At 65.8% G+C, this 53,282-nt stretch carries 62 protein-coding genes, 2 tRNA genes, 1 rRNA gene, 1 other RNA gene and 1 pseudogene (1 of these 67 running past the window's edge); 26 read left to right on the top strand and 41 right to left on the bottom strand.

The window, feature by feature from the left end; translation table 11 throughout:
* The 6 genes from NDI86_RS00330 to NDI86_RS00305 form a co-directional block, all read right to left on the bottom strand.
* On the bottom strand, nt 1–674 hold the 5' portion of the coding sequence (locus NDI86_RS00330) for a hypothetical protein (RefSeq protein WP_310898397.1). It extends 322 nt beyond the left edge of the window; the window shows 674 of its 996 coding nt (coding positions 1–674); it begins with the start codon at nt 672–674; the stop codon falls past the left edge of the window.
* A 50-nt stretch (nt 675–724) separates the two neighbouring features.
* Complete coding sequence (locus NDI86_RS00325) at nt 725–859, bottom strand: hypothetical protein (protein WP_310898396.1); 135 nt, start codon at nt 857–859, stop codon at nt 725–727.
* A gap of 42 nt (nt 860–901) precedes the next feature.
* Nucleotides 902–1,921, bottom strand: coding sequence for a tyrosine-type recombinase/integrase (locus NDI86_RS00320; protein WP_310898395.1), 1,020 nt, complete (start codon nt 1,919–1,921; stop codon nt 902–904).
* Nucleotides 1,922–2,362: 441 nt separating this feature from the next.
* Entirely contained in the window at nt 2,363–3,271 is a 909-nt protein-coding gene (locus NDI86_RS00315; protein WP_310898394.1) for an alkaline phosphatase family protein, read from the bottom strand.
* A 338-nt stretch (nt 3,272–3,609) separates the two neighbouring features.
* Nucleotides 3,610–4,722: a GNAT family N-acetyltransferase gene (locus NDI86_RS00310; protein WP_310898393.1), complete on the bottom strand. Its 1,113-nt coding sequence runs from the start codon at nt 4,720–4,722 to the stop codon at nt 3,610–3,612.
* 223 nt (nt 4,723–4,945) lie between these two features.
* On the bottom strand, nt 4,946–5,941 hold the full coding sequence (locus NDI86_RS00305) for a DNA methyltransferase (RefSeq protein ID WP_310898392.1): 996 nt from the start codon (nt 5,939–5,941) through the stop codon (nt 4,946–4,948).
* 103 nt (nt 5,942–6,044) lie between these two features.
* On the opposite strand from NDI86_RS00305, the gene NDI86_RS00300 reads away from it, so the two are divergent.
* The 3 genes from NDI86_RS00300 (at nt 6,045) to NDI86_RS00290 (ending at nt 8,384) form a co-directional block, all read left to right on the top strand.
* Nucleotides 6,045–6,851: a lamin tail domain-containing protein gene (locus NDI86_RS00300; protein WP_310898391.1), complete on the top strand. Its 807-nt coding sequence runs from the start codon at nt 6,045–6,047 to the stop codon at nt 6,849–6,851.
* Nucleotides 6,852–6,960: 109 nt separating this feature from the next.
* Nucleotides 6,961–7,344: a hypothetical protein gene (locus tag NDI86_RS00295; protein ID WP_310898390.1), complete on the top strand. Its 384-nt coding sequence runs from the start codon at nt 6,961–6,963 to the stop codon at nt 7,342–7,344.
* 77 nt (nt 7,345–7,421) lie between these two features.
* A complete protein-coding gene (locus tag NDI86_RS00290; protein WP_310898389.1) occupies nt 7,422–8,384 on the top strand; it encodes a DUF7972 family membrane protein in 963 nt (320 codons plus the stop codon).
* A gap of 6 nt (nt 8,385–8,390) precedes the next feature.
* On the opposite strand, the gene NDI86_RS00285 is transcribed toward NDI86_RS00290, so the two are convergent.
* Nucleotides 8,391–9,251 carry a DUF5995 family protein gene (locus NDI86_RS00285; RefSeq protein WP_310898388.1) on the bottom strand — a complete coding sequence of 287 codons (861 nt, stop codon included), beginning with the start codon at nt 9,249–9,251 and terminating at the stop codon, nt 8,391–8,393.
* Between the two features lie 30 nt (nt 9,252–9,281).
* Nucleotides 9,282–9,956, bottom strand: a complete 675-nt coding sequence (locus NDI86_RS00280) for a class I SAM-dependent methyltransferase (RefSeq protein WP_310898387.1) — start codon at nt 9,954–9,956, stop codon at nt 9,282–9,284.
* A 123-nt stretch (nt 9,957–10,079) separates the two neighbouring features.
* Between NDI86_RS00280 and NDI86_RS00275 the strand changes: the two genes are divergently transcribed.
* Together NDI86_RS00275 and NDI86_RS00270 are read left to right on the top strand one after the other, a co-directional pair.
* A complete protein-coding gene (locus NDI86_RS00275; RefSeq protein ID WP_310898386.1) occupies nt 10,080–12,299 on the top strand; it encodes an alpha-amylase family glycosyl hydrolase in 2,220 nt (739 codons plus the stop codon).
* Between the two features lie 104 nt (nt 12,300–12,403).
* Entirely contained in the window at nt 12,404–12,751 is a 348-nt protein-coding gene (locus NDI86_RS00270; protein WP_310898385.1) for a hypothetical protein, read from the top strand.
* A 19-nt stretch (nt 12,752–12,770) separates the two neighbouring features.
* Here NDI86_RS00270 and NDI86_RS00265 read toward each other — a convergent pair whose 3' ends face one another.
* Nucleotides 12,771–14,114, bottom strand: a complete 1,344-nt coding sequence (locus tag NDI86_RS00265) for a DUF4397 domain-containing protein (protein WP_310898384.1) — start codon at nt 14,112–14,114, stop codon at nt 12,771–12,773.
* A gap of 360 nt (nt 14,115–14,474) precedes the next feature.
* On the opposite strand from NDI86_RS00265, the gene NDI86_RS00260 reads away from it, so the two are divergent.
* Complete coding sequence (locus NDI86_RS00260) at nt 14,475–14,738, top strand: hypothetical protein (RefSeq protein ID WP_310898383.1); 264 nt, start codon at nt 14,475–14,477, stop codon at nt 14,736–14,738.
* 17 nt (nt 14,739–14,755) lie between these two features.
* Here NDI86_RS00260 and NDI86_RS00255 read toward each other — a convergent pair whose 3' ends face one another.
* Entirely contained in the window at nt 14,756–15,265 is a 510-nt protein-coding gene (locus tag NDI86_RS00255; RefSeq protein WP_310898382.1) for a hypothetical protein, read from the bottom strand.
* Between the two features lie 157 nt (nt 15,266–15,422).
* On the opposite strand from NDI86_RS00255, the gene NDI86_RS00250 reads away from it, so the two are divergent.
* Both NDI86_RS00250 and NDI86_RS00245 read left to right on the top strand, forming a co-directional pair.
* Complete coding sequence (locus NDI86_RS00250) at nt 15,423–15,617, top strand: cold-shock protein (RefSeq protein ID WP_310898381.1); 195 nt, start codon at nt 15,423–15,425, stop codon at nt 15,615–15,617.
* Nucleotides 15,618–15,619: 2 nt separating this feature from the next.
* Complete coding sequence (locus NDI86_RS00245) at nt 15,620–15,814, top strand: cold-shock protein (RefSeq protein ID WP_310898380.1); 195 nt, start codon at nt 15,620–15,622, stop codon at nt 15,812–15,814.
* 66 nt (nt 15,815–15,880) lie between these two features.
* Here the strand turns inward: NDI86_RS00245 and NDI86_RS00240 are convergent, their stop codons facing one another.
* The gene (locus NDI86_RS00240) at nt 15,881–16,621 is read right to left on the bottom strand and encodes a DUF429 domain-containing protein (protein ID WP_310898379.1); all 741 of its coding nucleotides are present in this window, start codon (nt 16,619–16,621) and stop codon (nt 15,881–15,883) included.
* Between the two features lie 75 nt (nt 16,622–16,696).
* Between NDI86_RS00240 and NDI86_RS00235 the strand changes: the two genes are divergently transcribed.
* A complete protein-coding gene (locus NDI86_RS00235; protein WP_310898378.1) occupies nt 16,697–17,404 on the top strand; it encodes a nucleotidyltransferase family protein in 708 nt (235 codons plus the stop codon).
* On the opposite strand, the gene NDI86_RS00230 is transcribed toward NDI86_RS00235, so the two are convergent.
* Entirely contained in the window at nt 17,405–18,415 is a 1,011-nt protein-coding gene (locus NDI86_RS00230; protein WP_310898377.1) for a glutathione S-transferase family protein, read from the bottom strand.
* Nucleotides 18,416–18,584: 169 nt separating this feature from the next.
* On the opposite strand from NDI86_RS00230, the gene NDI86_RS00225 reads away from it, so the two are divergent.
* From NDI86_RS00225 to NDI86_RS00215, 3 genes are all read left to right on the top strand, one after another.
* A complete protein-coding gene (locus NDI86_RS00225; protein WP_310898376.1) occupies nt 18,585–19,118 on the top strand; it encodes a 50S ribosomal protein L16 in 534 nt (177 codons plus the stop codon).
* A gap of 367 nt (nt 19,119–19,485) precedes the next feature.
* Nucleotides 19,486–19,701: a hypothetical protein gene (locus tag NDI86_RS00220; RefSeq protein ID WP_310898375.1), complete on the top strand. Its 216-nt coding sequence runs from the start codon at nt 19,486–19,488 to the stop codon at nt 19,699–19,701.
* A gap of 46 nt (nt 19,702–19,747) precedes the next feature.
* Nucleotides 19,748–20,611 (top strand): ATP-grasp domain-containing protein, encoded by an 864-nt coding sequence (locus NDI86_RS00215; RefSeq protein WP_310898374.1) that lies wholly within the window; start codon nt 19,748–19,750, stop codon nt 20,609–20,611.
* Nucleotides 20,612–20,632: 21 nt separating this feature from the next.
* Here the strand turns inward: NDI86_RS00215 and NDI86_RS00210 are convergent, their stop codons facing one another.
* Complete coding sequence (locus tag NDI86_RS00210; protein ID WP_310898373.1) at nt 20,633–21,019, bottom strand: Hsp20/alpha crystallin family protein; 387 nt, start codon at nt 21,017–21,019, stop codon at nt 20,633–20,635.
* 187 nt (nt 21,020–21,206) lie between these two features.
* On the opposite strand from NDI86_RS00210, the gene gap reads away from it, so the two are divergent.
* Together gap and NDI86_RS00200 are read left to right on the top strand one after the other, a co-directional pair.
* Nucleotides 21,207–22,214, top strand: coding sequence for a type I glyceraldehyde-3-phosphate dehydrogenase (gene gap, locus NDI86_RS00205; protein ID WP_310898372.1), 1,008 nt, complete (start codon nt 21,207–21,209; stop codon nt 22,212–22,214).
* Between the two features lie 113 nt (nt 22,215–22,327).
* Nucleotides 22,328–23,536 carry a phosphoglycerate kinase gene (locus NDI86_RS00200; RefSeq protein ID WP_310898371.1) on the top strand — a complete coding sequence of 403 codons (1,209 nt, stop codon included), beginning with the start codon at nt 22,328–22,330 and terminating at the stop codon, nt 23,534–23,536.
* Between the two features lie 47 nt (nt 23,537–23,583).
* On the opposite strand, the gene NDI86_RS00195 is transcribed toward NDI86_RS00200, so the two are convergent.
* On the bottom strand, nt 23,584–23,742 hold the full coding sequence (locus NDI86_RS00195) for a hypothetical protein (protein WP_310898370.1): 159 nt from the start codon (nt 23,740–23,742) through the stop codon (nt 23,584–23,586).
* Between the two features lie 145 nt (nt 23,743–23,887).
* Here NDI86_RS00195 and NDI86_RS00190 point away from each other — a divergent pair, with 145 nt between their 5' ends.
* A complete protein-coding gene (locus NDI86_RS00190) occupies nt 23,888–24,298 on the top strand; it encodes a hypothetical protein (RefSeq protein WP_310898369.1) in 411 nt (136 codons plus the stop codon).
* 27 nt (nt 24,299–24,325) lie between these two features.
* On the opposite strand, the gene NDI86_RS00185 is transcribed toward NDI86_RS00190, so the two are convergent.
* Genes NDI86_RS00185 through coxB form a run of 3 tightly spaced genes read right to left on the bottom strand, consistent with a single transcriptional unit; the run spans nt 24,326 to nt 27,893 of the window.
* A complete protein-coding gene (locus NDI86_RS00185) occupies nt 24,326–24,592 on the bottom strand; it encodes a cytochrome C oxidase subunit IV family protein (RefSeq protein ID WP_310898368.1) in 267 nt (88 codons plus the stop codon).
* Nucleotides 24,589–27,126, bottom strand: coding sequence for a cbb3-type cytochrome c oxidase subunit I (locus NDI86_RS00180; protein WP_310898367.1), 2,538 nt, complete (start codon nt 27,124–27,126; stop codon nt 24,589–24,591). Before NDI86_RS00180 ends, NDI86_RS00185 begins: the two co-directional genes overlap by 4 nt.
* Nucleotides 27,123–27,893, bottom strand: a complete 771-nt coding sequence (gene coxB / locus NDI86_RS00175; protein WP_310898366.1) for a cytochrome c oxidase subunit II — start codon at nt 27,891–27,893, stop codon at nt 27,123–27,125. Before coxB ends, NDI86_RS00180 begins: the two co-directional genes overlap by 4 nt.
* Before the next feature lie 103 nt (nt 27,894–27,996).
* On the opposite strand from coxB, the gene NDI86_RS00170 reads away from it, so the two are divergent.
* Both NDI86_RS00170 and NDI86_RS00165 read left to right on the top strand, forming a co-directional pair.
* Nucleotides 27,997–28,518, top strand: a complete 522-nt coding sequence (locus NDI86_RS00170; protein ID WP_310898365.1) for a DUF6789 family protein — start codon at nt 27,997–27,999, stop codon at nt 28,516–28,518.
* A gap of 37 nt (nt 28,519–28,555) precedes the next feature.
* Nucleotides 28,556–28,831 (top strand): annotated as a pseudogene (locus tag NDI86_RS00165) (creatininase family protein); the annotation flags it as partial.
* Here NDI86_RS00165 and NDI86_RS00160 read toward each other — a convergent pair.
* The 3 genes from NDI86_RS00160 to NDI86_RS00150 form a co-directional block, all read right to left on the bottom strand.
* A complete protein-coding gene (locus NDI86_RS00160; RefSeq protein WP_310898363.1) occupies nt 28,832–29,269 on the bottom strand; it encodes a DUF5790 family protein in 438 nt (145 codons plus the stop codon). It abuts the pseudogene before it with no gap.
* Between the two features lie 107 nt (nt 29,270–29,376).
* A complete protein-coding gene (locus tag NDI86_RS00155) occupies nt 29,377–30,447 on the bottom strand; it encodes a DUF7544 domain-containing protein (RefSeq protein WP_310898362.1) in 1,071 nt (356 codons plus the stop codon).
* Between the two features lie 39 nt (nt 30,448–30,486).
* Nucleotides 30,487–30,843 carry a dihydroneopterin aldolase family protein gene (locus NDI86_RS00150; protein ID WP_310898361.1) on the bottom strand — a complete coding sequence of 119 codons (357 nt, stop codon included), beginning with the start codon at nt 30,841–30,843 and terminating at the stop codon, nt 30,487–30,489.
* Between the two features lie 204 nt (nt 30,844–31,047).
* Between NDI86_RS00150 and azf the strand changes: the two genes are divergently transcribed.
* The gene (azf, locus tag NDI86_RS00145; RefSeq protein WP_310898360.1) at nt 31,048–31,821 is read left to right on the top strand and encodes an NAD-dependent glucose-6-phosphate dehydrogenase Azf; all 774 of its coding nucleotides are present in this window, start codon (nt 31,048–31,050) and stop codon (nt 31,819–31,821) included.
* A gap of 423 nt (nt 31,822–32,244) precedes the next feature.
* Nucleotides 32,245–33,618 carry an outer membrane protein assembly factor BamB family protein gene (locus NDI86_RS00140; RefSeq protein ID WP_310898359.1) on the top strand — a complete coding sequence of 458 codons (1,374 nt, stop codon included), beginning with the start codon at nt 32,245–32,247 and terminating at the stop codon, nt 33,616–33,618.
* Between the two features lie 119 nt (nt 33,619–33,737).
* Here the strand turns inward: NDI86_RS00140 and NDI86_RS00135 are convergent, their stop codons facing one another.
* Nucleotides 33,738–34,229 carry a metallophosphoesterase gene (locus NDI86_RS00135; protein ID WP_310898358.1) on the bottom strand — a complete coding sequence of 164 codons (492 nt, stop codon included), beginning with the start codon at nt 34,227–34,229 and terminating at the stop codon, nt 33,738–33,740.
* Between the two features lie 303 nt (nt 34,230–34,532).
* On the opposite strand from NDI86_RS00135, the gene NDI86_RS00130 reads away from it, so the two are divergent.
* Complete coding sequence (locus tag NDI86_RS00130; protein ID WP_310898357.1) at nt 34,533–34,778, top strand: DUF7533 family protein; 246 nt, start codon at nt 34,533–34,535, stop codon at nt 34,776–34,778.
* Here NDI86_RS00130 and NDI86_RS00125 read toward each other — a convergent pair whose 3' ends face one another.
* The 4 genes from NDI86_RS00125 to NDI86_RS00115 form a co-directional block, all read right to left on the bottom strand.
* Nucleotides 34,779–36,620 (bottom strand): ATP-dependent helicase, encoded by a 1,842-nt coding sequence (locus tag NDI86_RS00125; RefSeq protein ID WP_310898356.1) that lies wholly within the window; start codon nt 36,618–36,620, stop codon nt 34,779–34,781.
* Between the two features lie 140 nt (nt 36,621–36,760).
* Entirely contained in the window at nt 36,761–36,919 is a 159-nt protein-coding gene (locus NDI86_RS22200) for a DUF7563 family protein (RefSeq protein ID WP_419181063.1), read from the bottom strand.
* A gap of 88 nt (nt 36,920–37,007) precedes the next feature.
* A complete protein-coding gene (locus NDI86_RS00120; protein ID WP_310898355.1) occupies nt 37,008–37,307 on the bottom strand; it encodes a DUF7521 family protein in 300 nt (99 codons plus the stop codon).
* A 17-nt stretch (nt 37,308–37,324) separates the two neighbouring features.
* Nucleotides 37,325–37,675, bottom strand: a complete 351-nt coding sequence (locus NDI86_RS00115) for a winged helix-turn-helix domain-containing protein (RefSeq protein ID WP_220589469.1) — start codon at nt 37,673–37,675, stop codon at nt 37,325–37,327.
* A 131-nt stretch (nt 37,676–37,806) separates the two neighbouring features.
* Between NDI86_RS00115 and NDI86_RS00110 the strand changes: the two genes are divergently transcribed.
* On the top strand, nt 37,807–38,304 hold the full coding sequence (locus tag NDI86_RS00110) for a PadR family transcriptional regulator (RefSeq protein WP_310898354.1): 498 nt from the start codon (nt 37,807–37,809) through the stop codon (nt 38,302–38,304).
* A 202-nt stretch (nt 38,305–38,506) separates the two neighbouring features.
* On the opposite strand, the gene NDI86_RS00105 is transcribed toward NDI86_RS00110, so the two are convergent.
* From NDI86_RS00105 to rnpB, 9 genes are all read right to left on the bottom strand, one after another.
* On the bottom strand, nt 38,507–38,686 hold the full coding sequence (locus NDI86_RS00105; protein WP_310898353.1) for an HVO_0416 family zinc finger protein: 180 nt from the start codon (nt 38,684–38,686) through the stop codon (nt 38,507–38,509).
* A 100-nt stretch (nt 38,687–38,786) separates the two neighbouring features.
* Nucleotides 38,787–39,974, bottom strand: a complete 1,188-nt coding sequence (locus NDI86_RS00100) for a cation:proton antiporter (protein WP_310898352.1) — start codon at nt 39,972–39,974, stop codon at nt 38,787–38,789.
* Entirely contained in the window at nt 39,967–40,452 is a 486-nt protein-coding gene (locus NDI86_RS00095) for a cation:proton antiporter regulatory subunit (RefSeq protein WP_310898351.1), read from the bottom strand. Before NDI86_RS00095 ends, NDI86_RS00100 begins: the two co-directional genes overlap by 8 nt.
* A 69-nt stretch (nt 40,453–40,521) precedes the next feature.
* The gene (gene uvrB / locus NDI86_RS00090; RefSeq protein WP_310898350.1) at nt 40,522–42,582 is read right to left on the bottom strand and encodes an excinuclease ABC subunit UvrB; all 2,061 of its coding nucleotides are present in this window, start codon (nt 42,580–42,582) and stop codon (nt 40,522–40,524) included.
* A 54-nt stretch (nt 42,583–42,636) separates the two neighbouring features.
* The gene (locus tag NDI86_RS00085; protein WP_310898349.1) at nt 42,637–43,062 is read right to left on the bottom strand and encodes a type II toxin-antitoxin system VapC family toxin; all 426 of its coding nucleotides are present in this window, start codon (nt 43,060–43,062) and stop codon (nt 42,637–42,639) included.
* Nucleotides 43,062–43,325, bottom strand: coding sequence for an AbrB/MazE/SpoVT family DNA-binding domain-containing protein (locus tag NDI86_RS00080; protein WP_310898348.1), 264 nt, complete (start codon nt 43,323–43,325; stop codon nt 43,062–43,064). The genes NDI86_RS00085 and NDI86_RS00080 overlap by 1 nt, the downstream gene beginning before the upstream one ends.
* 38 nt (nt 43,326–43,363) lie before the next feature.
* A complete protein-coding gene (locus NDI86_RS00075; protein ID WP_310898347.1) occupies nt 43,364–43,966 on the bottom strand; it encodes a rubrerythrin family protein in 603 nt (200 codons plus the stop codon).
* 40 nt (nt 43,967–44,006) lie between these two features.
* Entirely contained in the window at nt 44,007–44,996 is a 990-nt protein-coding gene (locus NDI86_RS00070) for a matrixin family metalloprotease (RefSeq protein ID WP_310898346.1), read from the bottom strand.
* 36 nt (nt 44,997–45,032) lie between these two features.
* An RNA gene (gene rnpB, locus NDI86_RS00065) (RNase P RNA component) lies at nt 45,033–45,392 on the bottom strand.
* A 92-nt stretch (nt 45,393–45,484) separates the two neighbouring features.
* On the opposite strand from rnpB, the gene NDI86_RS00060 reads away from it, so the two are divergent.
* Nucleotides 45,485–45,934, top strand: coding sequence for a DUF7979 domain-containing protein (locus NDI86_RS00060; protein ID WP_310898345.1), 450 nt, complete (start codon nt 45,485–45,487; stop codon nt 45,932–45,934).
* A gap of 32 nt (nt 45,935–45,966) precedes the next feature.
* Here NDI86_RS00060 and NDI86_RS00055 read toward each other — a convergent pair whose 3' ends face one another.
* A complete protein-coding gene (locus NDI86_RS00055; protein WP_310898344.1) occupies nt 45,967–47,730 on the bottom strand; it encodes a nitrite/sulfite reductase in 1,764 nt (587 codons plus the stop codon).
* Nucleotides 47,731–47,826: 96 nt separating this feature from the next.
* Nucleotides 47,827–48,165 carry a DUF8134 family protein gene (locus NDI86_RS00050; protein ID WP_310898343.1) on the bottom strand — a complete coding sequence of 113 codons (339 nt, stop codon included), beginning with the start codon at nt 48,163–48,165 and terminating at the stop codon, nt 47,827–47,829.
* 266 nt (nt 48,166–48,431) lie between these two features.
* On the opposite strand from NDI86_RS00050, the gene NDI86_RS00045 reads away from it, so the two are divergent.
* From NDI86_RS00045 to NDI86_RS00030, 4 genes are all read left to right on the top strand, one after another.
* Nucleotides 48,432–48,581, top strand: coding sequence for a hypothetical protein (locus tag NDI86_RS00045; RefSeq protein WP_310898342.1), 150 nt, complete (start codon nt 48,432–48,434; stop codon nt 48,579–48,581).
* Nucleotides 48,582–48,668: 87 nt separating this feature from the next.
* Complete coding sequence (locus tag NDI86_RS00040) at nt 48,669–49,334, top strand: DUF7119 family protein (protein WP_310898341.1); 666 nt, start codon at nt 48,669–48,671, stop codon at nt 49,332–49,334.
* 33 nt (nt 49,335–49,367) lie between these two features.
* Nucleotides 49,368–49,441, top strand: a tRNA-Lys gene (locus NDI86_RS00035).
* A 278-nt stretch (nt 49,442–49,719) separates the two neighbouring features.
* Nucleotides 49,720–49,932, top strand: coding sequence for a DUF8123 family protein (locus NDI86_RS00030; protein WP_310898340.1), 213 nt, complete (start codon nt 49,720–49,722; stop codon nt 49,930–49,932).
* A gap of 60 nt (nt 49,933–49,992) precedes the next feature.
* Here the strand turns inward: NDI86_RS00030 and NDI86_RS00025 are convergent, their stop codons facing one another.
* The 5 genes from NDI86_RS00025 to rrf form a co-directional block, all read right to left on the bottom strand.
* Complete coding sequence (locus NDI86_RS00025; protein WP_310898339.1) at nt 49,993–50,853, bottom strand: hypothetical protein; 861 nt, start codon at nt 50,851–50,853, stop codon at nt 49,993–49,995.
* Nucleotides 50,854–51,006: 153 nt separating this feature from the next.
* Nucleotides 51,007–52,410, bottom strand: coding sequence for a right-handed parallel beta-helix repeat-containing protein (locus NDI86_RS00020; protein ID WP_310898338.1), 1,404 nt, complete (start codon nt 52,408–52,410; stop codon nt 51,007–51,009).
* A 138-nt stretch (nt 52,411–52,548) separates the two neighbouring features.
* Nucleotides 52,549–52,624: transfer RNA gene (locus tag NDI86_RS00015), tRNA-Cys, on the bottom strand.
* Between the two features lie 210 nt (nt 52,625–52,834).
* Nucleotides 52,835–53,092 (bottom strand): DUF5789 family protein, encoded by a 258-nt coding sequence (locus NDI86_RS00010; protein WP_310898337.1) that lies wholly within the window; start codon nt 53,090–53,092, stop codon nt 52,835–52,837.
* A 92-nt stretch (nt 53,093–53,184) separates the two neighbouring features.
* A 5S ribosomal RNA gene (rrf, locus tag NDI86_RS00005) occupies nt 53,185–53,282 on the bottom strand; the annotation flags it as partial.

Raw genomic sequence — 53,282 nt, 5'->3', positions numbered from 1 at the left:
GGACGGAGGACCAGAGAGCGTGTCCCGACTTCCTCGGTGCTTAATCCCTTTACCAATTCCATCCGACTTTCGTCGTCGCCCGGAATTTTCCGGACGTTGATGTCCAACTTCGCCACCCGGTCTGCCTCAATGACCTTCTCAAGGACCTCTTCTGTAGAGACAGGTTCCATCTTCATTGTGTAGTCGGTCACTCCCGAGAGACACGTTTGTTCGATATGCTTCTTCAATTTCCCCTTCACGCCAATCCGGTTCACTTGGTGAAGGATGATTAGGGCGGTCTGGCCATTATCGTATGGCTTGCCTTCGCGTGTGTGGGGAAGATAGATAAGGAAGTACAGCGGCATTTGCTCGGCTTCGTCTTCGCCTTTCAGGTGAGTCATGTCGCCTGATTCCACATCACGGATTTCGGCCTCGTATCCGTGGTATCCCGTAGACACGATTCCCTCGATTATATTCCCGTCTCGATGGTATTCTTCGATAACGAAGGTCTTGTCGTTAGTCGAAGGTTCGAGATTAGTGTCCTGATTCGAGAACAGAGTTTCCATCAAGTCGAGAATGTGGTTTTCATCGAACGCTGTATCGTGGGCGTGTAGTTGGGTGAGATTATAGCCGTTGTCAGGATTGCCGTGTTCGTATATCTCGAAAGAGTATGGGACGAGTTTCTCCGAAGGCATTGGCTGGCACCTCGGAGCGAATTGATATAAAAGTGGATACTATGCGCTATCTACAGGTCGCCAATGAGACGGGCCTGCGCGACCGCAAGCGCCTTCTCTTCGTCCGTTTCCGCACCAACGATTTCGGCAACTTCCTCTTCGTCGGCTGGTATGCGAATTTCATTCTGGTTCTGTTCGTCGCTCATACCCGTACTATCAGCCGCAAAGGGTGAATCCCTTTGGGTGGCTTACACCCCTTCGAGGTAGCCACGACGCTGTTCTACCTTCTGTTCCTCACTTCGCTTGTCGTAGTGTTTGTCCAATACGTCCGGGCCGACGTTCATACGGTCGCTCACGACCTTTTCCGGCACATCTTTCGAGAGATGTTCGGTGATACTGCCACGTCGAATGTCGTGTGGTGAGACGTTGACCGGACACTTGCTGTAGCCATTGTAGTGCGTCCCCTCACAGGATTCCGGGTCGCGGTTCCGGGGACAGTCCGCACCATAGTAGCAGGGCCGAGTGACCTTGTAGACCGTTTCTCGGACGTTGCCCCGCGAGAGGCGACCGTACCGGCTCGTGACGAGCGGCTTCCGACCGTAGTCGTCTCGCGTGTCTGGTCGGTTGTGTTCGATGTAGCCGTCGATAACGCTACACACCGTGCCGCTCAATGCGACGATTCGCTCGCCTTCTTTGCCGTTCTTGAGCGCGGTGCCGGTTTCGGGCCGGTGACGGATTTCGAGGGTTTCGCGCTCCGAGTCGTAGTCTCCGAGGTCAAGGGAGTGGAATGCCCCGAGACGAATCCCCGTATGCCATAGGATTTCGAGGACAACGTGGCCTCGGGTGGCGTACTCGTACTGTCGGAGGTATTCTAACACAGCCTCGGCTTGTTCGGCTGGCAGAATGCTCTCGCTCTGTTCGTCCTCCTTCGAGAGCGTGGGCATGATGATTTTCTCGTGAAGGCCCTGCGGTACTGCGTCGATGGACTCACACCACCGTATGAAGACGCGAAGTGCGTCGAGGTTCCCTTCCAAGGTGACAGGCTTCAGGTCGCCGTCGTCACGCCGCCACGTACGGAACTCTTGGAGTTTCCGTCCGGTGAGGTCGTTCATGTTGTCTATGTCGGCTACCTCGTTGCACCACCGGATGAAGTGCTTCAGCCGGTAGTGGTAGCCGTCGAGGGTCGATTGCGATACCTCGCGCTTGCGAGCGTCGAGATACATTTTCTTTGCGCGTTCCGGTGAGATGGGTTGGAGTTCCTGACTCATTTCGACCACCGAAACGCCCCACCTGCGAGGGTGTGAGCCGACCCCGCTCAAGGCGGTGAAACCGCCGGACGGGAGGGCTGTCCCCGGTTCAAATCCGGGAGGCGGCATTTCTGCTGCGAGCAACACCGCGAGTAGCAGAAATCACCCGTTTGGATGCGAAGTAGACCGAGGTTCTGCGCGAAGTGCGGGTTCTCGGGCATAGCTCACAACCTCAGAGGTGGAGCTGTACCCCCGTTTGAACAATGACTAAAAGTGCCGACGCTGTCCCGTAGTTGGGATGTCTCCCACGCAGAGACGGCCAATTAATACAGCCTATCCCACTGGAGGGGTTGATTTCGCTATAAGAACACGTGATAATGTCACAAGTGCTCCACTGTCCGACTTCCCGGGCCCTCTACTACCAGTCTTGAGCGTTCACTGGCCACGGATTCTTGACGAGTGTCACCCCTTGTAACCGAGAGCTTCCAATTTATCCTCCAAGCTAATGTCGCCATCGGTTGTTGCTGTTGGTTCATACTCTGGGGTATAATTCCCAGAATCAGTCGCTGACGTGAGACACCACGGAACCTGAGTCAGAGGGTCGATATATTCAAAGCAGGGGTGTGACCAAACGTTCCCCTCCCCGAACGCTTGTCCGTGATCCGCTGAAATGATGGCCCGCTCTGCGTCCACATTTGAGAGGAGAACTTCGACGCTATCTAAGACATATCTTAGATTTTCGAGCGATGCTTCCCACAGTTCTTCTTTACTGTATCCCGCTTTATGCAGGTCGGCGAGATTCTTGCCTTGGGCTTGCACCCCGGCTGTGGTGACAACCCTGCTATCAATGTCAGGACGAGTGACGAATGGAAGGTGAGGCTGCATGTAGTGGACTATGTATCTCTCAGCATCGGTTTTTCTCATGAAGTGTATCGTTCTGTCCGTCACCTCTTCGGCAGGAATTGTTCTGAGTTCTTCGTCCCAACCATCGCGCCAGACTTCTTCTAAATGCTGAAATTGCTTTTTTGATAGAGCAGCATCTGACGCAGTGTTTGCCGTTACATGAACAGTTCGTCCCATTTGTTCCATATATTCTGTGACGAACGTATTTTCCATCCACTGCCTCGAACAGGTAGCAACGCTTGTGATTTCCCCAATCTCATCGAGAAATCGATAGTCATTCTGTACCTCTCGCATCATATCAGGTCTCGCACAGTCGAGCAATAGCAGCAAATCCCAGTTTTTTTCATAAATATTTGTGGCTGTCTGGACGTGCTTATACTGGTTTATTTTACGTCTGAAATAAGGCGGAACTTTATTCGGGTTCATGAGCCCCTGTTTAAGAAGGTCAACGAAGGAAAGAGCTCCCATACCGCTCTTAGAGCATCCAATATATGAAACACTTGTGCTTGGGTAGAATATTACTGACAGGGAGTCCTATACGGGGAATTCCAGAAGGAATATCTGTCCCAGTTCAACCGATGAATAGCGTGGGTACAGTGATGCTGCAAGTAAAGGCGATACAAGCCGGGAGGGGAGTCCGTATCGGAGGGTCCGAGAGCACAAATATAGTCTACTGATGCTTGGCCGCACCTGCTTGTTATCGGCTTGCGAGCGAGGCCGTCTCGGAGGGCGTCGAAGAGGTGGCCGAGGAGGCGACCGGGAAGGAACTGTAGCGGCCGTCGACCGTCACAGAGCGACAGCCCCTGTTATTCGATATCGAGGTCGGCGAGCGTCAGCCGCCAGTTCTCGCGGTCGACGAGCGAGCGGCCGTCGACGTGCCACGCGTCGGCGTCGAGGTCGCCGGTGGCGAGCGGTCGGACGGCGACTCTGGAGACGCTGGGGAGCCGGGACGCCGAGAGGGCGCTGTCGTGCCAGAAGCCGTAGCGGCGACGGAGCTGCGGGGCGTACCAGCCGGGAGCTTTGACCACGTCGGCGTCGCGGTGGTCACGGAGGAGTCGGACGAGGAGCCGCTCGATGGCCTCGCCGTCGACGACCTCGCACATCGGCTGGGCGTCCAGAATCATCGTGGTCGTACAGCCATCGAGGTCCTCGGTCGCGGCGACGAGACTCGCGACGGGAGTGCCGTCGGGCGCGGCGACGTAGGTCGTCGTCTCCCAGTTGGGGTTGTCGAAGCGCCAGTTCAGATAGGCGTCGTCACGCGGGACGTGGATGGCGCTCGGCGACGTCGCGTCGTACAGTCGCGCGAGCGTCTGGACGGGGACGCCGTCGTACACCTCGACGGTGCCGTCGGCCGACGGCGCGCCGATGCGGTCGAGAGCGGCGAGGCCCAGATTCATCGCCGCCGAGCCGACCCGAACGACGGGGTCGAGCGCGCGTTCGGCGGTCGGTCCCACGACGTCGGTAAGCAGCGGGCGTGGGTTCTGGACGCGGTAGCTCGTGGGGACGTCACCGACGACGCGCCAGTCGAACGACTGGAGCCCGGGCAGCAGGGCGTCGTTCGGGAAGTTAAAGAGGAGGGCCGCGTCGTCGGCGAAGCGCTGGAGGAGCCGCTCGGTCATCCGCGTGAACAGACCCTGTCGGCGGTGGTCGGGGTGGACGATCCAGTCGACCGGCTGGAAGGCGGCCAGCCGCTGGTCACCGACCCGAAGCCGGAACGGCAACAGCGGTTCCGCACCGACGATGCCGTCGTCGTGCTCGGCGACTATCATCTGGACGCCGTCCCGATACGGGTTCGCCTCGAATCGCCACTCGAACCAGTCGCTGTCCTTCCGGTGTCCCCAGACAGTCTCGTACAGCGAGAGAAAGCCCGCCCGGTCGCTCGGTCGGTACGGCCGAATTCGATACTCGTTCCCGGCCATGTGAGAACTGGCGGCCAAGACACGCCTTGTAATCCTCACGCTATCGTCGCGAACGCGGGGACGGGCGCCACCGGCCGTCGGTGGGCGACTCGGGCCGGCAGCGCGTACTCGGGCGGGGTAAGGGAGACGTACCGGCGCCGGCGGGAGCCGTATCGACCGCTCGGAACTCGACGGCGCGACCGCGGGGCACCCGGAGCGGCGGCAGGCGCGACCGCCGGGCTGGTCACTCGTTGCGAAAGACGAGGACGTTCTGGTGGACCATCGAGGGGACAAAGGAAAACGGGTAGCCGTAGACGTGGAGGTCCTTGGAGGGGTCGTACCAGACGAGATTCGCCTTCATCGTGTAGCCGGCGGCCTCGATGCGGTCCGCCAGCTCCGCAGAGAGCATGTGGTAGGACTGCTCGCGGTACATATCGCCGATGAACACCGCGACGTAGCCGTCCGGTTTGACCACCCGTCGGAACTGCTCGAATTTGGCTGCCATCTCGTCGAGCCAGTCGGCTTTCGTCTGGCGGTCGTCGCCGTCGAAGTCGTCGAGTTTGCTGTCCCGCGTCGCGGCCTCGTTGCGGGTCTGTTCGACCTTGTCCATGTCCCAGTAGGGGACGTCGGTCAGCAGGAAATCGACCGCGTCGGTCTCGACGTCCGCGACCAGGTCGGCACAGTCCCCGTGGCGCATGTCCTGGGCGGCGAGCGGACCCTCGCCGCGGGCCTCGCGCTCGTCGTTCTCCCGTTCGAGAACCGTCTCGTAGACGTCTATCCAGCGGTCGTTGCGCTCGAAGCCGACGGCGTCGCGGCGGCCGGTCCCCTCGTACTCGGCCAGCGACGCGCCCAGCAGGGTGCCGCCGACGCCGGCGAAGGGGTCGAACACCAGGTCGCCGGCCTTGCTGAACCGCTGGACGAGCGCCAGACAGAGCCGCGGCGGTTTCTGGCCGCCGTGTTCGCTCCGCAGGTCGTGCTGGAAGGCGGGGGGGTACCCCTCGGGGATGACGGACTTGGTCGCGAACTTCCACTCCCGGCCGGTGAGGTCGTTGACCCGGTTGCGCTCGTCGTAGATACCGCGGTCCTCGACGTAGCGCTGGTGGTCGGCGAGTTCGCCGGTGTCGACGACTTCGCCGTCTTCGACGGGGAGCGCGTCGGCTTTCGACCGGTCCTCGTCGAAATCGCCGTCGTCGGTGGTGAACAGACGGCTCTGTCTGTGGTCGGGCGACTCGTCGCTCATACAGACTCCTTGCGTCCACCCGTGGGTTAAGTGTAAGTACTGACGCGGCCGGCGTCGAGTGTCGCCCGAAGGGTATTATCGTCTCCAGTTAGTTAACTGATATATGACGGACAGCTCTGCGGACTGGCAGACCACGGCAAACGGCGACCTGATACGGGAGTGGGCGAGCGCGCGCGACGCGGTGCCGACGGCCGTCGAGCGCTCGGACGGCCAGGTCGAGCTTCGCGTCGAGCGGGCGGACGACACGACGGGGCGGCGGCTCCGGTGGGAGCGCTTCGTCGAGCTGATGGACGAGGCGGGGCTGGCGCTGCGCTATCGCGAGCGTCAGTCGAGCGAGGACCTGCAGGGGGAGTACGAGTTCGTCCGTCGCGGCGACAGCGACGGCGAGGCCGAGAAGACGGCCGAGCCCCGCGGCGTCGACAGCGACCAGCTGGCGACCAGCGACACCGGCGGCGACGAGCCGGCCATCTTCGACCGGACGGAGAGCGAGCCGTCCGGGGGCGACCCCGAGGCGTCGGCCCAGTCGACGCCGATGACCGAGTCCGCTCGCGGGTCGGTCGACGCGGCCGAGGCGGTGGTACTGGACGAACTCCACGAGCAGCGCGTCGGTCCCGACAGCTGGCAGGGGTCGGACGAGTACCTCGTCCTGGAGAACGAGGGCGAGGCGCCGGTCGACATGTCCGGGTGGGTCGTCGAGACCGAGGCCGGGGAGTCATACCGCTTCGACGACGGGACCACCGTACAGCCCGGCGACCAGCTCACGCTCCACGGCGACGCGGGGGACGACTCCGAGACCCATCGGTACTGGGACGTCGCGGCGGACGTCCTGCCGGCCAGCGGGACGACCGTCCGCGTCGAGACGGCCGACGGCGAGCGCGTGCTGACGGAGACGTACAAGAGCGGGGGGTAGCGAGGACGCGGGCAGGTCAGCCAGCGGTCGCGGGACTGGTGTGCCGGCCGTTCGTTCAGCGGGGACGAGGGGAAATTTTATTCGTCGCAGCGCAGATTGATACGCCGTAATGAAGCGACGGACGGCGTTGAAACTCATCGGGACGGCGGGCGCCGGCGCGTCGGTGTCGGGGTGTAGCGGGATACTCGGCGGCTGTGGGCCGGGAGACGACGAAATCGGGACGGTGACGGAGAACGTGAACGCGACGGCGTCGGCCGGGGCGGCGGGAACAGTGAGCATCACGGGCGAAATCCGGTCTGTCGGTGAGACCGACATCGTCGTCGACGACGGGACCGGCACGGCGAAGCTGACGACGCTGTTTGGCTCTGCTCCGCCCCGAAACGTCGACGACGGCGACTGTGCGCGGGCGAGCGGGGTCCCGTTCCCCGCGGCGCCGGACAGCGACTACGACGTCCGGCTTCTCGTCGAGCGACTCGGACCGGCCGACGACTAGCCGGCGCCCGGCCTGCGAGCGCAAGAGAAGAGCAGACCACGGCCGGCCGCCGTGTTCGTACCGAGAACACGGTCCGAATGTCCACCGACACTCACAGCGAGCGGCGACGGCCGGTCACGCACCGGGCGGTAGACTGGCTGTTACTGGGCGGCAACCGACTCGTCGTCGCCGGGGGAATCGTCGTCGTCACGCTGGCGCTCCTGCTCGCCGTCGAGCCGCTGGGGCCGCTGACCGACCGGAACACGACGCCGCTGTTCTACGTGTTCAGCGCGTTCATCGGGGGGAACCTCAACCTGCTCACCATCGTGCTCTCCATCAACCAGCTCGTGCTCACGCGGGAGCTCAAATCGCCCGGGAAGTTCAGGGGCGAGATAGCCGGTATCCGCGACTTCCGCGAGGACGTCGAAGCGGTCAGCGACCAGGAGTCGGCGCCTCTCACGCCCGCGGCCTTCGCCCGCGAACTGGCCGACGCGATGGGCGAGACGGTAGTGTCGCTCCGGGCGGACGGGGCGCCTGACGACGGGGCGGTCGCGGTGTTCGCGGACGACCTCGCCGCGGACGTCGAGTCGGTCCGGGCGGCGCTGGACCGCGAGATGGACGCCACGGACGACGTCGTCATCGCCCTGCTGCGGATAGACGCCGCGGCGCTGCACCACCGGGCCGAGCAGCTCCGGTCCGGGGCGTCCCTGTCGGGGGCGGACCGCGAGCTGCTCGACCGGCTCGCCACGCAACTCGAGTTGCTGGTCGTCACCCGCGAACACTACAAGCAGCTGTTCACGCGCGAGAGCCTCTCGAACATGTCGCGGGTGCTGCTGTACGTCGGCGTCCCCGCCGAGATAGCGATGACGCTCGTGCTCGTCCGGTTCGTCGGGCTCGGCGGGCCCACGCCGGTGGCGCTCCCGCCGGTGCTCATCTACGCGGCGGCGGCCGTCGGACTCGCGCCGCTCGCGGTCGTGTTCGCGTACGTCCTGCGGGCGGCGACCATCGCGCGGCGCACGGCGACAACGACGCAGTTCTCGACGGGCGCAGAAGAGCTGTAGCGGCAGTCACTCGCCCGCCGACCCTTCGAGGTCGACGAGCGCGCCGTGGACGGTCCCGCTGGCCTGTGAACCCCGGATGAGGTGGGCGGCCCCGGTCGCGGTGCGGTCGTTGAGCCAGCGCGCGAGTCGGCGCCGGGTCCGGAAGCGGGAGTCCATCGCGACCGCCGTCCGCCAGGCGCTGTCGCGACACTCGTCGATGGTCGTCACCGTCAGCCACTCGTCGAACCGCCCCAGCGCGCTATCCAGCGTCGCCAGCCCGTCGGCGTCCCGGTCGGCCAGCCCGTCCTGTGCCTCGTCGACCAGCCCGGCGATGACGTCGATGATGGCGCAGTGGTCGGCGTACTTCGCGGCGCGGTCGGTGCCGACGCCGACGTCGTCCAGCGCGAGCGCCAGGTCGTAGTTGATGTGGGCGTTGACCCCGAGCATCGCGTCCTGGAGCACCAGCGAGTCGCCGCGCTCGGCGGCCTCGAACGCGAGAGACCACGGCTCGGCCAGCGCGTCGGCGTCGCCGGCCTCGAACGCCCGGACGGCCACCCGGTAGCGGTCGGCGAAGGCGACGAGGTAGTCGGCGACCCACGCCGGGTCCGCGAAGGCCCCGCGCTTGATGCGGCGGCCGACCGCGGCGGTCATGCGAGCGTAGATGCCGAGAAAGACCGCGCGGCGGTCGTCCCGGGCCTCGAACGCCGAGAGCAGTTCCCCGAGCCCTTCGTGGACCGCGTCGACGTCGGTGTACGGCGCCGCGACGAGCGCCAGCAGGTCCGGGTCGCCCGACCGTTCGTCGGGGACGGACCGCGGCGTCCCGACGGCGCGGGCGGCCGACCGGAGCCGCCGGTACCGGCGACCATCCAGCGACCGAGTGGCAGTCATACGGGATACTCGTCGGACGAACGCTTAGCTCTAGCCGTCACTCGCCGGCTTCCGACCGACGACGAACGTCCACCACTTGACACACTGTGTCCGCTCGTACAGCGGGAACAGCGACGCGGCGAGGGGGCTCCGTGCGATGCTCGCGAGCATGAGCGGCGAGCCGAGCGTCCGCTTGGTGACGACGGCGAACGAGTCCCGAACGAGGTCGGTGACCGCCGCCTCCGAGAGGTGGCCGTAGCGGTCGTTGTCGTCGTCCAGCAGGCCCAGGTGGAAGGCCGCCCCCTTCGTCAGCCGGCGGTACAGCCCCGGGGTCCCCTCGACGAGGACGACCCGGCCGCCCGGTCGCAGAATCCGGTTTGCCTCTTGCAGGATGTCCGCCCGGTCGGCCTCGGGGACGTGATGGAGGAACCGGCGGCCGATGACCGCGTCGAAGACGCCGTCGTCGAACGGGAGCGAACGCGCGTCCCCGAGGACCGCCGGCCGCTCGACGCCGACCGCGTTCGACCGCCAGGCCTCCGTCCCGACGTCCGCCCGGGGATGGATATGTCGGCCGAAGGCGAGTTCGAGCGTCTCGCCCTCGGGAAGGTAGTCCGCGATGAGTTCGTCGTGGCTGTCGTATATCGCCGCCAGCAGGGGGTGGCGCTGCACGTCGCGTGGCTGCTCGACGACGGCGCCGTCCTGGACGGCCCAGTCCGCGTGTGACATCTGCCTAGCGCCCCTACCGGTATCAGCGGTATTGTTAGGCGATGCATACCGCCCCGGACCACTCGTGACCACACGAGAGTCCAAACGCTCATCTCCGACGGCGACCCAACGGGGAGAACAGGGATGGACATCCAGACGCCGCGCGACAGTCACCACCCCGGCCCGCCGCGATTCCTCCGAACCGGCGACCGCATCGTCGACCCGGTGTTCGTCGACGTCGAACACGGCTTCGACCGGGACAACCTCGCGCCCACGATAGCGGGAACGCCCGAGCGCGACCCCGACGAGTACGGCGCCGACACGTTCACGTGGTCAGTCGCCTCGCGACCGGCGGGAAGCGCTGCCGCGGTACAGTACACACCCACGCCGTACGACGACCGCGACCGGTACGACCACGGGACCCACAACACCGCCGAGTTCGAACCGGACGCCGCCGGGACCTACGGCCTCGAACTCGACGCCCCCGACGGGACCCACGAGTTGACGGTTCGGGTCTTCGACGCTGACGGGACCGAAGCGACGACCGATGGGGTCGGCGGAGGCGGCCGGCACGACGGCGGCGGACCGCCCCGCATCGAACTGTCGGGCCGGTACGACTCCGCCACCGAGACGTTCGTCGTCGAGTCGAACCCCGAACTCGCTCCGGACAGCTACGCCGTCGGTTCCGACCTCACCGTCGAGTTCCTCCCCCACGACGCCAGTTCGCTCGACGCCGCCGATATCGCCGTCGAGGGGACGACGGCCCGGGTCCCAGCGAGCGCGCTCGACGGGCCGACGAGCCTCTACGCGGCCCCCTTCGACGGCCGGCGCGTCGGCGTGCGCGACGAGATACTGCTGGACCCCGAGAGCGAGCGGGTCTCGCTGCCCAACCGCCCGCCAGACTGGCTCGACGACGCCGTCGTCTACGAGATTTTTACGCGCTCGTTCGGTGGTGAACCGGACGGGACCACCTTCGACGTGCTGGCCGACCGCGTCGACTACCTGGCTTGGCTGGGCGTCGACGTGGTGTGGCTGACACCCGTCGTCCCGGCCTGGAGTCCGACCGTGGAGACGGCGCCGGGCGGGCCACACGGCTACAGCACGGCGGACTACTTCGACGTGGCCGAGGACCTGGGGACGCTCGCCGAGTTCGAGGCGTTCGTCGACCGGTGTCACGACCACGACATCCGCGTGTGTTTCGACCTCGTCGCGAACCACTGCGGCTGGACACACCCGTTCTTTCAGGATACTATCGCACAGTTGGGCGAGGAGCCCGAGGACCCCTATCAGTTCCCGGACATCGAGGCGTGGGACGAGTCCTCGGACTACTTCGACTGGTTCGACCGCCAGCGGGGACCGAGTCACCACGACGCCGCACCGGCACAGACCAGTTTCTTCGGCGTGCGGCTCCAGCCTAACCTCAACCACGGTAACGTCGCGCTGCGCGAGCACCTGCTCGCCGCGGTCGAGTTCTGGGCCGAACGCGTCGACGGGTTCCGCTGTGACATCGCCTGGGGGGTGCCCCACAGCTTCTGGGCGGAGGTCCGCGAGCGCGTGCGGGCCATGGACGCCGACTTTCTGCTGCTGGAGGAGGCCATCCCGCGGACGCCCGCCTTCGCCGCCTCGGAGTTCGACCTGCACTTCGACACGACCGGCTTCACCGACGCCGCGGTCGCCGTCGCCCGCGGGGAGCGCCCGCCCGGCGACCTGCTCGACGCCGTCGAGGCCCGCGAGCGCGACGGCTTCCCTCGCTACACCCGCCTCCTCAACGCCACCGAGAACCACGACGAGGCGCGCCTCGCCCACGAGGCCGCCGTCGGCGACCGCGAGGACCCGGCGGCGGTCGCGCGCGCCGCGGCGGCCGCCGCGTTCGCGCTCCCCGGCGTCCCGATGCTCTACTACGGCCAGGAGCGGCTCATCACCCGCCACGGCGAGCGCCGTGCGTTCGCATTCGCCGGGGACCCCGACCGCGAGGACGACATCGAGCGCGACCCCTACAAGCGCGCGTTCGTCGACTGGGACGAGCGTCCGGAGAGCCACCTGGCGTTCTACCGGCAACTCGTCGATTTCTACCACGACTCGCCCGCGCTCGGACCGGACGCCGCCCTCGTGCGCCCGGCCTACCGGACCGAGACGCCCGAGGACGTGCTCGTCTTCGGCCGCGACGCGGGCGAGGCAAAGCGCGTCGTCGTCGTGAACTTCGCCGCCGACCCCCGTCGGGTGACGCTCCGGCCCGTCGTCGACACCACGGACCTGTTCACGGGCGCCAACGTGGCCGTCGACCGGAGCGACGACGGGGTCACGGTCGAGGTCGACCGCCTCGCGGTGCTGTCGACGCCGACGCTGTTCGACTGTGGCGGCTGACCCGGCAGCTTCCGGCCGGTGGGTCTTGCCGGTCGAGAGCGAAGGTCGAGCCCCCGCTGGCCCGGTCGGCACGTCGCTGGAGCGTCGCGGGAACGGAAGACACCATGAGCCAACGACCGCCACACCGACGGCCAGAACAGGGCGACGACCGACGCCAACGACAGCAGCCACAGTACCGACAGCAGAGCCGGGCCGGCGGCGTCCAGAAGGTCGAGCAGGGCGACGAGTACGTCCACGTCCGTTTCCGGAACCTGGAGGACTTCGCGACGATTCGGACCCCCGACTGGGCGGCCCACGCGGCACAGGACATCGCACCCGGCGCAGAGGTCCGCACCGGGAAGCTGAAAGGGAGCGGCGAGTGGCAGACGGAGTCGGTGTTGATTCCCGCGCCGGTCGACGGGCAGACGGCCGCGCGGCTGGCGACGCGTATCGTGCAGAGAATCGGCGAGTGAGCCGGTCGCCGGGCAGTTCTCAGGTCCCGCCGCTCTGGACGCGCTCGCCGTCGGTCGCCGTCTCGGCGACGAGCAGTTCGAAGCCGGGAGGCGCCCCGTCGGGGCTGCCAGTCGGCGAGCCGTCCGTCGAGGTTCCCGCTGTCGACGTCCCCCCGGCCGCGGCGGCCGGGTCCGCGTAGCCGACCGCGAACGCGCTGTAGACGGTGCCCGCCGCCAGGGAGACGTCGGCGCTGAGCGGCGGGGCCTGGCCGCCCTGTCCGCTGTTCTGTCCCTGACCGCTGCCCTGGCCGCCGTCCTGTCCCTGACCGCTGCCCTGGCCGCCGCCCTGTCCCTGACCGCCGCCCTGGCCACCACCTTGGCCCTGACCGCCGCCCTGGCCACCACCTTGGCCCTGACCGCCGCCCTGGCCACCACCTTGGCCCTGACCGCCGCCCTGGCCGCCGCCCTGTCCCTGACCGCCTCGGGGTGTCGCTTGGCCGCCCTGGGGCGTCATCTGGCCGCCCAGCGGCGTCGCGACGATGTTCACGGGCCCGACGTCGGGCACCGCGTGGAAGACGCGGACGCGCGACTCGCCCCCGGGCGGACTGGAGAGGTCGTCTTCGAGGAGCGCGACCTGGAACTCCGTCCCGGACGCAGGCGTGCCGGCGGGCGCCTCCTCTCCGCCGGTCGGCGTTGTACCGTTCCGGGGCGTCATCGTACCGTTCTGGGTCATCATCGTACCGTTCTGGGGCGTCACCAGGCCGTTGGCTGGCCGAACGAGGAGCCTGTAGTCACCCGCCGGGACGGTCGCACTCGCCGCCTCCCCGAAGGCGAGGTCCTGGACGAGCGGGACCGCCTGACCGCCGCCCATCTGTAACTCCTGTGGTGTCGTCGCCGGGGTCGGCGTCGTGCCGCCGTCGGGCGTGGCGGTGCCGTTCGACGTCGCGGTGCCCGGCGTCGCCGCGGGCCCCTGTCCGACCTCGCCGTAGGCGACGGCGGTGTAGGTCGTCCCTTGCTCGATAGTCACTTCCTGGTCGTACAGCACCGCGTCGCCCTGCTGGTTCGAACCGAAGAGGTCACCGAGCACCCCGCCGAGGAACCCGCCGCCCGCCGCCGACACTATTCGGAGCCGATAGGTGCCCGGGTCGACGGTCAGGTAGTCGGTGACGGTGCCGAAGTCGAGGCTCTCGACGACGGTCTGGTCGTCGAGGCGGACGCGCACCGGCGGCGCGTCCGGCGAGGCGTGGGTGACCCGAAGCGCCGTCTCCCCCGCTGTCGGGGTCGGTGACCCCTCCTGTGCAGCCGCGACGCCACCGACGGCGCCCGTGAGGCCGATTACTCCCACACCCTGGATGACCTGTCTGCGTGTCGTATCGTCCATCATCGGCCCGAGCTAGCGCGAGCGTCGGCTTTGTTATCGACACGACACTCACAGAAAGCCGACCGTATCCACTGTTGGCCCGCCGTCACGCGCTCACAGGCGCCGGTAACGGCATCGCAACGGCCGTATGGCGGTGGTTTCGCCCTGACACTGCACGCTATCCCGTGGCCGGCATGGCACGACAGGCGAGCGCGACGCCCCGCCGCCGAAGTCGAACCGTCGAGACCGCCAGTCCCCGGCGCGTGAGCCGTGACCCGCCACAGCGAGTGTCTGACCGGGGTGAATCGTCGGTGTGTGCGTACTAAATCCACCTGCAGATGCAGGCACCACGGCGAGGCGACTACCGCACTTTGTCCGAACGCAATGTCAGTGCTACAGCAAGACGATTCGAACGCGAAGGAGAAAGTCGACGAAGTAGCCGACCGAACGCCGATGTCCGCCGGTGACCCCATCGCGGCCGCGGCGGCCGGGTCGGTACTGTTCGCCTGGTACAACTTCTACATCCGCGGCGAGAAAGAGACCGGTATCTTCGTCGGGCTCTGGGCACCGACGATGCTGGCGGCCGCGAGCTACCTCCAGCAGAAAGACATCATCCAGAAGTTCAAGCAGGGACTGGCCTCCTTCTAAACGTCGCTACGAACGGCTCAGTAGTCGTAGACAGCGGCGACGATACCCGCGGTCTGGCCGACGTTCGCCATGGTCAGCCCCGCGAGGAGGAGCGCGGAGAGCGGAGCGAGTACCCCACCGAGATAGACCACGGCACCGACGGCGCTGACGGCGCCACCGAGCGTGTAGGCCCGCGGGCGGCGGTCGATTCGCCGTCCGGTCGCGACGAGTCCGGCCGCGGGGACGAGCATCCACCCGAGGACTGTCGCCGACAGCAACGGGTCGACCGGCGGGTCGACTGACAGGGCGGCGGTCCCGACGAGCGTGACGCCGAGTCCGACCACGAGGACGCGGCGCCACACCAGCAGGACGCCGTCGGTCATCTCCCGCCACGAGAGGACGGTGAAGGCCGCGATGATGGCGTCCATCACCAGATGCGCGATGAGGACGGTACGAAGCGCAAGCAGGTCCAGGTGGGCGGCGGTGGCGAACGTCCACGCCAGCGGGACGAGTACGACGGGGCCGTTCTCGCGCAGTCGACGCAACATACCGACAGGCACACCGCCGACTCACAAGAACGGTGTGGCTCCGGTCCGGCCGGGTAGTGTCACGGCATATCACGGCCCACACGGCCGATGTCCGGCGGTTAGCCGCTATCGGTGTACCGACACTGTTATCCGTCGGCCGGGACTCTCTTGGGTTGCAATGGCGAAAGGAACGGTTGATTTCTTCAACGACACTGGCGGCTACGGTTTCATCGACACTGAGGACGCGGACGAGGACGTCTTCTTCCACATGGAGGACGTTGGCGGACCGGACCTCGAAGAGGGACAGGAACTCGAGTTCGACATCGAGCAGGCGGATAAGGGTCCGCGCGCAAACAACGTCACCCGGCTCTAACAATGGCGAAAGGCAAAGTCGACTTCTTCAACGACACGGGCGGCTACGGGTTCATAGACACTGACGATTCGGACGAGGACGTCTTCTTCCACATGGAAGACGTCGGCGGTCCTGACCTCGAGGAGGGGCAGGAAGTCGAGTTCGACATCGAGCAGGCGGACAAGGGTCCGCGCGCGAAGAACCTCGAGCGACTGTAAGACGGGTTTCTGTCTTCAGTTCGACGTTCACACCCGAGTGACGGTTCCGTCACCACGGCTGTACTGCTACCCGACCAGCGGCGCGCCCGCCCGGTAGACCAGTTCCATCGGGCGGCCGCTGTCGTCGGTCGGCGGGTCGGCGGGCAGGGTCCGTAGCTCACCGCCGCCGGGCGCGGCCGTGTACGCGAGAACCACCGCGTCGAGCACCGCGGCCACCGGTACGTCGTGTCCGGCAGTCGCCTCGGCCGCCCGCTGGACGACCGGCGGCGCGTCGCGGTCCCGCCGGGCCAGCGTTCGCATCCGCTCGGCGTAGCCCGCGGCGGTCGTCTCGTCCTCGGCCAGCGGTTCGCCCGCAAAGGCGCGAAAGCACAGTTCCGAGTGGGAGCCACGGATGACGGCGGCGGCCTCGGGGACCTCCCCGAGCAGTTCGTCACACATGGCGACGGCGGCGCTGCGCTCGAAGGCCGCCTCGGCCAGCGACGCACCGGTCTTGCGCTCGTGGACCCGGTTGGCCGTCGAGTAGCGGTGCTTTCGGGTCGCCTCCCGGACCGGCGGATCGACGACGGTCCCGCTGCGCGGGCCCAGTACCTCGCGAGCGAGTGCGTCACACCGCCGGACGGGGTCGCCCGCCGCCACGAGTCCGATGGGCACGTCGACCAACAGCAGGCGCGCCTCTTCCTCGTAGGCCGCCCAGCAGTCGCCGATACCGTCGAAGACGGTCGTCTCCTCGTAGCCCTCGTCGGTGAACGTCACCGCCAGCCACGACCCGTCCCGGAACGCGACCCCCACGTAGCGGTCATCAACCATCGTGCTGTATCCGTGTTCCGAGCGCAAAAAGCTGACCCGGGCAGCTATTTTCACGACGGCCACCGAGGGTGGCGTATGGACGGCGTCGTCCTGGCGGCGGGCGAGGGGACCAGAATGCGACCGCTCACGGCCGAGCAGCCGAAAGCGCTGGTCACGGTGGCCGGACAGCCGCTGCTAGAACACGCCTTCGACGCCCTGCTGTCGGTCGGCGTCGGGCGACTGGTCGTCGTGGTCGGCTACCGCGGCGACGACATCGTCGAGCGCTACGGCGACAGCTACCGCGGGACCACCATCGAGTACGCCGAACAGGCCGAGCAACTGGGGACCGCCCACGCCCTCCGGCGGGCGATGCCGGTCGTCGAGGCCCCGTTCGTGGTCATAAACGGCGACAACGTCTGCCGGGCGAACCTCGGCGCCGTGGTCGAGCGCCACCGCGAGACCGACGCCGCGGCGACGCTGCTGGTCGAGTCGGTCTCGCGCGAGCAGGCCCGGACGACCGGCGTGGTCGAGACCGACGGCGACGGGCGCGTGACGGGACTGGTCGAGAAGCCCGACGACCCGCCGTCGACGCTCGTCAATCGGGGGTTCTACGCCTTCGGACCCGAACTCGGCCCCGCGCTCGACCGCATCGACCCCTCCGACCGGGGCGAGTTCGAGATTACCGACGCCGTCGACGACCTCCGGCGGCGCGGCTGTCGCGTCGAGACGGCCGAACTCGCGGGCTGGTGTCACAACGTCAACGAACCGGCCGACAGGGAGCGAGTCGCGGAGAAGTTGGCGTAGCTACTCGACGGAGTAGGCCGTGGCCAGCAGGTCCTCGGACAGTTCTCCGGGGAGGCCGTCTCGGTCGTGGGTCGCCTCGAAATCTGGGTCGGGCCCCATCGGGACGATGCGCTTCGGGCTCACGTCGGGGTGCGTGGTGTAGTAGTGCTCCTTGATGTGGGACATGTTCACGGTCTCGGCCACGCCGGGCGTCTGGTACAAATCGCGCAGATACGGCCAGAGGTTGTCGTACTCCCGAATCAGCATGTGGTTGCACATGAAGTGGGTGTGGTACACTTCGTCGAAGCGAACCAGCGTCGTGAACATGCAGATGTCCGCCTCGGTCAGGCGGTCGCCGGCGAGGTAGCGCTGGTCGGCCAGCACCGAATCCCAGTGGTCTAACGCGTCGAACAGCTCCGTCACGGCGTCGTCGTAGGCCGCCTGGGTGTCGGCAAAGCCCGCGCGGTAGACGCCGTTGTTGATGGGCTCGTAGATGTCCTCGATGATGCGGTCGACGTCCTCCCGGTACCCCTCGGGGTAGAGGTCGACGTCGTTCTGGGCGATATCGTCGAACTCGGTGTCGAGCATCCGGAGAATCTCCTCGGACTCGTTGTTGACGATGGTCTCTTCTTGCTTGTCCCACAGCACGGGAACAGTGACGCGGCCGGTCATGTCCGGGTCGGCCGTCACGTACAGCTCGCGCAGATACTCCGACCCGTACAGCGAGTCCTCGGTGCAGCCGTCCTTCTCGGGCGTGAACTGCCAGCCGTCGTCCGCGCGATAGGGGTCGACGACGTCGACGCTGATAGCGTCGTCCAGCCCTTTCAGCGCCCGCACCAGCAGCGTCCGGTGGGCCCACGGACAGGCCAGCGAGACGTAGAGGTGGTAGCGACCCGCTTCGGGCCGGAAGCGGGCGTCGGGGTCGTCCCGAATCCGGTTCCGAAAGGACGTCTCCTGCCGGTCGAACTCGCCGTCCTCGTTCGTGCTCTCGTAGGCGTCGGTCCGCCACTCACCGTCGACGAGCATGTTCATGGTACCGCTCGTTGGCGCCCGACGCTGATAAACACCCGAGCGAGGTTACACGGGTGTCACCGGGCCGCTCGCGGCCGTCGCCGCGTCGTGTGCCACTCTGGCACATCCGCTCGCCGGCCCTTCGAAGCCCTTATTGGGGCGCTCGGCCACGTCTCCACCAAGAGTACCTATGTCCGACAAACCTGCCTCGATGTACCGGGACATCGACAAGCCGTCGTACACCCGGCGCGAGTACATCACGGGCATCCCCGGTTCGAAGATCGCACAGCACGAGATGGGTCGCAAGACCGAAGACAAGGACAAATACCCCGTCCAGATTTCCCTCATCGTCGAGGAGTCGGTCCAGCTTCGCCACGGCTCGCTGGAGGCGTCGCGCCTCTCGGCGAACCGTCACCTCATCAAACAGCTCGGCGAGGAGGGCGACTACCGCATGACCCTGCGGAAGTTCCCCCACCAGGTCCTGCGCGAGAACAAGCAGGCGACCGGCGCCGGCGCCGACCGTGTCTCCGACGGGATGCGCGCCGCCTTCGGGAAAATCGTCGGCACCGCCGCCCGGGTCCAGGCCGGCGAACAGCTCTTTACGGCCTACTGCAACGTCGAGGACGCCGAACACGTCAAAGAGGCCTTCCGCCGCGCCTACAACAAGATTACGCCCTCCTGCCGCATCAAGGTCGAGAAGGGCGAAGAGCTGCTTATCTCCTAGCACTTTTTGCAACTCCTTCGGGCGCCTCACGCCCTCAGTCGTGCAAAAACGTGCGGAAAAATCGCGACAGCGCTCCCGTCGCGCCGCTTTGCGGCGCGGTGGTCGCTTGTCGCGCTAGAACCGGCGCGCCGGATGCGCAACGACGGTGCGTCTCGCTTTTGTCACGACGGACAGCCTGCCCGTCCCCGAGTCGCGCGACGAGACGCGCTCCCGGCCACAGCAACCGACAGTAGCAACGCGAGGAGGCGTCTCGCTCGCCATCACGACCCGGCGAGGGCGGCCGGACAGTCGATACGACGCACAGAGCACGTCGCCGTCCAGTCATCCACAGCGAAATAGTATTCAGCTATCAGAACGCAGCTAGAGTATGGCAATCAGACTGCTGCTGCTCGCGCTAGGACTGTCGGAACTGCTCGCCCCGCAGAAGGTCGTCGACTTCTGGATGAGCCTGGCGACGACGGAGTCCGACGTCGAACTGCGCCCGTGGGTGTACACCGTCGCGCGCCTGGAAGGGCTCGTCATCGTGCTGTGGGTGCTGGCCGCGGGGCGCGGTGGCGGTGACGAGGCGGAAATCGAAGCGTAGCCACCGACCACACATTCTATGCGGTGACGGTACCAAGGGCGAGCGAATGCTACGCCTCGCGGTCGCCACGAACAGCGAGACCTACGAGCGGATGGAGTCGCCGCTGGCCGACCGGGAAATCGAGGTCGGTCACGTCGCCACCAGCGAGCGGGCGATTCCCCTCACCGAGAACCCCTACGGCGACTACGACGCCGGCTTCGTCTACCCCTCGCGGCTCATGGAGGGGGCCGTCGCCGACGCCATGCTCTCGGTGCCGTGGGTCAACGGCCGCGAGGCCGTCCTCCGGTCGCGCAACAAGGCCGACGTGTTGACGCGACTGGGCCGGGCCGACGTGCCGGTCCCCGAGTCAGTGCTGGTGTCGAACCCGGCCGACGAGTCGGCACTGGTCGCGGCCTTCGAGCGCGTCGGGCCGCCGGTCGTCGTCAAGCCAAACTCCACGACCCGCGGGGTCGGTGTGACGACGGCGACGGACCTCGATTCCTTTCTGGGCATCGCGGACTACCTCGATTTGGTCCACGACTACCGGGCGACCGGCGACCGCTCCTTCCTCGTCCAGGAGTACCTCCCCGACGCGACCGACTACCGGGCGATGGTCGTCGACGGCGAGTACGTCGGCGCGGTCGAACGGCGGTTGCCGGCCGCGGCGCGGGAACGGGGGCGCTGGAAGCACAACGTCCACCGCGGTGCCGTGGCCGAGGGGGTCTCCCTCCCCGCCGACCTCCGCGGACTGGCCGAGCGGACCGCCGCGGTGCTGGACATCGACTACCTGGGCGTGGACCTGCTCGTGACCGACGACCGGGCGGTCGTCAACGAGACCAACGCCCGGCCGACCATCGACTCGGCGACGAAGTACGCGGAGGGGTTCTGGGACACGCTGGCCGAGTTGGTCCGGAAAACGGCGGGAGAGTAGCAGGACGACGCGACGACCGCGTTACAGTTCGATGTCGGCCGAGTCCTCTTCGCGGTCGAAGGTGACTTCGAGGACGCCGTTGTTGTAGGTCGCCGAGGCCGAGTGCTCGTCGACTTCGCTGGGGAGGGTGAGTCGCTCGTGGTACTCGCGGTGGTGGGTTCCGGCGTCGATAGTGAGGACGCTGCCGTCACATTTCAGGTCGATACCGTCTTTCTCGACGCCCGGAATGTCGGCGACGACGCGGACTTCCTCTTCCGTCTCGTGGACATCGACGTGGAGGTCCGTGTCGTCGGCGGACCCGTCGCGGTCGATGTGAACGTCCCCTTCCGAGCCCATCATCTCGTCCATCATCCGCTCTATCTCCCGGAAGAACTCGTCGAAGGGGTCGTCGTTGTCGTCCCGTCTCATCAGTGGCAAGTGGTATGTGCGACTGTCCCAAAAGCCTTCTGACGAGCACGGGCGCTGGGGCCGATACCGAAACCGTCCACTGAACTCGCCGAAGCCGTGACAAAACACCGCATCTACAGCCGAAGGGAGGCGTTTCTCGAAGCGACTCCGAAAACCCTTTACTCCGGGTCAGCGCTTCTCTAGAGGAATGAGTGACCCAGTTCGCGTCGGTCTGAACGGCTTCGGCCGTATCGGCCGAAACGTAATGCGTGCGTCGCTGGACAACGACAACGTCGAAATCGTCGGCATCAACGACGTCATCGACGACGAGGAAGTCGAGTACTTCGCCAAGTACGACACGGTCATGGGCGAGCTTCCCGGTGCGAGCGTCGACGACGGCGTCCTGACCATCGAGGGCACGGACTTCGAGGCGGGCGTCTTCCACGAGACCGACCCGACGCAGTTGCCGTGGGAGGACCTCGACGTCGACGTCGCCTTCGAGGCGACCGGCATCTTCCGCACGTACGACGACGCGGCCCAGCACCTCGATGCGGGCGCCGACAAGGTGCTCATCTCCGCGCCGCCGAAAGGCGACAAGGAGGTCAAACAGATAGTCTACGGCGTCAACCAGGACGAGTACGACGGCGAGGACGTCGTCTCGAACGCCTCCTGTACCACCAACTCCATCACGCCGGTCGCGAAGGTGCTCGACGACGAGTTCGGCATCGAGTCGGGGCAGCTGACGACCGTCCACGCCTACACGGGCTCGCAGAACCTCATCGACGGCCCCAACAGCAAGCCACGACGGCGCCGCGCCGCCGCGGAGAACATCATCCCGACCTCGACGGGCGCCGCGCAGGCGACCACCGAGGTCCTCCCCCAGCTAGAGGGCAAACTGGACGGGATGGCCATCCGCGTCCCGGTCCCGAACGGCTCCATCACCGAACTGGTCGTCGACCTCGAAGACGACGTGACAGAGGAAGACATCAACGCCGCGTTCGAGGACGCCGCCGAGGGCGACATGGAGGGCGTTCTGGGCGTCACGAGCGAGGACGTCGTCTCCTCGGACATCCTCGGGGACCCCTACTCCACGCAGGTCGACCTGGGCTCGACCAACGTCGTCAACGGCCTGACGAAGATTCTCACCTGGTACGACAACGAGTACGGCTTCTCGAACCGGATGCTCGACGTCGCCCAGTACATCACCGAGGAATAGCCGGTTCGGTCTTCGGTATGTTTCCCGCGCGTCGAGTCGCAACCGTATTATTTTCCGTGTAGAAGCCGTGGAAGTCGGAAACCGTTAAACCGCCGGCGAGAGACCTCTCAGATATGTCGTTCCAGACGCTCGACGACCTCGACGACGGACAGCGCGTCCTCATCCGATTCGACCTGAACTCCCCGGTCGAAGACGGCGAGGTACAGGACAACCGCCGCTTCGCTCGCCACGCGGCGACACTCAGTGAACTCCTCGACCGCGACTTCGCCGTCGCCGTCATGGCCCACCAGGGTCGCCCGGGCGACGACGACTTCGTCTCGCTCGACCAGCACGCCGAGATTCTGGCCGGTCACATCGACCACGACGTAGCCCACGTCGACGACACCTTCGGCGAGGCGGCGCTTTCGGCAATCGACGACCTCGACCAGGGCGAGGCGCTGGTCCTCGAGAACACGCGGATGGCCGACGGGGAACTCCCCGAGGAGGAGCCCGAAGTCAAGGCCGAGACGGAGTTCGTCCAGACGCTCGCGCCGGAGTTCGACGCCTACGTCAACGACGCCTACTCGGCGGCACATCGCTCACACGCCTCGCTGGTGGGCTTCCCGGTCGTGATGGACGCCTACGCCGGCCGCGTCATGGAGACCGAGTACGAGGCCAACACCGCCATCGCCGAGAAGGAGTTCGACGGCCAGGTGACGATGGCGATGGGCGGGACGAAAGCCACGGACGTCATCGGTGTCATCGACCACATCGGCGACAAGATAGACGACTTCCTGCTGGGCGGTATCGCCGGCCAGCTGTTCCTCCGGGCGCAGGGCTACCCCATCGGCTACGACGTCGGTGACATGGACCTCTTTACCACGCAGTGGGAGAACAATCAGGAGATAATCGAGGAGATTCTGGCGGAACGGGGCGACCAGATTACCGTCGCCACCGACGTGGCCTACGGCGAGGACGGCGAGCGCGTCGAAGTCGACGTCGACGACGTCGACGAGAAGGGGCTCGGTATCATGGACATCGGCACCGACACCGCCGAACAGTACGCCGACGTGGCCCGCGACTCCGACGCCGTCTTCGTGAAGGGCGCGCTGGGCGTCTTCGAGGACGAGAAGTTCTCGACGGGCACCGTAACGGTACTGGAGGCCATCGCCGAGACGGACTGTTTCTCCGTCGTCGGCGGCGGTGACACCTCACGGGCCATCACGATGTACGGGATGAGCGAGGACTCGTTCGACCACGTCTCCATCGCCGGCGGCGCCTACATCCGCGCGCTCACCGGCGCCGAGCTAATCGGCGTCGAAGTGCTGCAGACCGAGGACTGAAGCGGCTGACCGGCAGCCACGGCAGTCCCGTCGGTGTGTGAATCCGGTCAGCTGGACCGTGGCCGCCGCGTCGCCGCGTGGCGCCGGGACCAGTCGTCGTCCAGTTCCTCGACGATGACCGACGGTCGCTCCCCGTCGCGCCGACAGCGGGCGTGGCGTGCGTTCCAGTCGTTACCGTCGTCAGTCGCGGGCGGCCGCTGGGACATACCACGTGGTACGACCATCCACAGTAAATTTCTTCCGGCAATAGTTGCTACAAATTCACTCGGGTCTGAGTGAGTAGCGGTCGCGATTGCCGCAACCGGCGTCGTTCGCAAAGAGTTATGGCTTTTTGTCATGTATTGGCGTACCATGGTCTCGTGGCTCACGAGTACGGTCCTGATGGGGGTCGCGGTCCTCGCCGTCGGCTGGCTGGCGTGGCACCGAGGGTGGTACCAGTACTCCCCGACGGCGGCGGTCACGCCCGTCCGCGACCCGGGACGCCTCTCCGAGGACCCGCGGGCCCTGGGCGTCGCCTTCGCCGTGCTCGTCCTCGCCGCGGTCGGCGGCGTGGCCGCCTACCTCACCGGTCCGGGACCGATGGTCGGCGCGGCCGTCGCGGCCGGCGCCGGCGGCCTGCTCGTCGCGTACCTGCTGGGCGGGGTCTACCTCTCGGCGACGAGCCGGGGCCACCCGCGGTCGCTGGCCGTCGCCGAGTCCGTGACCGTGGCCGGGGCGCTCTTTCTGGTCGCCGTGACGCTGCAGTTGCTGGGAAGCGGCTAGGAGTTGAGCGCCCCGACCACGCCCACACTACACAATCGAATACGCCGCGGCGGCCGACAGCGCGAGCGCGGTCAGCGTCGCCCCGAGCACCAGATACGTCACCGCCCGGGGCTCCCAGCGCAGGTGCTGGTAGTAGGCGGCGACGCCGACGGCCTTCACTACGGAGAGCACGATGATGACGCCGAAGGCGGTCCAGTAGGCGCTGTCGACGTAGCCGGCGAACTCGACGGCCGCTTGCGCGGTCGCGAGGGCGAACAGGCCGACGTAGACGAGGGTGTAGCCTCTCCAGTTCATAGGATGTAGAACAGCGGGAACAGGACGAGCCAGACGATGTCCACGAAGTGCCAGTACAGCCCGAAGTACTCGATGGCGCGGTCGTCGCCCTGGTACGCGCCGTGCCACGCCCGCACCGTCATGTAGCCACAGATGAGCAGGCCGACGACGACGTGGGCGCCGTGCAGCCCCGTCGTGAGGTAGAACGTGGACGACGCGATGTTCGTCGAGAGCGCCCAGCCGTTCGGGAACTGGCCGCTGTGGACGTGGAACAGGTGTTGCCACTCCAGCCCCTTGTTGAGGAGGAATCCGACGCCGAGCGCGACGGTCCCGGCGAGGGCGGCCGTCGTCCCCCGGCGGCTCTCGCGCTGGGCGGCCACCATCGCGAGCACGACGAGGAAACTCGACGTGAGCAACAGGTACGTGTTGACGAGGCCGGGCGTGGTCGTGTGGGCGGCCGGAATCAGTTCGTCCCAGGCCGTCCAGCCGTAGGCGACGCGGACGAAGGCGTAGGAGCCGATGAACGCGCCAAAGAGGACGATGTCGCTGGCGAGGAAGAACCACAGCCCGAGTTTCGGCTTCTCGACGGCGGCGAAGGGCCACCGCTGGGCGAGAGCCATCTCCGGCGCCGAGAACGGCTCGCGGGCCAGCCCCACGAGCGAGGCCAGCGTCGCCGCCCCGCCGACCGCGGCGAGCGAACCGTAGACGACGCTCCCGGTGCGTACCCCCGAGAGACCGAGGAACGCGACGAAGCCGGAGAGAGCGACGAGGACGGGCCAGCGGCTCGCGTGGGTCGCGGGCTCGTCGAGCGTCGCCCGGGCGGCCGGCGTGGCGTGGGCACCTGCGACGGCCGCCGTCCCCCCATCAGTCTCGGCGCCACCGTCGACAGCCACGTCTCCGGCCGCCGGCAACCGCTGTCGAACGGCTTCGTCGTCGAGGAAGGCGAGCGAGCCGTCGGCGTAGCTCGGGAGGCCGGGGAAGTTTTCGAGGGGCGGCGGCGACGGGACGGACCACTCCGCGGAGGTGGCGTACCGCCAGGGGTTCTCGCCGGCCTGCTCGCCCCGCCACAGCGAGACGTAGAGATTGTAGAACATGACGAGGAAGCTCGCACCCAGAACGAACCCGCCGACGGTCGCCAGCGTGTGCCAGAACTGGAGCCCCGCCGGGTACTCGAAGACCCGCCGCGGGGTCTCCCAGGCGAGGAACATCGGGAAGTACAGCAGGTTGAAGCCGACGAAGTAGACGGCGAAGTGGACCTTGCCGAGGGTCTCGTCGTACAGCCGCCCGGTCAGCTTCGGATACCAGTAGTAGAGCCCGCCGACGAGGGCGGTGACGCCCGCGACCATGACGTAGTGGAAGTGCGCGACCACCCAGTAGGTGCCCCGGAACTGATAGTCGAGGACGATGGCGCCGAGGAAGACGCCGGTGATGCCGCCGACGATGAAGAGGACGAGCGCGCCCAGCGAGAAGAGAAACGGCGTGGTAAAGCGCACGCGTCCTTTCGCCATCGTGTAGATGAGCGAGAACACCATCAGGTCGAAGGGCAGGGAGATGCCGATGGTGGTCGCCATGAACACCGTCTTGATGGGGAGGTTGATGCCGGTCAGGAACATGTGGTGCATCCAGACGAGGAAGCTCTGAATCGCGACGAGCACCATCGAGATGATGAACCACTTCCGGCCCACGAGGCGCCGGCCGGTGAACGTCTGGAAGCACTCGGCCATCACGCCGAGGGCGGGGAAGAAGACGATGTAGACCTCCGGGTGACCGAAGAACCAGAACAGGTGGGCCCACAGCAACGACGCCCCCGGGTTGTCGGCGTCGGTCGCCATCGTCGACCCGTCGTTGGCGTACTGGAAGTAGGTCGTCCCGATGACGTGGTCGGAGGCCAGAATCAACAGCGCGGCCAAAAGCGCCGCGAAGGCAAAGAGCATCATCCAGACGGTGAGGGTTATCGACAGCGAGAAGATGGGCAGGTCGCGCATCCGCAGCCCCTCGGCGCGCATCCGGTAGAACGTCGTCAGGAAGTTGACCGACCCCAGCGTGATGGCGGCGGTGAACATGACGAGCGCCAGCACGACCGAGGTGGCGCCCAGCCCCTCGCCGGGGATGTACGCGGGCGTGTTCAGCGGCGCGTACATCGTCCACCCGCCCGCGAACGTCGACCCCTGGAAAAAGGAGACGCCGAGCAGGACGCCCGAGAAGAGGTAGAGCCAGTACGACAGCGCGTTCAGACGCGGGAAAGCGAGGTCGTCGGCGCCGATTTGCAGCGGGACGACGTAGTTCGCGAAGCCGAAGGCAAACGGCGAGATGAACCAAAACACCATCAAGAGCCCGTGGGTGGAGACGGCCTGATTGTACCCCAGCGGCCCCAGCAGGTCCGCGCCCGGCGAGAGCAGTTCCAGGCGAAAGAGCAGCGCCAGCAGGCCGCCAAAGACGAGGAAAAAGAGGGCGGTGACGAGATAGAGGACGCCGATGTCCTTGTGGTCGGTCGTGACGAACCAGCGGCGGACGCTGGACTTCGGGGGGAGACCGTGGGCGTGTGTCCCGGTCATGCCGGCTCACCTCCGGTCGGGGTCTGTGACGCCGTCGCGTTGCCGTCGTTCGGCGTCCCCGTCTCGTTGTCGGTCCCCGCGTACCACGCGCGGTAGTCGCCCTGGGAGACGACCTCGACCTCGGCGGTCATCAGCGAGTGGCCGGTGCCACACAGTTCGTAGCACTGGACCTCGTAGGTGCCCGTCTCGGGAGCGGTGAACCACGCCGAGGTGGTCTGGCCGGGGATGGCGTCGGCCTTGACCCGGAACGCGGGGATGCCGAAGTTGTGGAACACGTCACGCGAGGTCACGTCGAGCCTGACGATACGGTTCCTGGGCACCCGAAGCGTGGCGCTCTCGTACCCGTTGGGGTAGACGAACGTCCAGCCGAACTGGTACCCCTCGACGGTGATTCGGATATCCTCCTCGCCCTCGATGTCCGGCCCGTCGTCGACGTAGGACAGTTCCGCGTAGGTCCACCCGATGAGAGAGACGACGATGACGGCGCTGATGCCCAGCGAGAGGAACACCTTCCGCCCGCCCGCGCCGCCGCTGGGGAGTTCGCCGAGCACCGGCCGCGCGACGCTGTCGGCGTAGGGGTCCGACTCGCCGGTCGCTCGGTACGTGACCGCGTGATACAGCGTGTAGGTCACGACGACGACGCCGACCAGCGCCCCGAGGACCAGAAAGACCTCGAAGATGCTCTCGAACACCGCCGCCGGGGCGCGGACGTCGCCGCCGTGGAGCGGCGGGCCAGGTGTGTGCCGCGGTACCAAGTAACGCGCCATAGCTAGGAGCTCGCCGGGAAGAACTATTAGATTTTTTGGACATACTTCTGTCACTATCCCGCGGGCGCGAAGCTTTTTGCTCGTTGACATGGTATGGTAACACATGCCAGACACGCCACCGGAGTTCGGAGAATCGACGGACGGCGAGGCGGTGGCCGAGCGCAACGAGTTCGACAACCTGCGCGGTATCGTCGCCGACGGCGTCGTCGGGGCCGCGGGCGGACTGGTCGGGACGGCGATGATGACCGTCGTCTTGCTCATCGCCCAGTCGATTGGCGCGTTCGAACTCACCGACTTCGCCATCCTCACCCAGTTGCTCGGACTGGACGCGTACGTGCCGTCGGTCCTCTTTGGTTACGCGCTCTTTCTCGCCGGCGGGATGGTCCCGTGGCCGCTGCTCTTTGCCTCGCTGATGGCCTACCTCCCCGGCGAGTCCAGCCCCGTCTCGGGGGCCTTCTTCGGCGCGGCGATGTGGACCGGGTTCGTGCTCGCCTTCTACACCGACCAGACAGGACTGACCCTGGTACTGTACGCGCTCCTGACGCTCGCGGCACACGTCGTCTACGGTATGGGGCTGGGGGCGGTGTTCGACTACTTCGAGAACCGGCCGGACTCCATCGTCTAGGGGCCCATACGCTTGTGTGGCCCCGCGTCGGCCACCGGATATGAGCTACGGCGGGCCAGTCGAAACCAGCCGCTTGCAGGCGACCCATCCCGACCTGGTGCGGGAGAACCGATTAGTCGAGGCCACAGCGGGCGCTGCCGACGGCTGGGGCGAGTGGGTCGGCGGTGTGAACCTGGCCTACGACAGTAGCGAGTTCAGCGAGAACGGCTGTGTCGGCGACCCCGGGGAGGGGTGCGCCGAACGGGGGGAGCGACTGCTGGACGAGGCGACGGCGGCGCTCGTAGCGCTGCTTTCGCGCGTGGCGGAGCGGTAATCAGGCTTCGGCCTCTTCGGCGTCGGCGTCGGTGTCGGCGTCGGGAGCGTCCTCGAACGACTCCAGGGTCGACCGCAGTTGCGGGATGGTCGCGGTGAGGTCGCCGACCTGCTCGCGGGCGTCCTCGACGTCCTCGACGAGTTCCGCGACGGTCTCTATCTCCTCTGCCAGGTCGTCGGCGTCCTCGAAGGCGTCGGCGCGTTCGCCCATCGTGTACCACTTCTTGGCGTCCCGGAGGTGGTCCTCGGCGTCGCCCGCGTCCAGCGCCGTCTTCAGGGCGTTGAGCACGCCCAGCGTGTTGTCGGCATCGACGTCCCAGACGGCCTCTGCCTCGGGGAGCGCCTCGCGTGCCTCGGCGAGCGACGCCTCGACGTCGTCTCGCATCTCGTTTGCGGCCTCGCCGAACAGCTCGTCGTCGTCCAGACTGGTCTGACTCATAGGTAGCACTTGTCGTGGGAAGAGGTTAAAAGCCCGCCTGAAAGTGAAAGTGAAACCGCAGGACGTGACCGGGTGAGATTTCGAGAAACCGAAAACCTCCCAAAGAGCTAGGCGCCGTCGGCCGCCGTCGGCTCGTCGTCGACCTCGTCCGGTCGGATATCCGCGCGCACCGCGGGCAGCGGGTCCAGCGCCGCGTCGATGTCGCCCAGCACGAGCATGGCGTAGTAGCGCAGGAACGCCTGTAGCGGCACCTGGATGAGCGTGGTCGCAAGTAGCAAGACGAGGGCGAACAGCACGGCGATGACACCGACGACCACCAGTGCGACGTGCCCGCCGCCGAGTGCGAAGAAGGCGACGGCGCCGACGAGGACGAAGGGTATCGCGATGAGCAGCGTCGCGATGAGCCCGAAGATGCTCCCGACGATGCCGACACCGATACCCAGCACGATGGAGAAAGCCAGATAGGCGAGATACTGCTTGATATTGCTGCCCATCGACCCCAGCAGGCGTTTCCAGCTCCCGACGAGCCCGCGGTCGCTCGTGAGCATCATCGGGACGACGAAGACGGTGGTGAAGCCGGTGAGCAGCCCCTGGACGACGCCGACGGTGAGGAAGAAGACGATTGCCAGGGGAAGGATGGAAAACAGCGCACTGGCGGTAACGTTGTCGAAGTTCCCGCCGAAGACGGTGGCGAAGAGGGTGTAGAGAAAGCCGACGGTCAGCAACAGCGAGACCAGGGCGACCGCCAGCCGGAAGGCGAGCAGGCGGAGCCCGTTGCCGACGTTCTCACGGAGGTACCGCCGGACGTGAACCTCCCGTTCGATGAGCGACTGGACGAAGACGAACTCCATGAAGTTGCTCAGGAGGCCAAAGACCAGGACGAGCAGGAGTACCAGGGCGCCGATGACGAGCACCTCCGCGGGAATCGCCGCCAACAGGCCGTCGACCGTCTGTGGCGGCGCCCCGTCGGTGATGGGCTGGTCGACCCCGCCGCCGGTCGGCTGGTCCTGTCCGCCGAAGTTGCCGGCGTTCTGGAGCCCGTTGAGCCCGCCGCCACCGCCCCCGATGAAGAAGACGACGAGGGCCAGTTTGAGCCACGTTCGGGCGGCAAACGGGAACAGTAACGACTTCGTCGCGTCTATCGCGTCGCCGATATCGTCTATCGCGTGGAGGGACATCACCGGAACTGCACGGGGAACTGGTGTAAAATTTTCGTACTATTGGGACGGTGTCTCGACCGAATCGACCTGCATCAGCGGATAGCCGTCCTGCATCGCCATGCTCGTCTCGACGATACAGCCCTCGTAGTCGACGGTCATCGAGACGTCCAGAAAGCGCCCGGTCAACTCGGTGTAGTCGGCGCCCGACTCGGCGATGGCCTCGCGCAGGGGTTCCTCGCGAACGGCGACGCTGACGGCCTCACAGTGGGGCTGGTTCTCGATGGCCTCCTCCATCGCCGTCGCCAGCGAGTCGGCGCTGTCGGGGCTGACCGGCGTGCCGGCGAACTGGTGGTAGAGCGACCCGAACTTGATACCCGCCTCGAAGCAGGCGACCTGCGGGGACGTGGGGTCCATACCCGAACGCTGGCGGCCCCGGTCAAAGAAGGTCGTGCTCTCGGCCCCGACGGGCGAGCCAGCCGGTGTGTTGCCCGGCCGACGGCGCCGGACCCGGACACGCCGCCCGGGCGCTGGGCGCATCGAGACATCGCTACAGCGGTTCTAGACGAGATACCTGAACCGCAAGCTACCTATTGTGTCATGACTATCCACCCAATACGAATGGACGACCCGGTTCTACTCACAGGTGCGGGCGGCGCGGTCGGGGAGGCCATCCTCGAAGGCCTCGAAGAGGATTATTACTGGAAGCTGATGTTCCACAATCCGCCCGCAGAGCAGCCCAACCACGAGTACCTCATCGGCGACGTCGACAACCCCGAGGACGCCCGGAGAGCGGTCGAGGGCGTCGGCGCCGTCATCCACCTCGCCGGTGACCCCCGCCCGGAAGCGCCGTGGGACTCCGTGCTCGCGAACAACATCGACGGGACCCAGAAGATGTACGAGGCCGCCATCGAGGAGGGCGTCGAGAAGTTCATCTTCGCCTCGTCGAACCACGCCGTCGGCTCCTTCGAGACCGACCAGCGCACCCCGGAGATGTACCGCCCCGACGACGACTTCCGCCTCGACGGGTCTGAGTTTCCCCGCCCCGGAAACCTGTATGGCGTCTCGAAGGCGACCGGCGAGGTGCTGGGTCGGTACTACCACGACGAACACGGCATCAAGGTGTGTAACATCCGCATCGGCAACCTGACCCGAGGCCATCCCCCTATCGACTACGAGCGCGGCCAGGCGATGTGGCTCTCCTACCCCGACTGCGCCCACATCCACCAGTGCGCGCTCGAAGCGGACTACGAGTTCGAAATCGTCTACGGCATCTCCGACAACGACCGCAAGTACTACTCCATCGACCGCGCCAAAGAGGTCCTGAACTACCGCCCGCAGGACAACTCCGCGCACTTCGAGGGCGACGAGCGGGTCGTCGAACCGGACGTTTAACCCCTTTTGTACGCCATTTCTGGAAACAGGCACGCTGATACAGGCAATGATGTCTTTCGAGACGCGATACGCAGTGTCGCCTGGCTCATAGTCGAACACGGCTCGTCTGGCGAGCACTACCAACCGTCAGTGTGGGAGTGAGCGTAGTGAGATACTCTATTTCTTGTTATTAGTGGTAGAAATATTCGCTCCGTTGAAACCCATAAACGGGGGCGCGTTTCACCCATATGACAGAGTAACAATGAATTTCTTGAGCGGAGTCACCACCGCCGTCCGAGTCGGCAAATCGAGTAAAAGAGGATATCGGCGATTCAAAGATATTCAACCAAACAAACCGTTCGGTGAACCCTGCTCGCGAATTATCAATTACTTTTGATATTCACGGACCGAATTTTTTTATCATCGTAGATTAGTTTCCAGTATATGTCTGAAAAACCGACTATGAACAGACGCCAGTATGTAAATTTATCTCTTGGGTTACTTGCTGTGAATCCTGTGATAGATAATGGAGTAGATGGTGTTCAGAACAAATCGAGTAGTGGTGACGAACCACTTAACTGGTCGGCGATATACAATGATTCGGCGAACACAGGAGAATTATCTCCTCAAGCGGGTCTGACCGAGACACCAGACGTGCGTTGGCAACGGACAGTGGGCGACAGTGTCGGCGCAGCGTCATTTATGATTGTCCACGAGGGTGTAGCCGTCTTGGCACCGTATTCTGGGGGAAGACTGACCGCCGTTGATAGAGCAGATGGAGAGACGGTTTGGTCCAAAGATGTCAACGTGCGAAATCCGATGGCGGCCGCTGGCGACAAGCTATTCGCTGCGTTCGGCGAGAACGATACTGTCGGCGCCTTCTCACTTGCAGACGGGTCAATACTCTGGGACGCTGAAGTAGGCAGCTACACCGGGGGCGTCAGTGTCGGAGGAGATAGCGTATTTCAGCAGGGGACTGAGGCCGTCCGTGCATTTGACACTGACAGTGGAGACCTGTTGTGGTCAGTTCGTGAAGACCGGAGGGCAAGTGGCGGCGTCAACGGTATTGCCCCCGCATACCACGACGGGTTCGTTTACGCGCCGGCCGCCAATTATCAAACGCTGTTGGCGCTGAACGCAGAGACGGGTGAGACGGTGTGGGAGACTGAAGAACTTCCCAACGGAAACTACAATCGCTTGCACACGCCGGTCATAGTAAACGACGTTGTTCTCATGCAGGACGGTGATACACTGTATTGCATCGAACAATCCACGGGCGAGAGACGATGGGTGTATAGCTCCGGCAGGGGCAAAACCAACCCCGTAACGGACGGCGAGGAGATTTATATTTCGGACAGTCAGGAGGGGATACTAAATCTCGACTTCGACACCGGCGACGCTACCGTTCTTGTCGAAGGACGGGGAGGAGCGCCATTAACTGTCGGAGCTGATAATATTTATTACAACGACGAGTTCGCTCTGTTCGCCTACGATAAACAAAGTGGGGAAGAGGTATGGAGCCTTGAGAAAGAAGGGCGCACCGGAACAGCGTTCGACGAGAGTCCGCTTATCGTGCTTGACGGGTCGGCATTTTACTACGATGATGGACAGTTCACAAAGTTGAGTACCGGCACGGGGAGTTCCGCGACCACATCAACTCCTGCTGATTCGGTGCCGTCTACAGCAGTTACCACGGAGCCGTCTACAAGACCAACAGACGCCTCGGGGCCGGGGTACGGAGCGGGGACGGCACTGTTCACTGCTGTCGGGTCACTGTTCGTTGGGAACTGGCTGCGAATGAGGCACAAGAGTCGGTGAGGCTTAGTACGGTGCGTGGGCCCGTCGAACGTAGCACGGAACGCGTTGACCCGCACGTGGGCCGTCGTCGGAACTCGACACAACCCTACGGTGAGTACGAACACCGCCGGGACGCCAAATTATCCCAGTTCGTGAAATTCTAGCTCCCCGCTCTCGGTGTCCAGCGTCGCCACCGAGAACGCGCTCGGCGCCGGCGGAATCGCGATGCCGCCCGGATTCACCCGCACCGTCCCCTCGTACTCCTCGGTGCCGGCCTCGTGGGTGTGGCCGTGGAAGACGTAGTCGTAGGTGCCACACTCGACTAAGGCGTCGACGATGGCCCCGCTGGTGCCGTGGTAGACGGCGACCTCCCTGCCGTCGAGGGTGAGTTCGCCCATCTCGCCCAGGTAGGTGCCAAAGTCCTCGACGGTCGACTGGACGGCCCACTCGCCGTCGTTGTTCCCGCGAACGGCGTACAAATCCCAGTCGCCGTCGAAGGGGGTCACCGAGAAGGGAGCGACGAAATCCCCACAGTGGACGACCGTCTCGACGCCCCGCTCTTCGAACGCCTCCACGGCCGCGTCGACCTGTTCGCCGTTGTCGTGCGTGTCCGAGACGATGCCGATGAGCATGGGTCGTTGTTCTGTGTCCGGGACCAAGAGCGTATGGCCCGCTAACATCAGTTGGTGGTGATGGGAGAGTCGGAATTCAGTACAGCCAGAAAGCCCCGCTAGCAGTCCGCAACGATGGAGCCGCCTCCGTCGTGCACAGTCCGTAAGCGACCGTTGCTAGCGGGGCTTTCTGGCTGTTCGCAGTCCGTAAGCGGCCGTTGCTAGCGGGGCTTTCTGGCCGTCTGTAGTTGTACCGAGCGAGCCAGTATCAGCGGACAGGCATGACCCGCGTCCCTTATGCCCCGCAGCGACCACCCGCTAGCCATGGCACGGGGAATCCTGGAGACAATCGGCCTGGCGGCCACGCTCGTCCTGGCTATCCCGATAGCGCTGTTCGGCGCGGAACACCTCGTTCGCGGGGAACTGGTCGCGGGCGTGGCCTACGTCGGCATCGCGGTCGGGCTGGTCGCCGTCGAGCAGTACCTGACGACGCCGACGGACATCCCGGGCGCGGTCGCTGAGAAGACGGTCGGGGCGGTCGTCAAGACAGAGGAGTCCGACGAAGAGTAGTCAGTCGGCGATGACGGCCTCGCCGGCCTCGTCGAGCAGTTCGTCGATGGAGCGCTCGGAGGGGGCGTTCTCCAGCAGCACGTCGATGGGCAGCGTCGGCGCTCCGTCGACGAGGTTCTCCATGAGGACGAGGCGTTCGCGGGCGCGTGACATCCCGACGTAGAAGACCCGGCGCTCGTTGTCGGTCAGCGTGGGGACGGGGCTGGTGTGTTTGGTGAACTCCTCGACCTCGGGGACGTCGATGTCCTGCTGGTCGACCGTGGCGGCCATCTGTTCGACGACCTTCTCGGTGAGGTCCGTCGCCACGAAGACGTGGTCGGCCTCGCGACCCTTCGCGGAGTGGATGGTGCCCAGGCGGACGCGGTCGGGCTCCATCCCCTGGTAGTCGCCCGTGAAGTAGGCGCCCACGGAGCGCTCCTGGAAGTTGGTGACCTTCCGGAGCATGTCGCTGGCGGAGACGGGGTCGGGGACGAAGGGGACGTGTTCGGTGACCAGGTCGGGCTCGATTTCGATTTCGGCGATATCGTCGGCCTCGTGGGCCTCTTCGACGTCCTCCAGCGCGTCGAAGAAGTCGTCCCGTTCACCGGTACCGAAGGCCGAGTCGGCGAGCATATCCGCCAGGCGGCGCGCCTCCAGCACGGAGAGGGGCTCGTCGTTCTCGACGGCCTCGACGGCGGCGACGTACTGGCTCAGGCGGTCGGTCCACATCCGCTGGTCGGTCAGACAGGAGAACGGTATCCCCTCGTCGATGAACTCGTCGATGAACTGGAACATCTGGTAGCGCGCCCGGAACAGTATCATCACGGTCTCGTCGGTCTGGTCGACGGTGCCGATGACGTTGCGGGCGAGGTCGAACATCGAGGGGTTCTGGACCGCCTCGACGCGGCCGCCCTCCTTGCGGGGGTTGAGGTCTTTCTCCTGGCGCTTCTCGATGTGGCGCACCTCGCGGTTGACGACGTTCAAGATACGGGAGGGGAGCCGGTAGGAGTTGGGGAGAATCTCGTCGGTGGTCACGTCCTCCTCGAGTAAGAGGTCGGGGTCGGCGCCCTGCCAGGCGTAGACGACCTGGTCGTCGTCGCCGGCGATGAGCACCCGCTTCATGTGGGGTTTCCACTCCTGGTAGACGTCGTACTGCAGCGTCGTGATGTCCTGGAACTCGTCGATGATGAGGTAGTCGACGTTCGGGAGCAGGGAGCGCTGGGCGACGCGTTCGAGCATGTCGGCGAAGCCGGTGAGGTCGTTGTCGCCCTTGTACGTCCGCCAGCCGCGGATGGCGTTTGGCACGTCGACGCGGTCGTCGTCGGTCGGCCACGTCGGGGTGTACTTGTTCCCGGTCTGTGCGTTGTCGTCGATTTCCGGGGGAAGCCGGACCTCCTCGTCGTCCCACTTGAAGGGGACGTCGTACCAGTCGGCCACGTCCCGTCGGGTGCGCTGGAGCCACTGGCTGGTGGCGATAATCTTGTTGCCAAGCGTCGTCGACCGGGCCGAGCGCCGGCGCGACCCCTCGTACTCGTCCTCGAACTCGATGCCGAACTGGTCGCAAAACTCCTCCTTGTCGCTCTCGCCGACCACGTCGCCCCGCGAGAGGTTGAGCAGTTCGTACGCTTTCGCGTGCATCGTACAGACGTTGCCCTGCAGCGCGCGGGGGCTCACGTCGAGCCGTTCGGCCAGCCGTTCGCGTATCTCGGCGGCCGCCGCACGCGTGTACGAGACCACGAGGACGTCGCGGAAGTCGACGGTCTCGTCTTCGAGCAACTCCTCGACTCGGTCCAGCAAGGCGGTGGTCTTCCCGCTTCCCGGCCCACCGAACAGGCGGACAACCTCGGTGGTCGAATCAGTCATTGCACACATACTAGGGGCCGGGACCAATAAACAACGTGCTTTGGAAAAAACGGCGGAAACACTGTCAACACCGGTTCGTTTGCGGGCCAACCGCACGCACTGGTGCGATTGTCCCAGGACAGTGTAGTCGGGTGACGATGCTACGGTTGCCGTGGTGAACGTGCTTCTCGAATCTCCGCCCCGTCTCGAATCATGTCCTCGCAAGCGGGACAGACCCGAGGATCATCGGTGTCGGACGGCGTGAACACACGGACGTAGTCCTTCGTTACGAAGGACCCACAGTTCTGGCACTCTGGCATTCCCTCTCTCCGATACTGCCTCGCTCGCGGACAGCATCTACTGAGAGGTTGCTGTCAACGAACATATAACTATGGGATGTCAGAACACCTACCGGTACAGCGAGACGTACAGCATAGCGAAGCCGATGATAAACGGGATGGTCTCGGCCATCTGGAAGAACACCCCGACGATGGGGATGGTCTGCCCGGTAGAGAGCTGGGTGATGACGCTGGTGATGGCGACGCCCATGCTGATAAAGGCGAAGCCGATGAAGGCGTACTGGAGCCGTTCGGACGGTCGTTTCCGGTACGCCTGGAAGCTGATGAGCGTGATTCCGAGTGTGAGCCCGAACACGACCATCCGCATCAACACGAGCGCACCGCGCGCGATGGCGACCCCGCTCTGCATCGGTTAGTGCTCCATGGTTACTCGGGGTTTAACTCGTCCCACAGCTGGCTGAACCGGTCCGGCAGGTTCTCCTCGCGATAGATTCGGACCTTGTACTCCTCGTCTTCCAGCGAGATGACCGTCGACTCGAAGTTGGACTCGTACACCTTGTAGTGGTTACCGTCCTCTGCGACGAGCGTGTGGTCTTTCACCAGGTCGTATTCGTCCAGGAGTTCGATACGCCGATAGACGGTCGGCAGGGAGAGGTCACACTGCTCTGCGAGGTCTTTCGCAGATTGGGCCTCCCGACTGATGGCGGCCAGCACGCGCCTGGCGTGTTGGTCACCGATTGTATCGAGGATTTCCTCGATGCTCTTGTCCTCTGCCACTATCCATTCCTACTCCCCATCTCATATAAGCGTTTACGAGGAGGGAGGTTGTTTCACGCTCGGAAAACGCTGGTGGGTTTATATGATGACACCGGCAGTACATCCAGTTGCGGATTCCGTCCAGATAAACGATGTCCGGAGACAACCTCCGTCGCGTGACGACGGGCAAGACGATGGGTGATCGACCCGACGAGCGACTGACCCCCCTCGTCGGGGCGAGCGACCCAACCACCCATGGAAACGCCGCTCGTGACGCCATCCCGGAGTCGCTGTTGGCTTCGGTCGTCGACGACATCGCCGACGGCGACATCGCCGTCGACGACGGGCTTGTGACCCAGAGTCTGGACGAAATCCTGCTCGCGATGATCGCGTTGTCGGACGACGAAACACACGGGACAGGGCTCATGGAGGCACTGTCGCGTCTGTTCGACGCGCAGTTGAGTCCGGGCACGGTGTATCCGCGGCTGCACGACCTCGAAGCGGACAACACGCTCACCGTTCACGAACTCGTGCAGACCAAGCAGTACTCGATCGACGACGCCGAAACGGCGGCGTCACAGATCGAGGAAGCGGCATACAGGCATTTCGTCATCGGGATGTTCCTGCACGCGTCGCTCGACGCTGTCTGACATCCCACATCTATCTCTCTGCGAGCACCCCCGGCCGGCTCCTGACCCCAGCCGGCCCGGGTTTGGCTCCACGACACCACTGCACAGCGACGGCGCGGCCCGCCGCGACACAGCGCGACCGGTCACGGACGAGACGAGTGACGGCCGCGGGGCTGTCGAGTCGTGTACTGGAAAATCGACCGCCGAGCGGTGAGACGCCGATTCAGTTTACCGGTGTCCAGCCACACACCGAGCACTCGCTGGCGGACGACCCGTGAAGCCCGCCACAGTCGGGACACTGCTTCTTGTTGTAGTTCTCCTCCCATCCAACGTCGTCGACCTCGTGACCGCGCTGCGAAAGGAACTCGTCGAACATCTCGTCGGATCTCGGTGCGCTCGCCATACATGCTATGGTATAGCACACCAGCATATAGAGCTATCGGTGTAGAGAAACGTTGCCACATCTCACGGCCCTGATTTGACCGGTGCGCCGTCGGCCCGAGCTACCCGCGAGCGGCCGCGACGGCGTCGGTAATCGCGTCGGCCCGACCCACGAGCAGGCTACCGACGACGCTCATCACCAGCACGTAGCCGACGGCGAAGGCTGGCAGGACCGACCCCAGGCGGCCGGTACCCACGCCGGCCGCCAGCGCGACGATGACCAGCGAGAACTCCCCGCGGGGGACCAGCCCCAGCCCCACCCGGAGCGAGCGGCGCTGGTCCAGCCCGTACACCCGCCCCGAGAGGGTCCCGCTGACGAGTTTGCCGAGCGTCGTCGCCACCACCGCGACGGCGAGCAGCCCGGCGACCCCCGCCAGCAGCGTCACGTCCGTCGAGAGCCCGATGGCGAAGAAGAAGACGGCGGCAAAGAGGTCCCGCGCGGGCGAGACGAGGTGTTCGATGCGCTCGACGTGGCTCGTCTGGCTGAGCCCGGTGCCCAAGAAGAAGGCGGCGACGGCCTCGCTGACCCCCAGGGCCAGCGCCGCGCCCGCGACGAGCGTCGTCAGCCCGACGACGCGCAGGACGAACAGCTCGTCGGAACTCGTCGCGAAGAGGCGCTCGAACCACGCCGCGCCGTACCACGCGACGGCGGTGAGCCCGCCCAGAAAGAGGAAGGCGACGCCGACGGAGACGCCGGCCTCCCGGAGGCTCCCGCCGTTGGCGACCGCCGCGAGCAACGCGAGATAGACCGCGATGAGGATGTCCTCGAAGACGAGGGTCCCGAGGATGGGGCCCGACTCGTCGTTGGCAATCCAGCCGGTCTCGATGAGTGACTTCGTGACGATGGCCGACGAAGAGATGTAGACGAGGCCGGCCAGAAACAGCGTCTCCAGGAGCGTCCACCCGAAGGCGAGGCCGATGGCCGCGCCGATACCGAAGTTGACGGCGAAGTCGATGAGGCCGACGCTCGTTATCTTCCGGCGGTCCCGCAGCAGCTGGTCGACGCTGAACTCCAGGCCGAGAAAGAAAAGGAGGAAGACGATACCCAGCTCGGCCAGCAGCTGGACCACCTCGCCGTAGGCGACGACCGGCAGCGGTATCCCGAGGGAGGCCAGCGGTCGGGCCGGCCCCACGAGCACGCCCGCGACGATGTACGCGGGGATGACCGACAGGCCGAGACGGCCCGCGACAGCACCCGCGAGCGCGATGGCGGCGACGGCGATACCCAGCTCCAGCAGCAGCTCAGCCATCGTCGTCGACCAGCGACTCCACGGCCGACTGCTCGTCGCGGGTGCCAAGCGTCACGAGGATGTCGCCGGCGGCGATGGTCTCCTCGGGGTCCGGGTTGGGGAGGGTGTCGGACCCGCGCTGGATGGCGATGATGGAGGCGCCCGTCTGCTGTCTGACGCCCGCCTGCGCGAGCGTCCGGTCGACCAGCGGCGACCCCTCGCTGACGTCGAGCCACTCGATGATGGCCTCGCCCAGGGGCACCTCGACGTTGTCCGTCTCGACGGGCTGGAAGTACGCCCCCTGGAGGATGGCGCCGACCTCGCGGGCCAGCCGGCCGTCGAGCGTGAAGAGGCGCTCGGCGTCGGTGTCCGGGTCGGGCTTGTGGAACAGTTCGCGTTTCCCGTCGTGGTGCAACAGGACGACCAGCCGTTCGTCGCCGCCGATTTCGACCTCGAACTTCTTCCCGACGCCGGGCACGTCGGTCTCGTAGACGGTCATACCGGCACATCGTCAGCGGTCAGAATAAATCCGGGTGGCCGAGCGGACGAGACGGCGACCGCCAGGCGCTCAGAAGTCTGGCCCGGGCGCGGGAACCCCGCCGCCCTCCTCGCCGCCGTCGAGGTCGAACTCCTCGCGCAGGTCGCGGATGCGGTCGCGGATGTCCGCGGCCAGTTCGAACTCCAGGTTGCTGGCGGCCTCCTCCATGCGGTCCTCTAGCTGCTGAATCTGAGCGGTGGCCTCGTTCTCGTCACCCGGCCCGTCGCCGCTGATACCGCCGGTGTCGGTCTTGCTCCCCGGGAGGTTCGTCTCGCCGACGGCCTTCTCGATGGTGGTGGGCTCGTAGCCGTGCTCTTCGTTGAACTGCTGTTGAATGTGCCGGCGCCGCTGGGTCTCCTCGATGGCGGCGTCCATCGCCGAACTGCGCTCGTCGGCGTACAGCACCACCTCGCCGTTGACGTTGCGGGCCGCCCGTCCCATCGTCTGGACCAGCGTGGTCTCCGAGCGCAGGAATCCCTCCTGGTCGGCGTCCAGTATCGCCACGAGCGACACCTCCGGGATGTCCAGGCCCTCGCGCAGAAGGTTGATACCGACGAGCACGTCTATCTCGCCCAGCCGCAGCGAGCGGATGAGTTCGTGCCGTTCCAGCGTGTCGGTCTCGTCGTGCATGTAGGCCACGTCGACGCCCGCCTCCTCCAGATACTCCGTGAGGTCCTCGGCCATCCGCTTCGTGAGCGTCGTGACGAGGACCCGCTCGTCCCTGTCGGTGCGCTCGTCGATGCGGGCCATGAGGTCCTCGACCTGGCCGGTGGCGTCGGCCACCTCGACGGCGGGGTCGACCAGATGCGTCGGGCGGACGATCTGCTCGACGATACGCTCGCTCTCCTCGCGCTCGTAGTCGCCCGGCGTCGCCGAGACGTACAGCGTCCGGTCGGTCTTTGCCTCGAACTCCTCGAAGGTGAGCGGGCGGTTGTCGAACGCCGTCGGCAGGCGGAAGCCGTTCTCGACGAGGCTCTCCTTCCGGCTCTTGTCGCCCGCGAACTGGCCGCGAATCTGTGGCAGCGTCTGGTGGGACTCGTCGACGACCGTGAGGAAGTCCTCGGGGAAGTAATCCAGGAGCGTGTAGGGCGCCTCGCCGCTCTCGCGGTCCGACAGATGCACGGAGTAGTTCTCGATGCCCGAGCAGTAGCCCGTCTCCTGCATCATCTCGACGTCGAAGCGGGTCCGCTCCTCGATGCGCTGGGCGGCGACGGCGTCGCCCTTGCGCTCGAAGTACCGGATGCGCTGTTCCAGCAGTTCCTCTATCTCGTCGATGGCCCGCTGGAGCCGTTGCTCGGGAATCGAGTAGTGTTCCGCCGGGTGAATCAGGGCCGCGGGCTCCTCGCTCTTTACCTCTCCCTCCAGCGGGTCGACCTTCAGCATCCGGTCTATCTCGTCGCCCCAGAACTCCACGCGGATGGCGTAGCGGCCGTACATGGGGTAGACTTCCAGCGTGTCCCCGCGGACCCGGAAGGTCCCCTGCGTGAAGTCCACGTCGTTGCGCTCGTAGTTCAGGTCCACCAGTTGCTTCAGCAGGTCGTCGCGGTCTATCTCCTGGCCGACCTCGACAGACAGCGACATGTCGACGTAGTTGCGCGGGTCGCCGAGGCCGTAGATAGCGGAGACGCTCGCCACGACGATGACGTCGTCTCGCGTGAGCAGCGAGCGGGTCGCGGAGTGGCGCAACCGGTCTATCTCGTCGTTGATGGAGGCGTCCTTGTCGATGAACGTGTCCGTCTGCTCGACGTAGGCCTCGGGCTGGTAGTAGTCGTAGTAGGAGACGAAGTACTCGACGGCGTTGTCCGGGAACAGGTTCCGGAACTCCTCGTACAGTTGGGCCGCGAGCGTCTTGTTGTGGGCGATGACCAGCGTCGGTTTCTGAATCTCCTCGACGACCCAGGAGACGGTGTTGGTCTTGCCCGACCCCGTCACGCCCAGCAGGGTCTGTGTGTCCATCCCCTGCCGGTAACCGTCGGCCAACTGCTCGATTGCCTCGGGCTGGTCGCCGGCGGGGTCGAAGGGGGCGTCGACGCGAAAGTCGGTGTCGGCGTCCGGACGGTCGATTGAGAGGGGGCCGCCTGCGTCGCTCATTGGCGATAGCTAGGGCCGAAGGGACTTGAGGCGCTCGCTCGCGGTGGTGGGACGTTACGCACCGCTCTCGACGGGGTCCGTAACCGTCAGCCAGTCCAGACGGTCGTCGAGTCGTTTCAGCCCCTTGTCGTGGGTCCAGAGCCGAGACACGTCGTGTCGTTTCATCGCGGCGAGGACGGTTGCGTCACGGCCGCCGAGTCCCGTCTGGTCGTGCGTCTCCAGCAGGTTCGCTCCGGTGGCTACGTCGCGTTCGCTCAACTCGGCGGTCGTGACGTTCGACAGTCGAAGGAATCGGTCGACGGTCTCGCTGCTGTCGGCGAGCTGGGTCGTCAGATAGTGTCCGACCTCCATCTGGAGGACGGTCGTGGTGAATATCGGTTCGTTCTGGAGCAGCTTGCCCACGGGCTCCCGAACGGCTGCGTGTTCGTCCAGGGAGTCGTCGAAGTAATATATCCAGACGTTCGCGTCGAGACAGTGCATCAGGGCAGGTCGCTCGTCCAGTCTGTTTTCATCTCGAGGGGGTCGCGCGGGCTCGCATCCTCCGCGCGCGTCTCGTCGTTGATACACCCGTCCATCGTTTCGACGAACGACGCGCGGGAGATACGCGGTCGGATGACGATGTGTCCGTCCGCCCGTTCAATTTCGACAGTCTCACCCGGCCCGATCTGTAGCGACTCGCGGATGGACTGCGGGATAGTGACACGCCCCTTCTCGTCAACGCGCCGTTCGTCACTCGCACCCATGTTTCCCACCTGGGTGGGATATCTTATAAACGCTCGTCTCAGCAGACGTCTTTCGGATTGACGCCGAGGTCTTCGAGCGTCTCGACGTAGTCGTCGTAGGCCGCCGCGACCACGTCGATAGCGGCACTCTCGGCGACCTCCCAGTCGTCGCCGTCGCAGGTCTCCGCCAGCAGGTCCCCCGCTCGCTCGCGCAGCGCCTCGACCTCGCTACCGGCGCTGCGGTAGGTGCTCGCGGTCTGTGGGTCGGCCTGGCCGGTGAAGAAGCCGGTGAGCTGCTCGGCTATCTTCTTCTGGACGAGCGTCCAGCCGACCAGTCCGCCCAGGCGCTCGACCGTCGCGTCGAGGGCGTCGAGCGCGTCGTGCATCTGAAAGTCGCGGTCGGCGGGCTCGGTGTCGCCCAGTCGCTCGCTGGCCTCGCTCGCGGCCTCGGCGAAGAGGTCGGCGGCGGCGCCGTCGGCGTCGTCGGCCCACGTCTCGAACGTCTCGCGGGCGGCGGCCTCGCGGGCCGCGGCCGCGGCGTGGACGGCGTCTGGTTCCATCTCCCCGCGCGTGTCGGCGTACAGCGTCTTCGAGGAGCCCAGCCGGGAGAGCTCGGTCTGCTGGTCGTCTCGGACGGCGTCGACGAGTTCGGCTGCGGTCATACGCCCGACTGGGCTCGGCGCGGGCTTGTAACCATCGGACCTACCCGTGCCAGTCGCCGCGTCGCTCGCGGGCGTTGGCCCCGTCCAGCCGGTCGGGGTCGTCGCCGGTGTGGAACGTCTCCACGAACTGCGACGCGACGTGCCAGCCGGCGGCGTCGGCGTCGACGCCGACGAGCCGAATCTCCGCGCCGGTGTAGGTCTCGATGGCGCCGTCGCCGTCCGGGTCGGTCCCCTCGAGGAACAGACACGACCCCTCGCCGGCGGTGCAGCCGTCCGTCGCGACGGGACGGACGACGACGTCCGCGGTAGCCGGGTCGTCGACGACGCGGACGGAGAGGTTCGCGGGGACGGCGCCGTCGGCCCCCTCGCGGACGTACGCCAGCGCGTAGTCGAGTTCGGACCGATAGCGGGACCGGCCGTCGCCGGCCAGCGCCACCGTCAGCGTCGAGTCGTTCCACGGGTTGGCCCGTTCGGCGGCGTCCTGCCGCGGCAGCGTCGCCAGGTCGCGCTCGTGGGCCATCACGTCGCGGGGCCGGTCGGTGTGAGTGAGCCCCAGCAGGTGGCCGCCCTCGTGGGCGACGACCAGCCGCGTCGAGTCGTTCGCCAGCCCGCGCCGTATCTGGACGGTCGCCGGTCGGTCGACACCGGTCGAGGCGTTGAGTCGCGGCGCACAGCCGGCCGGGAACTCGGTGTCGCCACAGGCGGTCACCGTCTCGACGAAGCGAACTCGGACGTCGGGCTCGCGCGCCGGCGTCGCCCCGGGGGAACGCACCCGGAAGGCGACGTCGAAGCCGGCGTACTCGGTGGCGTTGTCCGCCCAGTAGGCCAGCCCGTCGGCGGCCAGCGCCCGCTCGCGGTCGCTCCCCTCGACGGCGACGGTCACCGTCTCCCCGGCGAATGGGTGTTCGCCGTCGCCCGTCAGCGAGTCGGGGCCCGAGAGCGAGTCGGTCTCCTCGAGAAGCGCCCCACAGCCGGCAAGCCCGCCGAGGACCAGGAGGGCGACGAGCACGCCGGCACGTCGGCTATCCATTGGCTATCGGTGGGACTCGGCGTAATTGTAGGTTGTGGCTGCGGGGAGTAAGCCCCCTTCTGTTCGGGCCGGCATTCGGCTGAGCGGCCGCGTCCAGCGCTCGCGCGCGGCGTCGGACTACCTGTCGACGCGGTCTTGCACCGGTGAGGATTCGCCGTTCCATCGGTCCGTCGCGGGGCGCGTGGGGTGTCGAAGACAGCCCACGACGGGCCCTCGGTGGGTTAACTCTCCCTCGCTTGCGCTCGGGATTCGCGCACCTCATCGGTCCCGCGACGACGTGTCGTTGCTGTTCCATAGCCGACGGTCTCCCGCCCCGGGCTTGTGCCCGGTCACCTGTCCGACTGGTGGGGGGACTTTCCTCATGGCTCTCGCCACGGGGGCCGGCCTCCCGCTGCCAGTCGGAGATAGACTACTTGCGCTGATTAAGGTTGCTTCTCGACCCAAGCGGCCGGACAAAGCACTTTACGCGGGGCTGTCGAGAGCGTGTCGTGCTCCCCCGCTGGTCGATACTCCTCCTCTGTGGCGGGTTGCTCCTCGCTGGCGGCGCCCTGGCCTACGGCGCGGTCCCGGGCGAGGACTACCGAGTCGTCGTCACACCGACCGACGCCGACACCGCCGAGAACGCGACGAGCCGAGACGCCGACGTGTACGCCTATCGGGAGTTGCCACCGAACGCCCAGTCGGTGTTCCGTGAGGCACGAGCCACAGACGGCGAGGCCATCACCGTCGACGCCCACCGCTGGCCCGACGAGTTCGAGTACGGCACCGACACCGAGGGACACACGGTCGTCACCGACGGCGGAACACACTACCTCGTCGTGGCCTCACGGGAGCAGTGTCTCGCCGCGCTGTGTGACATGCTGCGGGCGCTGTGTGGCGCCCTCGCGCTCGTCGGCGCCGCGCTAGTGAGCAGCGGCGCTCGGCGAGCCATCGAGTGAGAGCGACGGGAGAAAAGAGAGCGTCGGCGCCGTCAGTCGTCGGCTTCCAGCGGCTGACCGCTCCCGTCGGTCGGGGCGGGCGAGGCCCCCATGTCGTCCTCGTCGGCGTAGGGGTACCACGTCATCTTCGTGTTGTGCATGTAGGGGTCCTCGTAGTCGGTCTCCTCGGGCTCGACCAGCTCCGCCAGCGTCTCCTCGTCGCGGTTCTCGACGAAGTCACGGAACGTCTCGTCGTCCGCACGGAGCCGCTTGAAGTTCTCGACGAGGTTCTGGATGGCGCCGGGCACCTCGTCGGCGGGGACGCGCATCTCCACCCAGTCGGCGAAACGGGGGTCCTCGCCCAGACCGCCGCCCAGCCCGATGTCGAGCGCCTCGACCGGTTCGCCGTCCTTGCGGGTCTTCATGCCGCGCAGGGAGACGTCGGCAATCTGGGGCTGGGCGCAGGAGGCCGTACAGCCCGAGAGGTGGATGTGGAAGTCCTCGTGGTCCGCCGGTAGCTCGACGTTGTCCTTGAGCCAGCGGGCGTACCGGACCTGCCGGTTCTTCGTCTCGACGATAGAGAGCGAGCAAAACTCCGTGCCGGTACAGGCGATGGAGCCCCGCATGAACGGCGAGGGTTCGGGCGAGTAGTCCTCCAGCAGCGGCTCGGCCAGCAGGTCGTCGAGTTCGTCCTCGGGGACGTCCGTGACGATGACGTTCTGGCGCTGGGTGAGCCGCACTTCGCCGGAGCCGTACTCGTCGGCGAGTTCGGCCAGTTCCAGCGTGTCGTCGGCGCCCATCCGGCCCACGAGGACGTTCAGGCCGACGTAGTAGTTGCCGTCGGGCTGTTCGGTGACGCCGACGTGGTCGTTGTGGCCGGTCTGGCTCCCCGTGTTGTACGTGTAGTCGTCGCGCATGTCCTCGCCGGCCGTCTCGAGTTCGAAGTCGACGAACTCGTCCTGGAGGACCTGGCGCATCTTCTCGGGGCCCCACTCGTCGACGAGGAACTTGATGCGGGCGTTGAAGCGGTCCTCGCGGTCGCCGTACTCGCGAAAGAGCGCGGACATGCCGTGGGCGACGTCGGCGGCCCGCTCGGCCGGGACCCAGACGTCGATGTCCCGTGCCAGGCGGGCCTCCTTGCGGGAGAGGCCGCCGCCGACGCGGACGTTGAAGCCGACTTCGCCGTGTTTCTCGGCGGGCTCGAAGGCCAGATCGTTGATGTCGCCCTGGCCACAGCCCTCGTCACAGCCGGTGATGGCGACCTTCCACTTCCGGGGGAGGTTGGCGTAGTCGTCGTTGCCCTTGAACGTCTCGTGGAGTTGCTTGGCGACGGGCCAGGCGTCGACGTGTTCGTGTTTGTCCTTCCCGGCGACCGGGCAGCCGACGATGTTGCGCCAGGAGTCACCGCAGGCCTGCTGGGTCGAGAGGCCGACGGCTTCGAGCTTCTCGAATATTTCGGGGATGTCCTCCAGCTTTATCCAGTGCAACTGGATGGACTGGCGGGTCGTCCAGTCGCAGTAGGCGTCGCCGAACTCGGGGTTTTCGGCGGGACCCTGGGCGTACTCCTTCGCGACCTCGCCGATGACTTCCAGTTGGCCGGGTTCGATGACCCCGTTGGGCGTCCCGATGCGCATCATGAAATAGGACTCCTGGCCCGACCGTTGGTGGTACAACCCCCACCACTTGAAGCGCTCGAACCACGCGTCGTGTTCGTCCTCCGGGATGGACTCCCACCCCTCCTCGGCGAACTCCATGAGGTGTTCGCGTATCTCGTTGCCGTAGACCTCGTCTTTCCATCCTTCGACCTTTGTGGGCATGGTTGGTTCTGTCTGGTCTCTAGAGGGCCACCCATATACGACACGTCTTGCCGTCAACCGTCTCCCCCACTACCCGAAACAGGAGAATATTGCCGCCTATTCAGTGTCGCCGTCGGGAGCGTGTTTGCCCGGAAAGTGGACGCTCTCGTGGACGACGCCGTAGAACTCGCCCGCGTCCGGGTCGACGACGCGGCCGACGGGCAACCAGTCCGTGACGCCGCTCTCGCCACAGGCGATACACTGCCCGGCGATACGAGCCTCGATGTTCGGATAGTCGACGCCGACTTTCACGAACCCCTCCGCGAGGAAATCGGTTAGTTCACAGCCACAGAACTCCGTTTCCGCGAGCAACCACAGGTCCGAGACGTTCACTTCCCGGGAGTCGTTGACGGATATCCACGCGCCGTCGTCGAGCTGGTGAACGTCGGTCGTCATTACATCTCATTAGATTTCCGCGACTCCTGAGGGCATCGGCGCTGTCAACTTTCGCCGGTGCCAGACAGAACCGGGCGCCCTCTTGCGGTGCGTGTGGCTAGTCACCAGGGTACTCGATTTGTCAGTGCCCGTACAAGGTAGCCGCACGCGTTGCCGGTAAGCCGCAGTGTGGGCCACTATTACAGGAGGGTTCGGGCTTAAGGTAAGAGGCCTGTTACGAGGGAGTAGCGACACGCGACGACGCCGTCGTCGCTCCACAAGAAACGATGACGAACGCGAATCAGACCCACGACGAACCCGACGCCGAAGTCGACGAATCACCCACCGACCACCTCGACAACGTCGAGGACGGCTGTGGCTGCACCGAGATCTGGGAGCACATGAGCGAGGAGCGCGAGAGCGTCTCTGACGACTAACCGGTCTGTACGGATGCGACCGGCAGTGCCGGCGGCCCACACGACCGGACGGGATGCTTTTGTGCTGGGACCGCTAACGCCGTACTGATGCCAGACGACGCACCGTCGACCGACCGGGAGTCGCCGGTCGGGAAACCGGTCATCCGCGGCGACCCGACCTTCACCGGCGACCACGCCGAGGAGGCCGTCGAGTTCGACCCCGACGACCCCGACAGCCTCGAACTCGCCGCCCGGACCGTGGGCCGCTTCTCCCAGAACACCGCCGGGGCCGACGACAACGTCTACATGCTGCGCGGGGCGGCGGCGTGTGCGGCGCTCGTCCGCGGCGAAGGGTCCTACAAGGCCGCCGCGGAGCGGGCCGGCGGCGACGCGACCGTCTCCTTCATCCGGAAGTGGTCCCGCGTCCACGACCTCCCGCGCTCGGTGCGCGTCCACGTCGCCAAGGGGGAGATCGCCCCCACCGCCGCGAAACACATCGCCCGCCTGGCCGGCGAGGCCCGCCTCCTGCTCGCGTGGGCCGCGCTGGACCACGACCTGACGGTGCGACAGATACGCTCGGTCGCCAGCGGCGTCAACAACGGCGCGACCATCGAGGAGGCCCTCGCCACGGAGGGGTACCGCCTCGGCGAACTCACTATCGACATCGACGTCGACGCCTACTGCAAACTCCGGCGCCGCGCCGCCCTCGACGCGACTGACCCCAGCAGCGTCGTCACCGAGTCGCTGGAATCGACACTCGGCGACGGACCGTAAGTACTTAGCCCTCAGTTCCCCCAGCCACTGGTAGGGCCGGTAGCTCAGTTAGGCAGAGCGTCTGGCTTTTAACCAGATGGTCGGGGGTTCAACTCCCTCCCGGCCCGTTACCCTGCGAACGATAGTGAGCAGTGGTAACGCCATGGAGGGCGTTGAACCCTGGGAGTCACGCGCAGCGAGCGGACGCGAGCGAGCATGTCTCCCTCCGGTTCAACTCCTGAAATACGCCAGCGGCGCCTTGCGACCCTCGCGAACGCGAAGCGTTCGCTCAGTCCCTCCCGGCCCGTGAGACGTCCGCGAGCGACAGCGAGCGGTAGCCGCCCGGCCCCGTCGTTCGAGCGGACAGACCGGATGATTTAGAACCCTCTCCGTGCAGTGGTGTCATATGAACGCACTCACTGACGGGCTCGACGACCCGCTCAAGCCACTGGGCGTCGCCGGCGGCGTCTTCCTCGTGCTCGCCGCGGCGGGCACCATCGTCGGCGCACCGTGGACGACACAGGCGGCGGCGAGCGGCGCGGTCGTACAGGTTCTCGGCGCGGTGCTGATGGCAGTGCTGGGAGCGGTGCTCGCGTACGTCAGCTGGACGGACGAGTGAACCGCCCCGGTCTGTTGCGCCCGTAGAATCGGCTGGTCGTGGCGAAAACGAGAGAGGGTTTCAGCCGCGGTTCGGGAGGTACGCCATCCCGAGCATCAGCACCGACGCGATGCCGCTGAGTATCGAGACGCCCCAGAGGCCGTTCTTGCGCTCGTGGAAGTAGTCCTGTGCGGCGAGTGTCTCCTGGTACTGCGGGTACTGGTCGACGCCGACGACCTGGACCGTACTGTGGTCGGGGAAGTGCGCGAAGTACTGCCCGTCGGCGAGCGTGACGTTGCCACCCTCGCCGAGTTCGACCTGCCGCTCCCGCGGCGCGGTCCACTCGACCGTCGCGCTGCTGTTGGTCACGTTGGTGATGGTCGTCGTCTGCGTACCGCTCTCGGCCTGGTACGTGTACTGGTCGCCGGTCGTGTACGTCCGCGTCTCAGGCGCCGGCAACCACTCCGAGAGCGGGCGGAGCGTGTCGTTCTGCCGGTAGACGACGTAGTCGGTGCCGTTCTGCGTCGCCAGCGAGTTCTCGACGGCGGGGTCGGCCCGGAGCAACTGCGTGACGTTCTGCTGGGCGGTCAGCGTCAGCGTGCTCGTCGCGCTGTCGATAGAGACGTTGTACGTCGTGTTGTCCAGTGTCGTCGTCGACCCGGCCTCTATCGTCGCGGTGTATTGCGAGGAGTTGTTCGTCCACGAGAGGTCGGCGGCCATCGACCCGCCACCGCCGCCGTGGCCACCGCCGCCCCCGGACATATGGATGTTCGAGACGGTGTACGTCTGTCCACCGGTGGTGAAGGTGCTGTCGTTCGTCAGCTCCTGACCGTCGAGTTGCACCTCGGGCCGCTGACTCTCCGCGACGCCAATGTACGCGTAGGCTGCGACACTGACGACGAGGAAGAACAGGAAGTACGCCGCCGCGGCTCGTCGTTGCATATCCAGACGGTCAGTCGCGGCGCGGTTTAATGATTACTTTTCGAGTGTCCCCGTCGCGTCCGAGAGCGCCCGTGACCGGCACGTATCGGTCTCGTACCGTCGCCGCCGTGGACCGGGACGCGGCTCGGCGCCACTGCCCGGCTCTCCGGCCGGTTACCGCTCTTGCCAGACGCCCCGCTCCGTCGCGGTGTATCCGGTGCCCTCCTGCGTGTCCTCGACGACGACATCGAGTTCCGCGGCCGCCTCCGCGAACCCGAACCACTCGCCCTGGGTCGAGGGGTCGCCCTCGTTCGTGCTTCGGCCGTCGACTATCGTCCGCTTCCCGTTGTCGACCACGTCGGTGTTGCAGTCGACGGCCTCGAAGTTTTCGACGATAGCCTCCTCGACGGTGTCACCGATGAACAGCCCGGTGTCACAGCTCTCCGCCGTACAGTCGACGAACCGCGGCCTGACGATTGGAGTCCCCGTATCGTACTTCGAGTCGTCTTCCCGAGCGTAGAAGCCAACGCTGCAGTCACGAGCCGTGCACGACTCGACGGAACAGCCCACGACTGGGTCCTGCGTGTTCTCCTCGTCGCTGTCCGCTTTGTACTCTATCTCGAATCCGGCTTCCCCCGACGTCTTGGTCCCCTCGGCAACGCAGTCGATGAACGACCCGTTGCGAGCCGTCGACGCCGAGAACGGCGTGCTCCCGCTGTCGACGGCCGTACACCCCGTGATTTCCCAGTTCTCGGTGTAGTCGTACAGCCCGATGGCGTTGTAGTCCGCGTTCCGGGTCGTGTAGTCGCTGATGGTGACGTTCGAGGAGTCGGTCACGTACACCGCCCGGTCCGAGCCGGTAGACTCACAGCTCGCTATCCGGACGTCCGAGCAGTCGGTAACCTGAACCGCGTTCTTGCTGACGCCCTCGAACTGCGTGTTGCGGATGTCGATGGCGCGTCCGCCGGCAAACACCGTGCCGTGCACGCCGACGTTCCGGACGCGGAGGTCGTCGAAGGCAAGCCCCGTGGCACCGTCGGCGCGGATAGCCGACCCGCCACGGTACTGCATGTCGAGCGTGACCGAAGTGAGGTCCGTCTCGGCCGTCCCGTCCGACAGTCGGTACAGCACGGAGGACCCGTCGACAGTCTCGGCCGGCGTGAACCCGGCCCGCGGGTCGACGCCCCGGATGGATATCCGGTTCGCCGGTTCGACCGCGACGCGCAACAGCCCGTCGGCGGCCACGACGATACGACCGTCTGCGAGAGTCGCCTGTGCCTCGTTTATCGTCCGTCCGAGGTCGTCGGTCGCGGCCAGTTCCGTCTCCGTCTCGTCGACGGCGAGAAACTGGTCGTCCTCGGCGAACACGTACACGTCTGCGTCGTACTCGGCGACGAGGTCCGTAGCGGAGACGTTTCGGCCGCTCGATTCAGTCAACTGCTGCTTCGCTCGCTCTTTCAGGTCGGCCTCGATGGTCGGCTGTTCGTCAACGGGCCAGGCGCTCTCCGGACTGCCACAACCCGCGAGCGCGAACACACCGGCGACTGAAGCGAGCACCCCTCTGCGTGACCGTTCCATACCCGGTAGACCGGACAGAGGTACATTAGAAAGGAGCGGCTAATGCGAGGCACTGACCGGATAGTTACGACATCGGTACAGTATCGATACGTGCGGAACTGGCTATAGCCGTCGCTCACGAACACGTTCGTCACAGGAAGCCAAGGGCCGGATTTGAACCGGCGATGGGCGGCTCTGCAGGCCGCTGCGTTAGGCCGAACTCTGCCACCTTGGCGCAAGTGTCACTCTGCGATGTGCCAAGTTATGAGTTGTGGTCCGGCCATCGACGCAACGGCGATGGGCGGCTGTCGGTCGCTTGCGACCGACGTCGACAGACGACCGAAGGGAGTCTGTCGGAACTGCAGGCCGCTGCGTTAGGCCGGACGCTATCTCCTTGGCGCGTCCAGTGGTAGTCCAGTCGGTCGCTTAAGGGTAGCGAATTCCGCTAGCCCTCGCCCTCTGATTGGCCGGGTTCGCCCACGCCCTCGACCGGGACGACGTTCAGAATCGACGACTGCGCGTCGTCGACGGATTCGAACTGGTCGTCACCCACACGGCCCAGGACAGCGGGCAGCGACTCGGAACCGTCGGCGTAGACGAGTTCGACGTCGTCGAACGTCGACCGGGCACTCGCGACCGGGAGCGGGTAGGTCGCCGTATCGAGTACTTCCGTGAGTTCGTTGAGTTTGATTGTACGCGTCATACACGCACTAGTACGCGAGATGACACTATCAATATATGCAAAAAGCCCACCGAGGAGAGATGACTCTCCGGAAGGCTGAAAGTAGGTATGAATGGTGGCGGCGAATCGGATTTCCCAGAGGCTCGCGCACTCCAGTACTCACCGAAACGCTGGTGAGCTTATCTTCCGTGTTCGGGATGGGTACGGGAGG

The sequence above is a fragment of the Haloarcula onubensis genome, assembly GCF_031624605.1.
Taxonomy (GTDB): domain Archaea; phylum Halobacteriota; class Halobacteria; order Halobacteriales; family Haloarculaceae; genus Haloarcula; species Haloarcula onubensis.
Note: the sequence above shows the minus strand (reverse complement) of the source record. Positions and strands in the feature narration are given on the sequence as shown.

Coding starts and splice junctions, on each gene's coding strand:
- NDI86_RS00325 (WP_310898396.1), bottom strand. CDS start 859: ATGAGCGACGAACAGAACCAGAATGAAATTCGCATACCAGCCGACGAA.
- NDI86_RS00320 (WP_310898395.1), bottom strand. CDS start 1,921: ATGAGTCAGGAACTCCAACCCATCTCACCGGAACGCGCAAAGAAAATG.
- NDI86_RS00315 (WP_310898394.1), bottom strand. CDS start 3,271: ATGGGAGCTCTTTCCTTCGTTGACCTTCTTAAACAGGGGCTCATGAAC.
- NDI86_RS00310 (WP_310898393.1), bottom strand. CDS start 4,722: ATGGCCGGGAACGAGTATCGAATTCGGCCGTACCGACCGAGCGACCGG.
- NDI86_RS00305 (WP_310898392.1), bottom strand. CDS start 5,941: ATGAGCGACGAGTCGCCCGACCACAGACAGAGCCGTCTGTTCACCACC.
- NDI86_RS00300 (WP_310898391.1), top strand. CDS start 6,045: ATGACGGACAGCTCTGCGGACTGGCAGACCACGGCAAACGGCGACCTG.
- NDI86_RS00295 (WP_310898390.1), top strand. CDS start 6,961: ATGAAGCGACGGACGGCGTTGAAACTCATCGGGACGGCGGGCGCCGGC.
- NDI86_RS00290 (WP_310898389.1), top strand. CDS start 7,422: ATGTCCACCGACACTCACAGCGAGCGGCGACGGCCGGTCACGCACCGG.
- NDI86_RS00285 (WP_310898388.1), bottom strand. CDS start 9,251: ATGACTGCCACTCGGTCGCTGGATGGTCGCCGGTACCGGCGGCTCCGG.
- NDI86_RS00280 (WP_310898387.1), bottom strand. CDS start 9,956: ATGTCACACGCGGACTGGGCCGTCCAGGACGGCGCCGTCGTCGAGCAG.
- NDI86_RS00275 (WP_310898386.1), top strand. CDS start 10,080: ATGGACATCCAGACGCCGCGCGACAGTCACCACCCCGGCCCGCCGCGA.
- NDI86_RS00270 (WP_310898385.1), top strand. CDS start 12,404: ATGAGCCAACGACCGCCACACCGACGGCCAGAACAGGGCGACGACCGA.
- NDI86_RS00265 (WP_310898384.1), bottom strand. CDS start 14,114: ATGATGGACGATACGACACGCAGACAGGTCATCCAGGGTGTGGGAGTA.
- NDI86_RS00260 (WP_310898383.1), top strand. CDS start 14,475: ATGTCAGTGCTACAGCAAGACGATTCGAACGCGAAGGAGAAAGTCGAC.
- NDI86_RS00255 (WP_310898382.1), bottom strand. CDS start 15,265: ATGTTGCGTCGACTGCGCGAGAACGGCCCCGTCGTACTCGTCCCGCTG.
- NDI86_RS00250 (WP_310898381.1), top strand. CDS start 15,423: ATGGCGAAAGGAACGGTTGATTTCTTCAACGACACTGGCGGCTACGGT.
- NDI86_RS00245 (WP_310898380.1), top strand. CDS start 15,620: ATGGCGAAAGGCAAAGTCGACTTCTTCAACGACACGGGCGGCTACGGG.
- NDI86_RS00240 (WP_310898379.1), bottom strand. CDS start 16,621: ATGGTTGATGACCGCTACGTGGGGGTCGCGTTCCGGGACGGGTCGTGG.
- NDI86_RS00235 (WP_310898378.1), top strand. CDS start 16,697: ATGGACGGCGTCGTCCTGGCGGCGGGCGAGGGGACCAGAATGCGACCG.
- NDI86_RS00230 (WP_310898377.1), bottom strand. CDS start 18,415: ATGAACATGCTCGTCGACGGTGAGTGGCGGACCGACGCCTACGAGAGC.
- NDI86_RS00225 (WP_310898376.1), top strand. CDS start 18,585: ATGTCCGACAAACCTGCCTCGATGTACCGGGACATCGACAAGCCGTCG.
- NDI86_RS00220 (WP_310898375.1), top strand. CDS start 19,486: ATGGCAATCAGACTGCTGCTGCTCGCGCTAGGACTGTCGGAACTGCTC.
- NDI86_RS00215 (WP_310898374.1), top strand. CDS start 19,748: ATGCTACGCCTCGCGGTCGCCACGAACAGCGAGACCTACGAGCGGATG.
- NDI86_RS00210 (WP_310898373.1), bottom strand. CDS start 21,019: ATGAGACGGGACGACAACGACGACCCCTTCGACGAGTTCTTCCGGGAG.
- gap (WP_310898372.1), top strand. CDS start 21,207: ATGAGTGACCCAGTTCGCGTCGGTCTGAACGGCTTCGGCCGTATCGGC.
- NDI86_RS00200 (WP_310898371.1), top strand. CDS start 22,328: ATGTCGTTCCAGACGCTCGACGACCTCGACGACGGACAGCGCGTCCTC.
- NDI86_RS00195 (WP_310898370.1), bottom strand. CDS start 23,742: ATGTCCCAGCGGCCGCCCGCGACTGACGACGGTAACGACTGGAACGCA.
- NDI86_RS00190 (WP_310898369.1), top strand. CDS start 23,888: ATGGTCTCGTGGCTCACGAGTACGGTCCTGATGGGGGTCGCGGTCCTC.
- NDI86_RS00185 (WP_310898368.1), bottom strand. CDS start 24,592: ATGAACTGGAGAGGCTACACCCTCGTCTACGTCGGCCTGTTCGCCCTC.
- NDI86_RS00180 (WP_310898367.1), bottom strand. CDS start 27,126: ATGACCGGGACACACGCCCACGGTCTCCCCCCGAAGTCCAGCGTCCGC.
- coxB (WP_310898366.1), bottom strand. CDS start 27,893: ATGGCGCGTTACTTGGTACCGCGGCACACACCTGGCCCGCCGCTCCAC.
- NDI86_RS00170 (WP_310898365.1), top strand. CDS start 27,997: ATGCCAGACACGCCACCGGAGTTCGGAGAATCGACGGACGGCGAGGCG.
- NDI86_RS00160 (WP_310898363.1), bottom strand. CDS start 29,269: ATGAGTCAGACCAGTCTGGACGACGACGAGCTGTTCGGCGAGGCCGCA.
- NDI86_RS00155 (WP_310898362.1), bottom strand. CDS start 30,447: ATGTCCCTCCACGCGATAGACGATATCGGCGACGCGATAGACGCGACG.
- NDI86_RS00150 (WP_310898361.1), bottom strand. CDS start 30,843: ATGGACCCCACGTCCCCGCAGGTCGCCTGCTTCGAGGCGGGTATCAAG.
- azf (WP_310898360.1), top strand. CDS start 31,048: ATGGACGACCCGGTTCTACTCACAGGTGCGGGCGGCGCGGTCGGGGAG.
- NDI86_RS00140 (WP_310898359.1), top strand. CDS start 32,245: ATGTCTGAAAAACCGACTATGAACAGACGCCAGTATGTAAATTTATCT.
- NDI86_RS00135 (WP_310898358.1), bottom strand. CDS start 34,229: ATGCTCATCGGCATCGTCTCGGACACGCACGACAACGGCGAACAGGTC.
- NDI86_RS00130 (WP_310898357.1), top strand. CDS start 34,533: ATGGCACGGGGAATCCTGGAGACAATCGGCCTGGCGGCCACGCTCGTC.
- NDI86_RS00125 (WP_310898356.1), bottom strand. CDS start 36,620: ATGACTGATTCGACCACCGAGGTTGTCCGCCTGTTCGGTGGGCCGGGA.
- NDI86_RS22200 (WP_419181063.1), bottom strand. CDS start 36,919: ATGCCAGAGTGCCAGAACTGTGGGTCCTTCGTAACGAAGGACTACGTC.
- NDI86_RS00120 (WP_310898355.1), bottom strand. CDS start 37,307: ATGCAGAGCGGGGTCGCCATCGCGCGCGGTGCGCTCGTGTTGATGCGG.
- NDI86_RS00110 (WP_310898354.1), top strand. CDS start 37,807: ATGTCCGGAGACAACCTCCGTCGCGTGACGACGGGCAAGACGATGGGT.
- NDI86_RS00105 (WP_310898353.1), bottom strand. CDS start 38,686: ATGGCGAGCGCACCGAGATCCGACGAGATGTTCGACGAGTTCCTTTCG.
- NDI86_RS00100 (WP_310898352.1), bottom strand. CDS start 39,974: ATGGCTGAGCTGCTGCTGGAGCTGGGTATCGCCGTCGCCGCCATCGCG.
- NDI86_RS00095 (WP_310898351.1), bottom strand. CDS start 40,452: ATGACCGTCTACGAGACCGACGTGCCCGGCGTCGGGAAGAAGTTCGAG.
- uvrB (WP_310898350.1), bottom strand. CDS start 42,582: ATGAGCGACGCAGGCGGCCCCCTCTCAATCGACCGTCCGGACGCCGAC.
- NDI86_RS00085 (WP_310898349.1), bottom strand. CDS start 43,062: ATGCACTGTCTCGACGCGAACGTCTGGATATATTACTTCGACGACTCC.
- NDI86_RS00080 (WP_310898348.1), bottom strand. CDS start 43,325: ATGGGTGCGAGTGACGAACGGCGCGTTGACGAGAAGGGGCGTGTCACT.
- NDI86_RS00075 (WP_310898347.1), bottom strand. CDS start 43,966: ATGACCGCAGCCGAACTCGTCGACGCCGTCCGAGACGACCAGCAGACC.
- NDI86_RS00070 (WP_310898346.1), bottom strand. CDS start 44,996: ATGGATAGCCGACGTGCCGGCGTGCTCGTCGCCCTCCTGGTCCTCGGC.
- NDI86_RS00055 (WP_310898344.1), bottom strand. CDS start 47,730: ATGCCCACAAAGGTCGAAGGATGGAAAGACGAGGTCTACGGCAACGAG.
- NDI86_RS00050 (WP_310898343.1), bottom strand. CDS start 48,165: ATGACGACCGACGTTCACCAGCTCGACGACGGCGCGTGGATATCCGTC.
- NDI86_RS00045 (WP_310898342.1), top strand. CDS start 48,432: ATGACGAACGCGAATCAGACCCACGACGAACCCGACGCCGAAGTCGAC.
- NDI86_RS00040 (WP_310898341.1), top strand. CDS start 48,669: ATGCCAGACGACGCACCGTCGACCGACCGGGAGTCGCCGGTCGGGAAA.
- NDI86_RS00030 (WP_310898340.1), top strand. CDS start 49,720: ATGAACGCACTCACTGACGGGCTCGACGACCCGCTCAAGCCACTGGGC.
- NDI86_RS00025 (WP_310898339.1), bottom strand. CDS start 50,853: ATGCAACGACGAGCCGCGGCGGCGTACTTCCTGTTCTTCCTCGTCGTC.
- NDI86_RS00020 (WP_310898338.1), bottom strand. CDS start 52,410: ATGGAACGGTCACGCAGAGGGGTGCTCGCTTCAGTCGCCGGTGTGTTC.
- NDI86_RS00010 (WP_310898337.1), bottom strand. CDS start 53,092: ATGACGCGTACAATCAAACTCAACGAACTCACGGAAGTACTCGATACG.